General features: G+C 54.9%; 56 protein-coding genes, 2 pseudogenes and 1 other annotated feature (2 of these 59 cut by a window edge). Of the genes and pseudogenes, 26 read left to right on the top strand and 32 right to left on the bottom strand.

Translation table 11 applies throughout. The features are described 5' to 3' along the window. Positions 1-701: the 3' portion of a LacI family DNA-binding transcriptional regulator gene (locus DAI21_RS14945; protein WP_107703470.1), read on the top strand. 310 nt of this gene lie to the left of the window's left edge; only the last 701 of its 1,011 coding nucleotides appear in the window; its start codon lies off the left edge, out of view; it ends in the stop codon at positions 699-701. Positions 702-736: 35 nt separating this feature from the next. Here the strand turns inward: DAI21_RS14945 and DAI21_RS14940 are convergent, their stop codons facing one another. The 15 genes and pseudogenes from DAI21_RS14940 to pspA all read right to left on the bottom strand — a co-directional run bounded on the left by DAI21_RS14940 (position 737) and on the right by pspA (position 15,179). Beyond that, on the bottom strand, positions 737-1,651 hold the full coding sequence (locus tag DAI21_RS14940) for an OmpG family monomeric porin (protein ID WP_107703469.1): 915 nt from the start codon (positions 1,649-1,651) through the stop codon (positions 737-739). Between the two features lie 66 nt (positions 1,652-1,717). Beyond that, a complete protein-coding gene (locus DAI21_RS23260; RefSeq protein ID WP_100780003.1) occupies positions 1,718-2,800 on the bottom strand; it encodes an ABC transporter ATP-binding protein in 1,083 nt (360 codons plus the stop codon). Positions 2,801-2,932: 132 nt separating this feature from the next. Then, positions 2,933-3,487, bottom strand: a pseudogene (gene pgmB, locus DAI21_RS23255) (beta-phosphoglucomutase); the annotation flags it as partial. Continuing rightward, complete coding sequence (locus DAI21_RS14930; RefSeq protein ID WP_107703467.1) at positions 3,480-5,750, bottom strand: glycoside hydrolase family 65 protein; 2,271 nt, start codon at positions 5,748-5,750, stop codon at positions 3,480-3,482. The gene DAI21_RS14930 and the pseudogene pgmB, both read right to left, overlap by 8 nt. Then, the gene (locus DAI21_RS14925; RefSeq protein WP_107704264.1) at positions 5,744-6,802 is read right to left on the bottom strand and encodes a Gfo/Idh/MocA family protein; all 1,059 of its coding nucleotides are present in this window, start codon (positions 6,800-6,802) and stop codon (positions 5,744-5,746) included. The genes DAI21_RS14930 and DAI21_RS14925 overlap by 7 nt, the downstream gene beginning before the upstream one ends. Positions 6,803-6,813: 11 nt before the next feature. After that, positions 6,814-7,602, bottom strand: a complete 789-nt coding sequence (locus DAI21_RS14920) for a sugar phosphate isomerase/epimerase (protein WP_107703466.1) — start codon at positions 7,600-7,602, stop codon at positions 6,814-6,816. 17 nt (positions 7,603-7,619) lie between these two features. Beyond that, positions 7,620-8,672 (bottom strand): zinc-binding alcohol dehydrogenase, encoded by a 1,053-nt coding sequence (locus DAI21_RS14915; protein WP_107703465.1) that lies wholly within the window; start codon positions 8,670-8,672, stop codon positions 7,620-7,622. Positions 8,673-8,700: 28 nt separating this feature from the next. Next, on the bottom strand, positions 8,701-9,543 hold the full coding sequence (locus DAI21_RS14910; RefSeq protein WP_107703464.1) for a carbohydrate ABC transporter permease: 843 nt from the start codon (positions 9,541-9,543) through the stop codon (positions 8,701-8,703). After that, entirely contained in the window at positions 9,530-10,411 is an 882-nt protein-coding gene (locus DAI21_RS14905) for a carbohydrate ABC transporter permease (protein ID WP_102103833.1), read from the bottom strand. The genes DAI21_RS14910 and DAI21_RS14905 overlap by 14 nt, the downstream gene beginning before the upstream one ends. A 21-nt stretch (positions 10,412-10,432) precedes the next feature. Then, positions 10,433-11,725, bottom strand: a complete 1,293-nt coding sequence (locus DAI21_RS14900) for an ABC transporter substrate-binding protein (protein WP_107703463.1) — start codon at positions 11,723-11,725, stop codon at positions 10,433-10,435. 13 nt (positions 11,726-11,738) lie between these two features. Continuing rightward, a pseudogene (locus tag DAI21_RS14895) lies at positions 11,739-13,435 on the bottom strand (sugar phosphorylase). Positions 13,436-13,635: 200 nt separating this feature from the next. After that, positions 13,636-13,857, bottom strand: a complete 222-nt coding sequence (gene pspD / locus DAI21_RS14890; RefSeq protein ID WP_100779994.1) for a phage shock protein PspD — start codon at positions 13,855-13,857, stop codon at positions 13,636-13,638. Positions 13,858-13,872: 15 nt separating this feature from the next. Continuing rightward, complete coding sequence (gene pspC / locus DAI21_RS14885; RefSeq protein ID WP_100779993.1) at positions 13,873-14,232, bottom strand: envelope stress response membrane protein PspC; 360 nt, start codon at positions 14,230-14,232, stop codon at positions 13,873-13,875. Continuing rightward, a complete protein-coding gene (gene pspB, locus DAI21_RS14880) occupies positions 14,232-14,456 on the bottom strand; it encodes an envelope stress response membrane protein PspB (protein ID WP_100779992.1) in 225 nt (74 codons plus the stop codon). The genes pspC and pspB overlap by 1 nt, the downstream gene beginning before the upstream one ends. Before the next feature lie 54 nt (positions 14,457-14,510). After that, positions 14,511-15,179, bottom strand: coding sequence for a phage shock protein PspA (gene pspA, locus DAI21_RS14875; RefSeq protein WP_107703462.1), 669 nt, complete (start codon positions 15,177-15,179; stop codon positions 14,511-14,513). 166 nt (positions 15,180-15,345) lie between these two features. Between pspA and pspF the strand changes: the two genes are divergently transcribed. The 10 genes from pspF (at position 15,346) to pdeR (ending at position 28,103) form a co-directional block, all read left to right on the top strand. Then, complete coding sequence (pspF, locus tag DAI21_RS14870) at positions 15,346-16,323, top strand: phage shock protein operon transcriptional activator (protein ID WP_107703461.1); 978 nt, start codon at positions 15,346-15,348, stop codon at positions 16,321-16,323. Between the two features lie 88 nt (positions 16,324-16,411). After that, positions 16,412-18,052, top strand: coding sequence for an ABC transporter substrate-binding protein SapA (gene sapA, locus DAI21_RS14865; RefSeq protein ID WP_107703460.1), 1,641 nt, complete (start codon positions 16,412-16,414; stop codon positions 18,050-18,052). Beyond that, positions 18,049-19,014, top strand: coding sequence for a putrescine export ABC transporter permease SapB (sapB, locus tag DAI21_RS14860; RefSeq protein WP_107703459.1), 966 nt, complete (start codon positions 18,049-18,051; stop codon positions 19,012-19,014). The genes sapA and sapB overlap by 4 nt, the downstream gene beginning before the upstream one ends. Beyond that, positions 19,001-19,891 carry a putrescine export ABC transporter permease SapC gene (gene sapC / locus DAI21_RS14855; RefSeq protein ID WP_100779987.1) on the top strand — a complete coding sequence of 297 codons (891 nt, stop codon included), beginning with the start codon at positions 19,001-19,003 and terminating at the stop codon, positions 19,889-19,891. Before sapB ends, sapC begins: the two co-directional genes overlap by 14 nt. Next, complete coding sequence (gene sapD / locus DAI21_RS14850) at positions 19,891-20,883, top strand: peptide ABC transporter ATP-binding protein SapD (protein WP_107703458.1); 993 nt, start codon at positions 19,891-19,893, stop codon at positions 20,881-20,883. Before sapC ends, sapD begins: the two co-directional genes overlap by 1 nt. Then, the gene (sapF, locus tag DAI21_RS14845; RefSeq protein ID WP_100779985.1) at positions 20,884-21,690 is read left to right on the top strand and encodes a putrescine export ABC transporter ATP-binding protein SapF; all 807 of its coding nucleotides are present in this window, start codon (positions 20,884-20,886) and stop codon (positions 21,688-21,690) included. A 124-nt stretch (positions 21,691-21,814) separates the two neighbouring features. Continuing rightward, complete coding sequence (gene fabI / locus DAI21_RS14840) at positions 21,815-22,603, top strand: enoyl-ACP reductase FabI (protein ID WP_100779984.1); 789 nt, start codon at positions 21,815-21,817, stop codon at positions 22,601-22,603. 164 nt (positions 22,604-22,767) lie between these two features. Further along, the gene (locus tag DAI21_RS14835) at positions 22,768-23,769 is read left to right on the top strand and encodes a CMD domain-containing protein (protein WP_107703457.1); all 1,002 of its coding nucleotides are present in this window, start codon (positions 22,768-22,770) and stop codon (positions 23,767-23,769) included. Positions 23,770-23,856: 87 nt separating this feature from the next. Continuing rightward, positions 23,857-25,791: an exoribonuclease II gene (locus DAI21_RS14830; RefSeq protein WP_107703456.1), complete on the top strand. Its 1,935-nt coding sequence runs from the start codon at positions 23,857-23,859 to the stop codon at positions 25,789-25,791. A gap of 320 nt (positions 25,792-26,111) precedes the next feature. Next, entirely contained in the window at positions 26,112-28,103 is a 1,992-nt protein-coding gene (pdeR, locus tag DAI21_RS14825) for a cyclic di-GMP phosphodiesterase (RefSeq protein ID WP_107703455.1), read from the top strand. On the opposite strand, the gene DAI21_RS14820 is transcribed toward pdeR, so the two are convergent. Next, a complete protein-coding gene (locus DAI21_RS14820; RefSeq protein WP_102103841.1) occupies positions 28,100-28,969 on the bottom strand; it encodes a crotonase/enoyl-CoA hydratase family protein in 870 nt (289 codons plus the stop codon). The two genes, pdeR and DAI21_RS14820, sit on opposite strands and share 4 nt — an antisense overlap. Positions 28,970-29,162: 193 nt before the next feature. Here DAI21_RS14820 and DAI21_RS14815 point away from each other — a divergent pair, with 193 nt between their 5' ends. The 3 genes from DAI21_RS14815 to osmB all read left to right on the top strand — a co-directional run bounded on the left by DAI21_RS14815 (position 29,163) and on the right by osmB (position 30,647). After that, the gene (locus DAI21_RS14815) at positions 29,163-29,345 is read left to right on the top strand and encodes a hypothetical protein (protein ID WP_100779979.1); all 183 of its coding nucleotides are present in this window, start codon (positions 29,163-29,165) and stop codon (positions 29,343-29,345) included. Positions 29,346-29,410: 65 nt separating this feature from the next. Next, positions 29,411-30,163, top strand: a complete 753-nt coding sequence (locus DAI21_RS14810) for a DNA-binding transcriptional regulator YciT (RefSeq protein WP_107703454.1) — start codon at positions 29,411-29,413, stop codon at positions 30,161-30,163. Positions 30,164-30,428: 265 nt separating this feature from the next. Then, on the top strand, positions 30,429-30,647 hold the full coding sequence (gene osmB / locus DAI21_RS14805; protein WP_100780870.1) for an osmotically-inducible lipoprotein OsmB: 219 nt from the start codon (positions 30,429-30,431) through the stop codon (positions 30,645-30,647). 101 nt (positions 30,648-30,748) lie between these two features. Here the strand turns inward: osmB and yciH are convergent, their stop codons facing one another. The 5 genes from yciH to pgpB form a co-directional block, all read right to left on the bottom strand. Continuing rightward, positions 30,749-31,075, bottom strand: coding sequence for a stress response translation initiation inhibitor YciH (yciH, locus tag DAI21_RS14800; protein WP_107703453.1), 327 nt, complete (start codon positions 31,073-31,075; stop codon positions 30,749-30,751). Beyond that, on the bottom strand, positions 31,075-31,812 hold the full coding sequence (pyrF, locus tag DAI21_RS14795; protein WP_107703452.1) for an orotidine-5'-phosphate decarboxylase: 738 nt from the start codon (positions 31,810-31,812) through the stop codon (positions 31,075-31,077). The genes yciH and pyrF overlap by 1 nt, the downstream gene beginning before the upstream one ends. A gap of 186 nt (positions 31,813-31,998) precedes the next feature. Beyond that, positions 31,999-33,168: a lipopolysaccharide assembly protein LapB gene (gene lapB, locus DAI21_RS14790; RefSeq protein ID WP_100779975.1), complete on the bottom strand. Its 1,170-nt coding sequence runs from the start codon at positions 33,166-33,168 to the stop codon at positions 31,999-32,001. 6 nt (positions 33,169-33,174) lie between these two features. After that, positions 33,175-33,483 carry a LapA family protein gene (locus tag DAI21_RS14785; RefSeq protein ID WP_107703451.1) on the bottom strand — a complete coding sequence of 103 codons (309 nt, stop codon included), beginning with the start codon at positions 33,481-33,483 and terminating at the stop codon, positions 33,175-33,177. Between the two features lie 148 nt (positions 33,484-33,631). Next, positions 33,632-34,399: a phosphatidylglycerophosphatase B gene (gene pgpB / locus DAI21_RS14780; protein ID WP_107703450.1), complete on the bottom strand. Its 768-nt coding sequence runs from the start codon at positions 34,397-34,399 to the stop codon at positions 33,632-33,634. Between the two features lie 195 nt (positions 34,400-34,594). On the opposite strand from pgpB, the gene ribA reads away from it, so the two are divergent. Next, positions 34,595-35,185, top strand: coding sequence for a GTP cyclohydrolase II (ribA, locus tag DAI21_RS14775; RefSeq protein WP_100779972.1), 591 nt, complete (start codon positions 34,595-34,597; stop codon positions 35,183-35,185). Positions 35,186-35,218: 33 nt separating this feature from the next. On the opposite strand, the gene acnA is transcribed toward ribA, so the two are convergent. From acnA to topA, 6 genes are all read right to left on the bottom strand, one after another. Beyond that, the gene (acnA, locus tag DAI21_RS14770; RefSeq protein ID WP_102103846.1) at positions 35,219-37,894 is read right to left on the bottom strand and encodes an aconitate hydratase AcnA; all 2,676 of its coding nucleotides are present in this window, start codon (positions 37,892-37,894) and stop codon (positions 35,219-35,221) included. A 164-nt stretch (positions 37,895-38,058) separates the two neighbouring features. Then, positions 38,059-38,157, bottom strand: coding sequence for a small membrane protein YmiC (ymiC, locus tag DAI21_RS23250; RefSeq protein WP_331251887.1), 99 nt, complete (start codon positions 38,155-38,157; stop codon positions 38,059-38,061). Positions 38,158-38,290: 133 nt separating this feature from the next. Then, the gene (locus tag DAI21_RS23075; protein ID WP_164971785.1) at positions 38,291-38,449 is read right to left on the bottom strand and encodes a hypothetical protein; all 159 of its coding nucleotides are present in this window, start codon (positions 38,447-38,449) and stop codon (positions 38,291-38,293) included. 14 nt (positions 38,450-38,463) lie between these two features. Then, the gene (locus tag DAI21_RS14765; protein ID WP_213015984.1) at positions 38,464-38,604 is read right to left on the bottom strand and encodes a YmiA family putative membrane protein; all 141 of its coding nucleotides are present in this window, start codon (positions 38,602-38,604) and stop codon (positions 38,464-38,466) included. Between the two features lie 336 nt (positions 38,605-38,940). Further along, complete coding sequence (gene cysB, locus DAI21_RS14760) at positions 38,941-39,915, bottom strand: HTH-type transcriptional regulator CysB (protein ID WP_095282217.1); 975 nt, start codon at positions 39,913-39,915, stop codon at positions 38,941-38,943. 184 nt (positions 39,916-40,099) lie between these two features. Continuing rightward, complete coding sequence (gene topA / locus DAI21_RS14750; RefSeq protein WP_107703449.1) at positions 40,100-42,697, bottom strand: type I DNA topoisomerase; 2,598 nt, start codon at positions 42,695-42,697, stop codon at positions 40,100-40,102. Between the two features lie 399 nt (positions 42,698-43,096). Between topA and DAI21_RS14745 the strand changes: the two genes are divergently transcribed. Continuing rightward, positions 43,097-43,348 (top strand): YciN family protein, encoded by a 252-nt coding sequence (locus DAI21_RS14745; protein WP_100779968.1) that lies wholly within the window; start codon positions 43,097-43,099, stop codon positions 43,346-43,348. A gap of 34 nt (positions 43,349-43,382) precedes the next feature. On the opposite strand, the gene sohB is transcribed toward DAI21_RS14745, so the two are convergent. After that, positions 43,383-44,426 (bottom strand): protease SohB, encoded by a 1,044-nt coding sequence (sohB, locus tag DAI21_RS14740; protein ID WP_107703448.1) that lies wholly within the window; start codon positions 44,424-44,426, stop codon positions 43,383-43,385. A gap of 254 nt (positions 44,427-44,680) precedes the next feature. Here sohB and DAI21_RS14735 point away from each other — a divergent pair, with 254 nt between their 5' ends. Continuing rightward, positions 44,681-45,442 (top strand): YciK family oxidoreductase, encoded by a 762-nt coding sequence (locus DAI21_RS14735; protein WP_100779966.1) that lies wholly within the window; start codon positions 44,681-44,683, stop codon positions 45,440-45,442. Further along, complete coding sequence (gene cobO, locus DAI21_RS14730; protein ID WP_100779965.1) at positions 45,439-46,029, top strand: cob(I)yrinic acid a,c-diamide adenosyltransferase; 591 nt, start codon at positions 45,439-45,441, stop codon at positions 46,027-46,029. The genes DAI21_RS14735 and cobO overlap by 4 nt, the downstream gene beginning before the upstream one ends. 33 nt (positions 46,030-46,062) lie before the next feature. Here the strand turns inward: cobO and rluB are convergent, their stop codons facing one another. The 3 genes from rluB to rnm form a co-directional block, all read right to left on the bottom strand. Continuing rightward, positions 46,063-46,938 carry a 23S rRNA pseudouridine(2605) synthase RluB gene (gene rluB, locus DAI21_RS14725; RefSeq protein ID WP_100779964.1) on the bottom strand — a complete coding sequence of 292 codons (876 nt, stop codon included), beginning with the start codon at positions 46,936-46,938 and terminating at the stop codon, positions 46,063-46,065. Between the two features lie 99 nt (positions 46,939-47,037). After that, the gene (locus DAI21_RS14720) at positions 47,038-47,658 is read right to left on the bottom strand and encodes an L-threonylcarbamoyladenylate synthase (RefSeq protein ID WP_095282224.1); all 621 of its coding nucleotides are present in this window, start codon (positions 47,656-47,658) and stop codon (positions 47,038-47,040) included. Then, positions 47,655-48,539: an RNase AM gene (gene rnm, locus DAI21_RS14715; RefSeq protein ID WP_107703447.1), complete on the bottom strand. Its 885-nt coding sequence runs from the start codon at positions 48,537-48,539 to the stop codon at positions 47,655-47,657. The genes DAI21_RS14720 and rnm overlap by 4 nt, the downstream gene beginning before the upstream one ends. 138 nt (positions 48,540-48,677) lie before the next feature. Here rnm and trpL point away from each other — a divergent pair, with 138 nt between their 5' ends. From trpL to trpA, 6 genes are all read left to right on the top strand, one after another. Further along, entirely contained in the window at positions 48,678-48,722 is a 45-nt protein-coding gene (trpL, locus tag DAI21_RS23495) for a trp operon leader peptide (protein ID WP_107704263.1), read from the top strand. Then, positions 48,699-48,793, top strand: a sequence feature (Trp leader region). It overlaps the preceding gene by 24 nt. 25 nt (positions 48,794-48,818) lie before the next feature. Next, positions 48,819-50,381 (top strand): anthranilate synthase component 1, encoded by a 1,563-nt coding sequence (locus DAI21_RS14705; RefSeq protein WP_107703446.1) that lies wholly within the window; start codon positions 48,819-48,821, stop codon positions 50,379-50,381. Beyond that, complete coding sequence (gene trpD, locus DAI21_RS14700) at positions 50,381-51,976, top strand: bifunctional anthranilate synthase glutamate amidotransferase component TrpG/anthranilate phosphoribosyltransferase TrpD (RefSeq protein ID WP_100779962.1); 1,596 nt, start codon at positions 50,381-50,383, stop codon at positions 51,974-51,976. Before DAI21_RS14705 ends, trpD begins: the two co-directional genes overlap by 1 nt. Next, positions 51,977-53,338, top strand: a complete 1,362-nt coding sequence (gene trpCF, locus DAI21_RS14695) for a bifunctional indole-3-glycerol-phosphate synthase TrpC/phosphoribosylanthranilate isomerase TrpF (RefSeq protein ID WP_199908226.1) — start codon at positions 51,977-51,979, stop codon at positions 53,336-53,338. A gap of 10 nt (positions 53,339-53,348) precedes the next feature. Beyond that, complete coding sequence (trpB, locus tag DAI21_RS14690; protein WP_107703445.1) at positions 53,349-54,542, top strand: tryptophan synthase subunit beta; 1,194 nt, start codon at positions 53,349-53,351, stop codon at positions 54,540-54,542. Beyond that, complete coding sequence (gene trpA / locus DAI21_RS14685; protein ID WP_107703444.1) at positions 54,542-55,351, top strand: tryptophan synthase subunit alpha; 810 nt, start codon at positions 54,542-54,544, stop codon at positions 55,349-55,351. The genes trpB and trpA overlap by 1 nt, the downstream gene beginning before the upstream one ends. Before the next feature lie 32 nt (positions 55,352-55,383). Here the strand turns inward: trpA and DAI21_RS14680 are convergent, their stop codons facing one another. Next, on the bottom strand, positions 55,384-55,836 hold the full coding sequence (locus tag DAI21_RS14680) for a MarR family winged helix-turn-helix transcriptional regulator (protein ID WP_107703443.1): 453 nt from the start codon (positions 55,834-55,836) through the stop codon (positions 55,384-55,386). A gap of 73 nt (positions 55,837-55,909) precedes the next feature. Between DAI21_RS14680 and DAI21_RS14675 the strand changes: the two genes are divergently transcribed. Together DAI21_RS14675 and yedE are read left to right on the top strand one after the other, a co-directional pair. Next, positions 55,910-56,857 (top strand): zinc-binding alcohol dehydrogenase family protein, encoded by a 948-nt coding sequence (locus DAI21_RS14675; RefSeq protein ID WP_107703442.1) that lies wholly within the window; start codon positions 55,910-55,912, stop codon positions 56,855-56,857. 160 nt (positions 56,858-57,017) lie between these two features. After that, on the top strand, positions 57,018-57,671 hold the 5' portion of the coding sequence (gene yedE / locus DAI21_RS14670) for a selenium metabolism membrane protein YedE/FdhT (protein WP_107703441.1). Its footprint extends 558 nt past the window's final position; only the first 654 of its 1,212 coding nucleotides appear in the window; it begins with the start codon at positions 57,018-57,020; the stop codon falls past the right edge of the window.

Here is a 57,671-nt window from a genome sequence, read left to right as displayed (position 1 = left end):
AAAGTAGCGAAGATGATTTGCAGAAATGCGAAAATAAAATTAAGCAAAAAATGGTTAAGGGAATTATTATGCTCAGTTCCCCGGCCAATGAATCTTTTTTCCCACGGCTTGATACCTATGGCATTCCCGTCGTGGTAATTGGTAAAGTCGAAGGCGATTTCCAGAATATCTATTCAGTCGATACGGATAATTTTCACGGCAGTATGACGTTAACCGATACGTTTATTCGCAATGGCCACCGTAAAATTGCCTGTCTGCATGCGCCCGTTGATTACCACGTCTCAATCGACCGTCTCGCGGGTTATAAAGCCAGCCTTGAAAAACACAACATTGTCTTTAAGGCTGACTGGGTTGTCGACGGCGGATATACCCACGAAAGTGCGCTGGACGCGGCCTGTCAATTACTCTCCTCAGCACACCCACCGCGTGCCGTTTTCGCCACGGACAGTATGAAACTTCTCGCTCTGTATCGCGCAGCGGATGAATTAAACCTGATGATCCCGGAACAGCTGGCGATCGCCGGTTATACGGATCCGTTGCTGTCGTTGATATTGACCCCTGCGCCGGCTGGCCTTGAAATCCCTACCCGCCAGTTGGGCGAACAGAGTTGCGATGTCCTGTTCAAACGTATCGCCGGAAAAGAGGCACCACGCCAGGTCATTGTTGACACGGCACTCTCTGAAACGCCCTCGCTTCGCTGAATCCAGGGGCGTCAAAGCCCCTGGCAGTCACCCCGTCAGAATGCGTAGTTCACGCCGACGCCCGCATAGTGGAAGCGGTCGTTTTTACCTTCGTCGTGATTTTCCCATTCGTACGCGTATTCCAGCGTCATGGATAATCCATTCATAAAATCGTACGCGTAGAGCATACCCAGGCGGTTAAAATCATGCCCTTCGCGGTCAGGATCGTCCTGCCAGTCCCAGTTCGACCAGCGATCCAGACCAATTCGGGTATACGGCGTCAGTGTGGTATTCCCCAACGAAATCGGTAAATAAGCACGAATTTCCTGCGTCGAGAACTCACCGTTATTCCGGCCACCGTCCATATTAAACCCGCGCTCTAAATAGTAGTTCGCTTTAGCCGAAAAGGTTTCGTTAATGGTCCAGGTAAATCCGGTTTCGGTTTCGACACGACTGTCGGAATAACCGGTTTTTTCAAGATCGTTGGCAAACTGATACATCGCAAACCAGCCGCTAAAACGCCAGTCATCGCTAAGTTTCAGATCCCAGTCCGGCTGAATTTTATAGCGCTGCATATTGGCGGTGCCGTCCTTCGCGCCGTGTTCATCTTTAAAATGGTAGCCATAATTGCGGAAGCCACCGGTCAAACCGAGGGTGAAATCGTCGCTGCCGATAATACGATAGCGCAGCTCAAATTCCGGGCGATCAAAATAGGTCCCGCGTGTCATGCTGCTGTAATCCACCGGACCTTCCTGATACATGGCCAGTGAAATAGTCCATGCGTCCCAGGTGGCATTAAACCAGACGGAAGGTTCATATAATCCATCTTTATCTTCGCCCTGCCCTTCGACGTTTTCAATCTCATACATAGCACCTATATTAAAGTGCCATTTTTCTTGATTGTCAGCCGCCTGGGCGCACGTTACCCCTGCGCATAATAAAAGCGCAGCACTTCTGTGTAGAGTACTCATTTGTATATTCCTTTATAAAATAACGACTAAAAAAGCCGGAAAGAAAATTCCCGGCAACGAAATCTTTTATCTCAGCGCTATTTCGCTATCAGCGTCGAAGAAGTGACATTTATCCATTTCAAACTGAATGGCCAGGTTATCCCCGGCACGGTAATCGTTGACCGCGCCGGCGCGCAGAACAAGCTCATGTCCCCCCACTGTGGCGTAGAGCATAAACTCTGCTCCGGTGAGTTCTGCCACGCTGACTTTGGCTGTGATATCCATGGGGAGGCCTGATGACGTGAGAATGTCTTCGGGCCGGATGCCAAAGACCACTGCCTTGCGCTGATACCCCATCGCATTCAGCACAGCGAGTTTCGTTTCGGGGATCGCCAGACGCAGCGTTTCAGTGACGAAATAACGGCCATCAATTGCCCCGCGAATAAAATTCATGGCCGGTGATCCGATAAAACCGGCAACAAACATATTGGCGGGTTCGTTATAGACCTGCTTCGGTGCGCCCACCTGCTGAATATAACCGTCCTTGAGAATCACAATTCTCGTCGCCATGGTCATGGCTTCCGTTTGATCGTGAGTCACGTAAATCATGGTGGTGTTCAGTTTCTGGTGCAGCTTGCTGATCTCTGCACGCATCTGCACACGCAGCTTGGCATCGAGGTTGGACAGGGGTTCGTCCATCAGGAAGACTCCCGCCTCGCGCACAATCGCCCTTCCGAGTGCCACACGCTGGCGCTGGCCACCGGATAACGCCCCGGGTTTTCGCTTCAGATAATCACGCAGCCCCAAAATTTGCGCCGCCCAGCTGACCCTTTCCTCAATGACCGCTGGCGCTATTTTTTGCATCTTCAGACCAAACGCCATGTTGTCGTAGACGGTCATATGCGGATACAGGGCGTAGTTCTGGAACACCATTGCGATATCGCGCGATTTGGCCGGAACATCGTTCATCCGCACCCCATCGATAAACAGCTCACCCGCGCTGATCTCCTCCAGCCCGGCAATCATGCGCAAAGTCGTCGATTTGCCACAGCCCGACGGACCGACAAAGACGATAAACTCTTTATCTGCGATTTCGAGGCTAAAATCCTTCACCACATGAACCTGGTTGTCGTAGATTTTTTGAATATGTTTAAGCGATAGCTGAGCCATTATGCCCCTTAAGTGATGCCCGTTATGGCCGCGCATGGCCTGCCAGAAATCGGATAAACGCGGCCAGGACAATTCATCCGTGGAAGAAAGTGTTAAATCTGCGCCGGATAACTCGCCGCCGATCCCAACCGACAGCATGCCTGCGGCATTGATCGCCTCAATACCCGCCTGCGCATCTTCAATCCCAATCGTCTGCTCCGGTGTGACGCCTAATCCTGCGCAGGCTGCCAGGAAAATGTCAGGATGCGGTTTCGAGAGCTGAATGCGCGACGCGTCGGCGCAAAAATCGAAAGCGTTGGCGATGCCCAGTGCCTGAAGGATCGTGGGCGCATTAAGCGAGACCGACGCCAGCCCGATTCGCACCTTGTTCGCGCGGATTTCCGCCAGTAGCTGCGCAATACCCGGCAGAAGTGAATCGCGGGTTAATCCCTTAAGCGATTCGACGTACAGCGCATTTTTGGCCTGCGCCAGTTGCTCGCGCTCTTTCTGGCTGAACGCCTCTTCCATTCCACCGTGGCGCAAAATACGGGCGAGTGAGTCCATCCGACTTATGCCCTTCAGCCCGGCATTGAACGCCTCGTCAATCGGGATGCCTATCTCTGACGCCACGCTCTGCCAGGCCAGAAAGTGCAGATGCGCCGTGTCGGTAATCACCCCGTCTAAATCGAAAATCACCGCCTTAAACATTGTTGCCGCCCTCCGTGGTAGCGGTCCCAAATTCAGATAAATCAATAGTGCGCGTTTCATGGGCCAAAAGGTGGCGTGTTTCTCCCCAAAGCGTCACTGCAATCGGTGCGCTGGAACGCAGCGTCACTGATGCGCCCTCAACCAGAATATCGAGGCGTGCAGCGCGCCACTGAAGAGAGAATTGCAGTCGCTGCCAGTGTGCCGGCAGTTGCGGCGTCAGATGCAGTTCGCCATCAATAATCTGCATCCCTGCAAAGCCCTGAACGACACCCGACCAGATTGCCCCCGTTGCGGCGGCGTGGATCCCATCGTCGCAACTGTGAGGATCGTCCCCCAGATCAATCGCCGCACCCGCTCGCCAGAACGCATAGGCGTGGGCAGTATCACCGCAGCGAGCAGCCACAATGCCGTGAATCGACTGACTCAATGAGGAGTCGTGGATCGTGCGTGGCTCGTAGAAGGCCAGATTCGCCGCACATTGTTTGCGGTCGAACTTATCTGGCAACAGATAGTTGAGCATCACCACGTCCGCCTGCTTGAGGATCTGCATTTCATTAACCTCCGCGCGGGAGTAGTCCAGCAGAATGGTTTGCTTACCGGCCTGCGCTTTATAACGGCGTAGATCTATCGCAGGTTTCGCCATAAAGGTGTCATCCTGCGGGATAACCCCCTGCGCATCAGCGGAAGGCAGCCACAGCCGTGCCAGGAATTTCTGCGCCGCTTCTGTAAACGCATCGTCCTGTCGATTAAAGTGCTCCATCAGCGTCAGGGCATCATGGACGTTTTGCCAGGCCATATAGTTGGTAAAGGCATTGTTGTTCACATGCTCGGTATACTCGTCCGGGCCGATAACGTCATGGATCTCCAGCCGGCCATTCACGTCTGTGGCTCGCGAGATCCAGAACGACGCGGTTTCCATGAGCAGCGCCAGCCCCTCACTGCGCATGAAGTCGCTGTCGCGCGTCGCTTGCCAGTAGGCCACGACGGCCCAGGCGATATCGGCGACGATATGGTGCTCCGCCAGCGCCGACGCCACTTTTTGCCGCAGGCCGGTGCGAATATTGATGGCCGCGTATTCAGGCGTCTCTTCCTGTCCGCTGTCTGCGCTCTCCCACGGAAACAGCGCTCCCGCCCAGCCGTTGCGCTGTGCTTTCTCACGGGCTCCGGCAAGGTTCAGCCAGCGATAACGCAGCAAGCTGCGGGCCGTTTGCGGCCGCGTAAAGAGGTGGAACGGTAACAGGAAGATCTCTGTGTCCCAGAAAATGTGGCCTTTATAGCCTTCGCCGGTCAGCCCTTTCGCCGCGATACTGCAACGCTCGTTGTGCGCAGGCGTCATGGCCGTCAAATGCCAGACCGCATAGTCGAGGGCGAGCTGATCCTGAGGATCGTCGGACTGCACGCTAACGCGGCTGGTTTGCCACTGCGTGTCCCAGGCAAGTGCAGACTGTTCCAGCAATGCGTCGTAGCCCTGCTCCGCGCAGCGTTTTAGCTCGGCCAGGCCTTTTTGTGCAAAGGCAGACTGCTCAAGTGCTTTATCGTGCCGATGGGTTATCCAGACGATTTTCTCCAGCGTAACTTTCTGCCCCTCTTCTGCCTCCAGTGCATGGTGGCAGTTCAGACGCCGGTTTTTGGCGGTAAAACAGTTTTCACTCGGGGTATCCAGCTGACAGCTCGCGGAGATCACGACTTCAGTCGAGCGATCCTGAGTTTCATATACGCCTTGCATGAAATGCTGATCAAACACCTGAACAGAGGTTTCATCCAGATGCTGTCGACCGCTGTTGGTTTGCGTCGCGTCGATTCCCGTCGAGAAGCTGATGCGCGCAGCACCGTCCAGGGGAGTGACGGAAAATTGCAGCGCCACCAATGGCAGCTGCTCTAGCGAGACAAAACGTCGGCTGTCGATGCGAAAGCGTTTTCCCCTGGTTGAACGCCAGACCAGGCTGCGGCGTAGCTCGCCGTCAGAGAACGCTAACTCACGCTCCCAGCAGAGAAGCTCACCTGCCAGTAGCGAAAAATTCTCGCCGTCCAGCTGCAGTTCAATCCCCATCACATCGGGGAGGTTCACCAGTTCCTTCGTTTCGTTGCGCCCTGCGCGGTGGTAAACCCCCGCCAGATACATGCCGCGCGTTTGCTGCGTATAGTCCTCTTCATGACTGGCACGAATGCCCATATAGCCATTGCCACAGGCCATGACCGACGCGTACTTGTTCAGACTGTGCGGGCTGAATGTGGGTTCTGAAAGACGAGTGAGGTTCAGCATAATTCCACGCTCTCCCGTTTTTCTGCCGATTCATAGAGCGCCGCCACGAGCTGCTGGATCACCAACCCCTGCTCGGCATCGGCAATCATGACTGGCTCGCCCAGCACATGGCGCACAAATGCTTCCATGCTGCGTAAATGGCGCTGATCGTCCGCGTCGTCGCGGCTTAAAATCGTCTGTAGCTCGCCCCCCACGTCGTCATAAATATGCGCCGGGAATAATGTCGCGCCCGCTTTTTCACCGCAAAATGAGACGTTCATGATCGACTTCTCGCGGATGTTAAGGGCAAACGACGTATCGAGACGTAAGATCCCCCCGTTGCAAAACTCAATAGTGCCAAACAGCGCATCTTCAACGGTATAACCATTGGGGTCCCATTCACCAAACTGGCCGCAATGCTTAGTGGTGCCCAGCTTTTGAAAACTGTGTGCTGTCACGCGTTTCACCGCCGGGAACCCCAACACGTACATCGCCACATCGAGCATATGGATGCCGATATCAATCAATGGCCCACCGCCTTGTAGCGACTTATTGGTAAAGGCACCCCAGCCGGGAACACCGCAACGACGTAACGCCTGCGCGCTGGTGACATAAATCTCGCCAAAGGTGCCGTTCCGAACCGCTTCACGCAGCAGCTGCGCATCCAGCGCGAAACGATGGTGAAAATCGTAAGCCAGCACTTTTCCGGCATGCCGGGCCGCCAGACGCATCTCGTCTGCCTGTGCAGGTGTCATCGCGGGTGGCTTTTCGCACATCACGTGGCAACCCGCCTCCAGCGCCGCCATCACATGTTCATAGTGAAAACGATTCGGCGAGCAAACGCTCACGATGTCAGGCTTTGCCTCCTGCAACATCAACCTCGCGTCCTGATACACACCTGCGATAGCGTGGCGCTCAGCAAATGCCTGCGCTTGATCCAGGCGGCTGTCCATGACAGCCACCATCTGCAGATCGCTGCGCGTGGCGTAATACGAGGCATGCACTTTGTCTGCAACCTGACCGGCGCCAATGATGGCGACGCGCAGAGGCAAAGGTGTAGAAGCACTCATCACGCTCGTCATCCTCAGCAGCCACGTAAATAGTTGAGCGAAGCCTGATAGGCTTTGGCCGGATCCTCCGCGCGCACGCGGCACTCATATACAACGTAGCCTTGATAATCATCGGCGCGGAGCTGGTCAAACAGCGCAGCAAAATCGAGCGTGCCGCTGCCAGGCTGATAACGGTGATTGTCGGCGATATGAACATGCCCGAGCCTGTCACGATTCTCGTGAAGTGCGCCGGTCAGCGAATCCTCTTCGATATTCATATGGTAGAAATCACCGATAATCTGCACGTGCTTGAGCGCATTTTCTTCGATATAGCGACGCGCATCCGCCAGCGTGTTGATCATGTGATCCTGATAGCGGTTCAACGGCTCAAGGTAAACGAGGGTTCCGGTACGCGCCGCTACGTCATCTAACCAGCGCAGGGAGGCACTGACCGCTTTGCGATCGCCCTCCAGACTGCGCGGGGAGGTCATGGGCGGCAGTCGGAAGGTAAACATTCCCCAAGCCGCAGGCACGATAATGCCCTTTCCACCCACATCGCTCAGCGCTTCAAGAATACGTTCGATTTGCTGCAAACCGTTCAGACGGCGCTCTTCGATAAAATCACCGATCCATCCGTCATAGCCGCCACAGGCGGTGATCACTGGCAGCCCGGTGGCTTTTATGGCGGCTTTCACTTCCGCCAGATTTTCAACCAGGAGCTTGCCGTCGATTTCATAGCCATCAAAACCCATTGCTTTGATGTACTGGAATTTTTCAAGAATATTGGTCGGGAAAAAGGCCTGATTTTGTGTTGCAATTTTCATCTTTTGTTCTCGCTTGCTTAAAAAGTCACGCCCATTTTGATGCTCAGTTCCGGATGCTTATCGACATACGTCATGTAGCTTTCCGCACTGGTTTCGAAGCTCACGATTGGATCGATCAGATCGTCGCAGTTGAGGTAGCCATTCATCAGCAGCTCCCAGCAGGTTTCTTCGATGCGTTTACGGCTCCAGCGCGGGTATTCCGGGTTCGGCTCGCTGCAGGCGCGTGAAAAGACGATTTTCGCGTTATTGAAATGCGCTTCACGGCCCAGGTTGAATCCTTCGGCAAAGGGTTTCGCGAATGCGACATAAGAGAGGGTTCCGCCGTAAGCCAGTCCGCGCAGTGCGGATTGCAGCGCATCGGCGAAGCCGCTGGTTTCGATAATGATATCGGCCCCCTGCTTTCCGGTGAGCTGTTTAATCTCCAGCCCAACGTCATTGCCGATCGGGTTGATGCAGAAATCCGCGCCGTGGCGACGGGCGATTTCGCAGCGGTGGTCGATAGGGTCAACGCCAATGACTATGGACGCACCCGCTTTTTTTGCCAGCTGGATAGCGATCTGACCGATGGCACCTAACCCCACTACCACCACAAAATCTCCGACGCGAACGTTAGCATCACGTACCCCGCTCATGGCGAACTGTGCCGGGTCATAGCAGACGGCGTTTTTCCAGGATGCGCCCTGCGGCATTTTACGTAGCTTGTAGTTGTTGACGGCATTGACGATTACCGTCTCCTGAAGCGGCCCGTAGCAGCAAACGGAATCCCCGATCTGGTAATCCGTGACCTCTGAGCCGCATTCAATGATGTCCCCGACGATCATATTGCCCAGCTGGAATTTGCCGAACTCGATACCACGCGCAGCGCCTTCAGCACGCGGTGTGAAGAGTTGCCACTCAGCATTGAACTCTTCGTCAATAAAGGGGCTTGCGGCCCGGAAATCGACCACTTCTGTTCCGTGCTTTGGCGCGCCGTAACGGGCGCGGATTTTGACTTCATTTGCCGCCACAGGGCGATCTTCGTAATGGACCAGCGCGGCTATGCGCGGCGCTGTCGCAACTAATTTTTTCATGACTACTCCTTGTTAAAAACTGGCCGCCTCAGCCCTTTACGCCACCGGCGGTCAAACCACTTTTAATGAAACGTTCAGAAAGCGCATACATCACAACCACCGGCAATGCCGTCACCAGCGACGCGGCCATCATGCGGCCCCAGATATAGTCTGGCGTACTGAAGAGCGTGTTCAGCCCGACCGGCAATGTGAAGTTGCTGGCGCTTGAGAGGAAAATCGATGCAAACAGGTAGTCGTTCCAGGCCACCATGAAGCAATAGACAAACACCGAGACCAGGCCGGAGATGGCAAGCGGGACGGTGATACGGAAGATAATTTGCAGACGGTTTAGCCCATCCATCATCGCCGCTTCTTCAATTTCGTCCGGTATGGTGTCGAAATAGCTTCTGAGCATGAAAACAGCCGTCGGTAGCGTCTGAGTCACCATCGTGATGATCAGCGCCAGTTCGGTATCGTAAATGCCGAGCGCGGTAATAATTTTGAACAGCGGCACCACCAGTAAAATCCCGGAGAACATATAGACGCTATAGAAGCTGGCATTGATAGTGGCCCGCCCTTTAAAGCGAAGTTTCGACAGCGCGTAGGCCCCGAGCGTCCCGAGGAATACCGCAATAACCGACGAACTCAGGGAGACCAGCAAACTGTTCCTGAAATAGTTCACAAACGGGAAAATCAGCGGGTTAAAGATGTCGATGTAGTGCTGCAACGTCCATGCCTGCGGCAGGATCGTCGGATGCAGTGAAATCGCCTCCTTCGCACTTTTGAACGAGGTCATGAGCATCACGAAGAACGGAAACAGCGTGATGAGCAGAAACAGCGCCAGTCCGACGTAAAAACCGACGCGACTGAGGGTGCGTTTACTTGTTGCCATTGAGGTTTACCCTTTTTCTGGTCAGCAGGATGACGGCGAAAATAATCACAAACAGCACCACCGAGATGGCGGCCGCTTTCCCCAGATCGTTAAAAGCAAACGCCGTCTTGTAGAGATAGACGCCGAGAATATCGACCTTAGTGGTGAGCAGATAAACGTCCGCGAACATGTAGAACATCCAGATGGTCCGCAGTGTCAGCACGGTTGCCAGCACCGGCATGATCGCGGGAAGCGTCACGATCCGAAAACGCTGCCAGCCGTTGGCACCATCCATCTCTGCCGCCTCGTACAGCGATTTATCGATGGTCTGCAAAATCGCTAAAAACGAGATGAATGCGTACGGGAAGTAGCGCCAGATGGCGAACAGCACCACCAGCACAAAGCTGCTGCCGGGGTTGTCAAACCACAGCGGCGCCTGGTCATACAGGTGCAGCACATCAACGCCCAGATAGTTCACGATGCCGTAGCCGTTGTTGAACATGTATTTCCAGGCGAACACCAGCGAGATGGACGGTGTGACGTACGAGAGGATCACCAGTGAGCGCGCCGTTTTACGCAGGCGAAACTCGCGATTGAAGAAAATCGCCACGGCCAGACCCAGGCCAGTGCTGCCAAGCACCACCAGCGCCGTATACCAGAAGGTCATCCACAATGAGTGCCAAAACGCGGAATCCCCCAGAATCCGGATATAATTATCCAGACCGACAAAGGTGGCGCTGATACGCGGATTCAGCGGCAGGCGTAAAAAACTGATTTCGATATTCGAAATCATCGGCCAGGCTACCAGGCCTCCCAGCAATATCAGGCTGGGGGCCAACAGCAGCATGGCGAAAGGCAGATCGGAACGGCCAGTAAACAACCTCTTCATAATTCCCTTCGCGGTGCGCCCCTATCGTTGTGAAATCAGATCGGCCAGACGCTTCTGGCTATCGTTTAACGTGGTGGAGAGGTCTTTTTTCCCGACCGTCACGTCATGCACCATCGAACTGATCACACCCGAACCGGTGACGTCGCCCATACGCGTAAAGTTTTTGTCGCCAACAGCACCAAAGACCTGAACGTTGGGAAACTGGGCTATCAGCTCATACGGAAGCTGACCAAACGCCTGTATGACGTTGTTGTTTTTCCACGACGCGGTATCCACCACCCGTTTGTTGACCGGAAGCGCCGCACCCGGCGACATCATCACCCAGTCGGCTGCGTTTTGAGCCTGCTCCATCCAGGTGACGAAGGTTTCTGCCGCTTTGGTTTCTTCCTCGGTTTGCCCGTTGGTGATGGTCAGTGACGTCACCATGCCGTAAACCGCCGAGGATTTTTCCGTCGGCACAACAAACCCGAGATCGGCCGGATTGCCATCTTTAAATACCGCAGGAAGGATATAGGTGGAGTAGATCGCCATTGGCGCGGAGCCGTTCATAAAGGCGTCTTTAATTTCCATCACATCGTTGGAGCCCGGCATGGTGGTTGCCGCCAGATCGCGATAGAACGCCAGCGCTTTCGCCATCTCTGGCGTATTGATGACCACATTCCCTTTCGCATCGAAGACGTTCGCACCACCCGACAGCGCAAACTGAGAGAATGCCTGTTCGGTCATGACACTTTCCGCCGTCGGTAAGGCGATACCGTACTGTTTTTTCTCAGGGTGATTCAGGGTCTGACTGGCTTTGAGCAGTTGCTGCCAGGTCGCAGGCTCCTGAATCCCCGCAGCGGCCAGCACCGATTTGTGGTACCAGACGCCGGAAAGCCACGCGCTAACCGGAACACCTGTCCACGCCTTACCGTCTTCCGTGCGCACCACGCGCAGAATGCCGTCATAGAACGTGTTTTCACCGACAGCACCAATCGCGGCTCTGATGGCATCGCGGTCGAGTAGCTGTTCTTTGTCCATCACTTTGGCGTAGTCGTGACTGACTTCAATCACCTCGGGCAAAGCGCCTGTACGGGCCAATGTAATCACCTTGGTGTTATAGGCATCCTCTTCCACCGGAACCTGTTTTACCTTGATGGACGGATTGTCTTTCTCGAAGCGTTCAATAAGTTGAGTGATTACCGCCTGGCGCTCCTGCTCCACCGACGAGTGCATGAATTCAATGGCGACTACTTTATTGTTGTCATCCCGACAGCCTGACAACAGGGCGCACGAAACCAGTGCTGATAACAGCACAATTTTAGGCATCTTCATTTTTATCGTCCTTTTAGATTTCTTTAATCCACATAACCTGCCACGGATTAAGGGTTACAGAATCTCCGTTAACAGGCGTTCCCGTAAGTAATTCCACCCCAGAGTGAATTCCCGAGGAAATAATTTGCGCATGTTCATTAAAGTTAAACAGCGCCGCGATCCGCTCACCATTATCTGCGACACGAATGATTCTAAGAACATGCTGATTCGGTGCGTCATAAAATGCTGTGCTGTCAGGATGAAATGCTTTTTGCTGACGGCGCAGTGAAAGCATATTTTTTAATGCAGTATAAATTTTGTATCTAAGACTACTATGACATTCCAGCTCGTTATCAATTTCACCCTCGTGATATTTCCGCCGATTTATTGCCCTATTATAACCCAGCCGCTTAACGTTATCATGATCGTTACGAGAGCCAATAATGCTTTGAATATAAATTGCGGGCACGCCTGGAAAACTTAATAACACGGCATGAGCCAGAAGGAAGCGGGCAATACGTTCGTCATCTGTACTGTCTTGCCGACTTAATGCATCCAGATAGGTCACATTAATTTCATAGGGCTGCGGCTGCCGTCCGGATTATTTTTCCAGTTTACCAGCGCGCCTTCATGCTGGAGTTTTTCGACCAGTGCCAGAATATCGCTCTCAGGAATAATCCCGCGCACCGGATTCAGGCCAATACCGTCGTGGGAGGCGAGGAAGTTAAACCAGGTGGTCTTCGATGAAGGTAGCTTAAGCTGCTGCGCCCACTGGCAAAGGGCCTCAACGTTCTGGCTATGCACGCTGTGAAGCACCAGCGGCGGCAGTGAAAACTGATAGACCATCTGCGCTTCGTTGGTGCCATCGCCGAAGTACGAAATGTTGTCTTTATGGGGGACATTGGTTTCAGTGATGATGACCGTACCGGGCGCAACCTCTTCGGTGATCGCGCGGAACAGCTGAATCAGGCGGTGAGTTTGCTCCAGATGGATACAGGTCGTTCCTGGAATTTTCCACATAAACCCGACAGCGTCCAGGCGGATGTAATCGGCACCTTCAGCCAGATACTTCAGTAGCACATCGACCATGGCGATAAGGACCTTCGGGCTGGCAAAGTTGAGGTCAACCTGGTCTTCGCTGAAGGTGGTCCACAGGTGGCGCACCGTGCCCTCTGCCATTGTGAACGGTGTTAACAGCGGCAGTGCGCGCGGACGGGTAACGGCTGATAAATCCGTAGCCGGGTCTACGGCGATAAAAAATTCTTCATAGCCGGGAACCTGGTTTAAATAATTGTTGAACCACTCACTTTTGGCTGACATATGGTTGCAGACAAAATCAAACATCAGATTCGTTGATTTTTTTAACTCAGCCACATCGCTCCACTCACCTGTTTCTGGCGCCACGCGGTGATAATCGACGACCGAGAATCCGTCGTCCGAAGACCACGGATAAAAAGGCAAAAGATGGACGTGAGAAAATGAATCAGAAAGCCAGCGATTATAAAATCGCGTCAAGACAGGCAGCGCTTTTTCGTTGCGTTTTTGAAACTGATCGGCATAGGTAATTAATACCACATCCTTTTCATCCCAGTTCGCCTTACGCTGATGACTAATAACCTTCCGCGCGTTTCCTATCTTTTCCTGAAGAATGCTAAAATCCTTATGAGAAAAAGAATCGCCATAAATAAGATTAATTAAATGCGTTATTTTATTGTTCACGTTGATTTCCATGGTAGCGGTCCCACGGAAAGCAATCTACTCCCCATAAAAATTTCTGTCAACGAACCTCAGGGATCAAAAGTGCAAATAAAAAGCGGCTCTGCTCATTAATGTGAGCTAACGCAAAGAAAGGATGAAACAACGATAATGGTATTCAAAAAAGGGCTGATGCCCTCTCTCGCGATGAGAGAAGGCATTAAATGAGGGAAGTGTCAGGAAAAATAACGGCGGGAAAAACGGCCAGCGACCTTCTTGAGCAGCGGCTCCAGTGCCACGGCCAGTAACATTCTGATCGGTTTCCGGGCAACAGATTTCACCGCCCAACCCGCCACACCTGCAGGGCCATAACGTAGCGCGGTCAGTAAAACGAATTTGCCTGCAATTTTAAGGCCCGGTTTCATTTTCTGACCGGCCTGCTGCCAGTTGCGATTCATATTTTTATCTCTCTGTTAAAGCTGACGAAAACGACTTCTCAGCGTGAACGTGTCGGACGTGACATAGCGTTCCATTTCGCGCAGACGCTTCTCGCCGGAGGCCAGTTCGGCGTCCACCGAGTCGAGCAAATCGCTGCTGGTCGGCGCATCTTCCGATGACATGGCGCTGTCCGGCATCGGATCGAGCACGAAGGACAAAATGATGTACGCCACCAGGGTAAAGAATGCCAGACCAAAGAAGATCGACAGCACGGTGACCACACGCACCAGTTTCACTGGCACATCCAGATAGCGCGCCAGCCCGGCGCACACGCCGCGCACCATCCCCTGCTGGGGGATGCGCCACAGTTTTTTATTTAAATTCAGTCCGCCCATTAATTCTCCCTCCAGTTTGGATGTTCCGCGTCCAGAATGGATTCGAGCGCCTGGATGCGTTCACGCATTTTTTTCGCGTCATCGGTGAGCTGCAACAGCCGTTGCTGCTCGCTTTGCGAGAGCTCGCCCCGGGAAGAGCGGTTGCTGTAGTGCAGCCATAACCAGATCGGCAGAACGAAAAGCACGAAAATGGTCAGGGGAATAGCCAGAAACAGCGCACTCATAGGGTCTCCTTGTCTTACGATGCGTTGCGGCACACTGAGGTGCCGCATTCATTATTATTGGTTGTCTTGCTTCATTTTGGCTTTCAGCACCGCAAGTTGCTCGCTGATTTCGTCATCCGCTTTCAAATCGGCAAACTGCTGATCCAGCGTTTTCTGTTTGCCAAAGCTGTGGCTCTCGGCCTCGGCTTCCATATGGTCGATGCGGCGTTCAAAAGATTCGAAACGCGCCATCGCTTCATCCAGTTTACCGCTATCCAGCTGACGGCGAACGTCGCGGGATGAGCTGGCCGCCTGATGGCGTAGCGTCAGAGCCTGCTGGCGAGCACGCGTTTCGCTGAGTTTGTTTTCCAGTTCGGCGATCTCTTTTTTCATGCGGGTGAGCGTTTCATCCACCAGCGTGATTTCATGCTCCAGCGTCGCAACGATGTCGGTCAGCTTTTGTTTTTCGATCAGCGCCGAACGGGCCAGATCGTCTTTATCTTTACGCAGCGCCAGTTCCGCTTTTTCCTGCCACTCGCTCTGTTGTGCGGTAGCCTGCTCGATACGACGTGACAGCTGTTTCTTTTCAGCCAGCGCACGCGCAGAGGTGGAACGAACTTCAACCAGCGTGTCTTCCATTTCCTGAATCATCAGACGCACCAGCTTCTGCGGGTCTTCCGCTTTCTCCAGCAGCGAGTTGATGTTGGCGTTCACGATGTCGGCAAAACGAGAAAAAATACCCATAATTCAATCCTCACATTTCTGTTATCGGGCGATGCCCTGCTGATGAGCTAATACAATTCCCGTGCCAAGTTTTTATCTTGTTGATTTATATGAATGTGGTTGATTTTACACCACGGACATCCTACTCTCACCTGGTGAATATCGCTAACGAGTGGTTAATTTCATCATGGCTGATTACAAAGACAATTTACTGGGCGAAGCGAACAGTTTTCTTGAGGTGCTGGAGCAGGTTTCGCGCCTGGCCCCGCTCAATAAGCCGGTACTGATTATCGGTGAGCGCGGCACCGGGAAGGAGCTTATCGCCAACCGTCTGCATTTTCTGTCCGGGCGATGGGACGGGCCGTTTATCTCCTTAAACTGCGCGGCGCTGAACGAGAATTTGCTGGATACGGAGCTGTTCGGCCATGAGGCGGGTGCCTTTACCGGCGCGCAAAAACGCCATCCCGGACGTTTCGAGCGTGCAGACGGCGGGACGTTGTTTCTTGATGAACTGGCCACCGCCCCAATGCTGGTGCAGGAAAAACTGCTGCGCGTGATTGAGTACGGCGAGCTGGAGCGCGTGGGCGGCAGCCAGCCGTTGCAGGTGAATGTGCGCCTGGTGTGCGCCACCAATGCCAATTTGCCGGAAATGGTGGCGGAGGAGAAATTCCGCGCGGATCTTCTCGATCGTCTGGCCTTTGACGTGGTGCAGCTCCCGCCCCTGCGCGAGCGCCGCAGCGATATCATGCTGCTGGCAGAGCAGTTCGCCATTCAGATGTGCCGCGAGCTGGGAATGCCGTTGTTCCCCGGATTTAGCGATTATGCGCGGGAAACGCTGCTGGACTACCGCTGGCCGGGCAACATTCGAGAGCTGAAAAACGTCGTGGAGCGCTCCGTGTATCGCCACGCCAGCAGTGAGACTGAGCTGGATAACATTATTATCGATCCCTTTTATCGCGCCGCGCCGACAAAGTCGGAACCGACGCCGCATGCCGATACCCCTTCTCTGCCGCTCGATTTGCGCCAGTTTCAGCACAAACAGGAACACCAGTTGCTCGAACTGAGCCTGAAAGAGGCAAAATATAACCAGAAGCAGGCAGCCGAACTGCTGGGTCTGACCTACCATCAATTAAGGGCATTGCTCAAAAAGCATCAAATGCGCTGACATTATCGGCACTTACCTGCAGACATTTTTACGAATCAGGGGTAAGTGCGATACACTTTGCAGATCGAATCTTAAAACCCTGAAAATTATGCGTCTGGTTTTATCGTCCCTGATTGCACTCGGTCTGTTTAGCCGCCTGGTCTTTGCTGCGCCCGAGCAGACTGTGCTTCCTGATATTCGCGACAGTGGTTTTGTCTATTGCGTGAACGGGCAAGTCGACACCCTGAACCCACAAAAAGCAGGCAGCGGCCTGATTGTCGACACCCTCGCCGCACAGCTTTACGATCGCCTGCTTGATGTTGACCCTTATACCTACCGCCTGGTGCCGGAGCTTGCCGAGAGCTGGGAAGTGCTTGATAACGGCGCAACCTACCGTTTCCATCTGCGCGACGACGTGGCGTTTCAGTCGACGCCGTGGTTTAAACCGACCCGTAAGCTGAACGCCGATGATGTGGTGTTTACCTTCCAGCGTATTTTTAACCGCAATCACCCGTGGCATAACGTCAACGGCGGCAGTTTCCCCTATTTCGACAGCCTGCAGTTTGCCGATACGGTAAAAGATGTGCGTAAGCTGGACAGCCGGACGGTGGAGTTTCGTCTGGTGCGCCCTGACGCCTCTTTCTTATGGCACCTGGCTACCCACTATGCGTCGGTCATGTCTGCCGAGTATGCCGATAAGCTGACAAAAGTGGATCATCAAGAGCTGCTCGACCGCCAGCCGGTCGGCACCGGTCCGTTCCAGATGGCAGAATACCGGGCTGGTCAGTATATTCGGTTACAACGTCACGAACACTTCTGGCGCGGCACGCCGCTGATGCCGCAGGTGGTGGTCGATCTCGGCTCCGGCGGGACGGGCAGATTGTCCAAGCTGCTGACCGGCGAATGCGATGTGCTCGCGTGGCCTGCCGCCAGCCAGCTGACGATACTGCGCGACGATCCGCGCTTACGTCTGACCCTGCGCCCCGGCATGAATATCGCTTATCTGGCCTTTAATACGGACAAGCCGCCGCTGAATAACCCCGCCGTGCGTCATGCCCTCGCACTGGCAATCAATAACCAGCGCCTGATGCAGTCCATATATTACGGTACCGCTGAAACGGCGGCGTCGATTCTGCCGCGTGCGTCCTGGGCCTATGACAACGAAGCGAAAATTACCGAATACGATCCGGCTAAAGCGCGCGAGCAGCTTAAAGCGCTGGGCGCGACCAACCTCACGTTGCAGCTTTGGGTCCCGACCAGTTCGCAGGCGTGGAACCCGAGTCCATTAAAAACGGCGGAACTGATCCAGGCAGATATGGCTCAGATCGGCGTGAAAGTGGTGATCGTCCCCGTCGAAGGCCGTTTCCAGGAGGCGCGTCTGATGGATATGAATCACGATCTGACGCTCTCTGGCTGGTCGACAGACAGTAACGATCCCGACAGTTTCTTCCGCCCGCTGCTGAGCTGTGCCGCTATTCGTTCCCAGACCAACTACGCTCACTGGTGTAACCGTGAATTTGATACGGTGCTGCAAAAAGCATTGTCGTCCCAGCAACTGGCTTCGCGTATAGAGGCGTATGACGAAGCGCAGAACATTCTGGCCCGCGAACTGCCGGTGTTACCGCTGGCCTCTTCTCTGCGATTGCAGGCCTATCGCTATGATATTAAAGGTCTGGTGCTCAGCCCATTCGGCAACGCTTCGTTCGCAGGCGTGTCGCGTGAGAAACAAGATGAGGTGAAAAAACCATGATTATTTTTACCTTACGCCGTCTGTTACTGCTGGCAGTGACGCTGTTTTTTCTGACCTTTATCGGCTTTAGCCTGAGCTATTTCACGCCCCATGCCCCGCTGCAGGGATCGTCCTTCTGGGATGCCTGGCTGTTCTGGTTTAACGGCGTATTGCACTGGGACTTTGGTGTCTCCAGCATTAACGGCCAGCTGATCTCTGAGCAGTTAAAAGAGGTGTTCCCGGCGACCATGGAGCTGTGCATTCTGGCCTTTGGTTTTGCCCTGTTGGTGGGCATTCCTGTGGGGATGCTGGCGGGGATCACTCGCAATAAATGGCAGGATAAGCTGATCAGCGCCCTCGCCCTGCTCGGCTTCTCGATTCCGGTGTTCTGGCTGGCGCTATTGCTGACGCTGTTCTTCTCTCTGACCCTGGGCTGGCTGCCGGTCTCAGGTCGCTTTGATCTGCTGTATACCGTCAAAACCGTCACCGGATTTGCGATTATCGACGCCTGGCTTTCTGACTCCGTCTGGCGTCACGAAATGATCATCAGTACCCTGCGCCACATGGTGCTGCCGGTGCTGACGCTGGCGGTCGCGCCAACCACGGAAGTCATTCGCCTGATGCGCACCAGCACTATCGATGTGTTTGAGCAAAACTACGTGAAAGCAGCTGCCACTCGCGGCCTGTCTCGCCTGACGGTTTTACGTCGTCACGTCCTGCATAACGCCCTTCCGCCGGTCATTCCGCGCCTGGGGCTGCAATTCTCCACCATGCTGACCCTGGCGATGATTACCGAAATGGTGTTTAGCTGGCCGGGTCTGGGCCGCTGGATGATCAACGCCATTCGTCAGCAAGACTATGCGGCGATATCTGCCGGTGTGATGGTGATCGGTTCGTTGGTGATTATCGTGAACGTGATTTCTGACATTTTGGGTGCGATGGCCAACCCGCTGAAACATAAGGAATCGTATGCCTTACGATAGCGTATACCGGGAGAAGCGCACACCCGGCGTAGTCCGTACCGTATGGCGCAAATTCTACGGCGACACCACAGCGATGATCGGTTTGTACGGCTGTGGCGGCCTGGCGCTGCTCTGTATTTTTGGCGGCTGGTTTGCCCCTTACGGGCTTGATCAGCAGTTCCTCGGCTATCAGTTGTTACCACCGTCGTGGTCGCGCTACGGCGAAGTGTCGTTCTTCCTGGGCACGGACGATTTAGGTCGCGATGTGCTGAGTCGCCTGTTAAGTGGCGCGGCCCCGACCGTCGGCGGCGCGTTCGTCGTCACGTTCGCCGCGACCTTCTTTGGCCTGGCGCTCGGGGTGTTTGCGGGCGCCACGCACGGCCTGCGTTCGGCGGTGCTGAACCATATTCTCGATACCCTGCTGTCGATCCCGTCTCTGCTGCTGGCGATTATCGTGGTGGCGTTCGCCGGGCCGCACCTATCCCATGCGATGTTTGCCGTCTGGCTGGCGCTGCTGCCGCGCATGGTGCGCTCGGTTTACAGCATGGTGCATGATGAGCTGGAAAAAGAGTACGTGGTGGCGGCGCGTCTTGACGGCGCCACCACGCTGAATATTTTGTGGTTCGCGGTGATGCCGAATATTGCCTCGGGGCTCGTGACCGAAATCACCCGCGCCCTGTCGATGGCGATTCTGGATATTGCCGCGCTCGGTTTTCTCGATCTCGGCGCGCAGCTGCCCTCGCCTGAATGGGGGGCAATGCTCGGTGATGCGCTCGAACTGATCTATGTCGCGCCGTGGACGGTGATGCTGCCCGGTGCCGCCATTATGGTGAGCGTGCTGCTGATCAACCTGCTGGGCGACGGTATTCGCCGCGCAATTAATGCGGGGGTGCAATAATGCCGTTACTTGATATCCGCAATCTGACCATTGAATTTAAGACCGGCGAAGGCTGGGTGAAAGCGGTCGACCGCATCAGTATTACCCTGGCCGAGGGCGAAATCCGTGGGCTGGTGGGCGAATCCGGTTCAGGTAAAAGCCTTATCGCGAAAGCGATCTGCGGTGTCGCCAAAGATAACTGGCGCGTGACCGCAGACCGTATGCGTTTTGACGATATCGATCTCCTGCGCCTGTCGCCTCGCGAACGGCGCAAGCTGGTGGGTCATAACGTGTCGATGATCTTCCAGGAGCCGCAGTCGTGTCTCGATCCGTCGGAACGCGTCGGGAAACAGCTGATGCAGAATATCCCTGGCTGGACCTATAAAGGCCGCTGGTGGCAGCGTATCGGCTGGCGCAAACGCCGCGCGATTGAGCTGCTGCACCGCGTCGGTATTAAAGATCATAAAGATGCGATGCGCAGTTTCCCCTACGAGCTGACGGACGGTGAGTGCCAGAAGGTGATGATCGCCATTGCGCTTGCCAATCAGCCGCGCCTGCTGATCGCCGATGAACCGACCAACGCCATGGAGCCGACCACCCAGGCGCAGATTTTCCGCCTGCTGTCGCGTCTGAATCAGAACAACAACACCACCATTCTGCTCATCAGCCATGACCTGCAGATGCTGAGCAAATGGGCGGACAAGATCGACGTGATGTACTGCGGTCAGACGGTAGAAACGGCCATCAGCGAAGATCTGGTGACGACGCCGCACCATCCGTATACCCAGGCGCTGATTCGCGCGATCCCGGATTTTGGCAGCGCGATGCCGCATAAAAGCCGACTGAACACCCTGCCGGGCGCTATCCCGCTGCTGGAGTCGCTGCCGATTGGCTGCCGACTTGGCCCTCGCTGCCCGTACGCCCAGCGCGAATGCATTGAAACGCCCCGTCTGACCGGCGCGAAAAACCATCTGTACGCCTGTCATTTCCCGCTGAACATGGAGAGAGAGTAAATGGTCGAAACGTTGCTGGAAGTTCGCAACCTGAGTAAGACCTTTCGCTATCGCACGGGGCTGTTTCATCGTCAAACTGTCGAAGCGGTGAAGCCTCTCAGCTTTACCCTGCGCGAGAAGCAGACGCTGGCGATTATCGGCGAAAACGGATCGGGGAAATCTACGCTCGCGAAGATGCTGGCGGGGATGGTCGAGCCGACGGCGGGTGATGTGCTGATCGACGACCATTTTCTGTCGTTTGGCGACTATTCGTTCCGCAGTCAGCGCATTCGTATGATTTTCCAGGACCCGTCGACGTCGCTCAATCCGCGTCAGCGTATCTCGCAGATTCTGGATTTCCCGCTACGCCTGAATACCGACCTGGAGCCAGAAGAGCGGCGTAAACGTATTATCGAAACGCTGCGCATGGTCGGCCTGCTGCCCGACCACGTCAGCTATTATCCGCACATGCTGGCACCGGGGCAGAAACAGCGTCTTGGGCTTGCGCGCGCGTTGATCCTGCGCCCGAAGGTGATTATCGCCGACGAAGCGCTGGCATCACTCGATATGTCGATGCGTTCACAGCTCATCAACCTGATGCTTGAATTGCAGGAGAAACAGGGTATTTCGTATATCTATGTGACCCAGCATTTAGGAATGATGAAACACATCAGCGACCAGGTGCTGGTAATGCATCAGGGTGAAGTGGTGGAGCGCGGAAGCACCGCCGATGTGCTGGCCTCCCCGCTGCACGACCTGACCAAGCGCCTGATCGCCGGGCATTTCGGTGAGGCGCTGACGGCTGATGCCTGGCGCAAGGATAAATGACACCGGCCATATAAAGTGGTCGGATTAACTCTGAACGCGACACGTGCTATTATCGCCGCGTTTTAACGACGATCGCCACGATGAGAGGGCGTTCGCCATAACAATGAATATAAGGATCTAAGCTATGGGTTTTCTTTCCGGTAAGCGCATTCTGGTGACTGGCGTTGCCAGCAAACTGTCCATCGCCTACGGCATTGCACAGGCTATGCACCGCGAAGGCGCTGAGCTGGCGTTCACCTACCAGAACGACAAGCTGAAAGGCCGCGTTGAAGAGTTCGCCGCGCAGCTGGGTTCCAGCATCATTCTGGAATGCGACGTTGCACAAGACGAAAGCATCGATGGCATGTTTGCTGAGCTTTCAAAAGTCTGGCCGAAATTTGACGGCTTCGTTCACTCAATCGGTTTTGCACCGGGCGATCAGCTGGACGGCGACTACGTGAATGCGGTAACCCGTGAAGGCTTCAAAATCGCTCATGACATCAGCTCTTACAGCTTTGTGGCGATGGCTAAATCCTGCCGCACCATGCTGAACCCAGGCTCCGCTCTGCTGACCCTGTCTTACCTGGGTGCTGAGCGCGCTATCCCTAACTACAACGTTATGGGCCTGGCGAAAGCCTCTCTGGAAGCTAACGTGCGCTATATGGCGAACGCGATGGGTCCTGAAGGCGTGCGTGTTAACGGTATCTCTGCTGGCCCAATCCGTACGCTGGCGGCATCCGGTATCAAAGATTTCCGTAAAATGCTGGCGCATTGCGAAGCGGTTACACCGATTCGTCGTACCGTCACCATCGAAGACGTGGGTAACTCTGCAGCCTTCCTGTGCTCTGACCTCTCTGCGGGTATTTCCGGCGAAGTGGTTCACGTTGACGGCGGTTTCAACATCGCGGCAATGAACGAGCTGGAAATCAAATAAGTGTTTCACTCTCTTCCCGCACGGGAAGAGAGTTTTTCTCCCGCCAGAACCGCCCTTTTTCCCGTCGTTATTCCGTTCCGCTATTTGTTATCACCTAACAATATTTTTCGCACTGAAAGCCATGCGCCAGGATATTGATCGCCATTTGAGATCAAGGAACGCACATGGAACAACGCCGCTTTACCGGCAAAGGCCACTGGTATCACGAGACCCAGACAAATCACTGTCGGGATGATGTTTTGCCGTTGGTTCCCGAGGCCGCTCATGTCGACGATCGTTTTCTGCTCGATTTAGCCTTGCCCACAGAGATTGTGACCCCGTGCGAAAGCTGGCTGAAACCGGCGCGTGCGCTGTGCGATTTACTGTTCCCGTTGCATATTGCGGTGAATCGTCTGCACACGCTCAGCGCCTATGACCGCCTGAGCACCGCATTGACCGTGGCGCAGGCCTGTGGTGTTCAGCGACTGTGTAACCACTATGCCGCCCTGCTCGCCCCACTTCCCGGCCCTGACTCCTCGCGTGAAAGTAATCAACGCCTCGCCCAAATCACCCAGTACGCCCGCCAGCTGGCCAGTTCGCCGGATATTATCGACGGCAAAGCGCAGCTGCAGCTCGATGAGGTCGGCCTGACAACCTACGACGTTATTGTCATCAACCAGATTATTGGCTTTATCGGTTTTCAGGCCCGCGTGGTAGCGGCATTTCAGGCACTGCTGGGGCACCCTGTGCGCTGGCTGCCTGGACACCATATTCCGCCGCATGCGCTGATTCCTGATGTGGATATGAGTGCGTGGGAGCCGATTTTCCCGGGTGTAGAGTTACGCTACGCCACCGCTCAGCAGCTGGAATCGCTCTCCCGCTGGCAGGCAGAGCCACTGTTACGTGAGCTAACGCCAGTCCTGTGTCACGAACCGGCGCTGCTCGAATGCGTAGGGGAATTTCTGCAAAGCGATATGCACGCGGCAAATTCGCGCTATGGCGCGCTGGCGTCTGTGCTTGCCGCGACCGAACTGTTGAGCCGCTCTCCCGATCGTTTTAGCGCCGCGCAGTTTTCCCCTCTTATTGAAGAGGGTATTCCCGCCGCCGACGCCATCCATTTACTGACCTGGAGTGCTTTTTTGGGCTGGATCAACCGCCTGAAAATCGCCTTAAGCAAGGGCCAATAACCCTGCACAATCCCTAAATGCGCTTGCTGTAGCAGTGAGATTCGCGTAAAACTGTCAGCCGCTCAATGGCCACGAAAATAGAACACTATGCTTCAGGACAACCCGCTGCTAGCGCAGCTTAAACAGCAACTGCATTCCCAGACGCCACGCGCTGAAGGGGTGGTAAAAGCCACGGAAAAGGGCTTTGGCTTCCTGGAAGTCGATGCACAGAAAAGCTATTTCATCCCGCCTCCGCAGATGAAAAAAGTGATGCACGGCGATCGTGTGACGGCAGTGATTCACACCGAAAAAGATCGTGAATCCGCCGAGCCAGAAGAATTGATCGAACCTTTCCTGACCCGTTTTGTCGGTAAAGTGCATCGCAAAGACGATCGTCTGTCTATTGTGCCGGACCATCCGCTGCTCAAAGATGCTATCCCTTGCCGCGCAGAACGCGGTGTTGAACACGATTTTAAAGAAGGTGACTGGGCCGTTGCCCAGATGCGTCGCCATCCGCTGAAAGGCGATCGCGGTTTCTACGCAGAACTGACTCATTTTATTACCTACAGCGACGATCATTTCGTGCCGTGGTGGGTAACGCTTGCCCGTCATAATCTGGAAAAAGAGGCGCCAAACGGCGTTGCGACAGAGATGATGGATGAAGGCCTGGCGCGTCGCGATCTTACCGCCCTGAACTTTGTCACAATTGACAGCGCCAGCACCCAGGATATGGATGACGCGCTGTATATCGAAGAAGGCAGTGATGACAAACTGCACCTGACCGTCGCGATTGCCGATCCGACCGCCTGGATAGCTGAAGGCAGCAAGCTGGACGACTCAGCGAAAATTCGCGCGTTCACTAACTATCTGCCGGGCTTCAATATCCCGATGCTGCCGCGTGAACTCTCCGACGATCTCTGCTCTCTTCGTCCGAACGAAGTTCGCCCGGTACTCGCCTGTCGCATGACCGTTGCCGCAGACGGCACGATTGAAGACGATATCGAATTCTTCGCCGCGACCATCGAATCCAAAGCGAAACTGGCGTATGACGATGTCTCCGACTGGCTGGAGAACACCGGCACCTGGAAGCCGGAAATCGAAGCGATTGCTCAGCAAATTACCCTGCTGCAGCGCCTCTGCCTGAGCCGTGGCGAATGGCGTAAAACCCATGCGCTGGTGTTTAAAGATCGTCCGGATTACCGCTTTGTACTGGGCGAAAAAGGCGAAGTGCTGGATATTGTTGCTGAACCGCGTCGTATCGCCAACCGCATCGTTGAAGAGTCGATGATTGCCGCCAACATTTGTGCCGCCCGTGTGCTGCGCGACAAATTAGGCTTTGGCATTTACAACGTTCATACCGGTTTTGATCCGGCGAACACCGAAGCGCTGGCTGCCCTGCTGAAAACGCATGACGTACACGTCGATCCGCAGGAAGTGCTGACGCTGAATGGCTTCTGCAAACTGCGCCGCGAACTGGACGCGCAGCCGTCTGGTTTCCTCGACAGCCGCATCCGTCGCTTCCAGTCCTTCGCCGAAATCAGCACTGAGCCTGGCCCGCACTTTGGCCTCGGTCTCGACGCTTACGCGACCTGGACCTCACCGATTCGTAAATACGGCGACATGGTGAACCACCGTCTGCTGAAAGCGATCATCAAGGGTGAAACCATCGCCCGTCCGCAGGAAGAGACAACCATCCAGATGGCAGAGCGTCGCCGCCTGAACCGCATGGCTGAACGCGATGTCGGTGACTGGCTGTACGCACGCTTCCTGAATGATAAAGCCGGAACGGAGACCCGTTTCGCGGCAGAGATCATTGACGTTAGCCGCGGCGGTATGCGCGTGCGTCTGGTGGACAATGGCGCCGTTGCCTTTATCCCTGCCCCGTTCCTGCATGCGGTTCGCGATGAACTGACCTGCAGCCAGGAAAATGGCGCGGTGCAGATCAAAGGTGAGACAGTTTACAAAGTCACCGATGTGATTGATGTCAATATTGCAGAAGTGCGCATGGAAACCCGCAGTATTATCGCGCGCCCTGTTGCCTGATAAGCCTTAAATATGTCGGCGGTTTCTTTTTGGGAACGCCGACATTTTTCTTCCCTTGCTAAATCGTGTATTCATCACTTTTTCTTAATATATTCCTCTCGAAGCCCACAAAAACAATCACAATTATCTACAGTAAAAGAAGACCGTCATCTTTGGTTACGGGAATTTTTATCCACGTGTATCCTTTTTATCACTTCTCGTTTTAATATAAGAATGTAGGGAAAAACAATAAGTTCAGCTCGGTTATGCCGCTGTGTCACTACGGAAAAGTCGAATGCAAATGCATAATTTTGCGCCATTGAGCAGGTCCGGGAGAAAACATGATTGACGATCTGGAGCATAATTTGCTGTTTCGTTACATGGGCACACACAGCCCCTGGTGGCGTCTTACAGCGGACAGTAATGCTCTCCATCTCGCCGCCAGTGAAAACTCGGACACGACGCAGGTCATCGCCTTAAGCGACGATCAAGCAGAACTGATTCGTCAGCTCACCGTTATTACCTCCAGCATCACCATGACCCTATCCCTGTACGGCACCGATGTTCCCGTCCATCTGGTGGGGCGCAAAATCAACAAAAAAGAGTGGGCAGGCACGGCCTCTGCCTGGAACGACACCCCTTCCGTCGCGCGCGACCTGGTGCAGGGGTTATCCTTTGCCGAACAGGTGGTTTCTGAAGCTAACTCGGTAATTGTGATCCTCGATCAGCAGGGCAATATTCAGCGCTTTAATCGTCTGAGCGAAGAATATACCGGCATGAAAGAGCAGGAAGTAATCGGGCAAAACGTCTTTAAGCTGTTCATGAGCCGCAGCGAAGCGGCAGCATCTAAACGAAATATTTCCGGTTTTTTCCGTAACGGCAGTTCTTACGAAGTCGAGCGCTGGATCAAGACCCGAAAAGGCCAACGATTGTTTCTTTTCAGAAACAAATTCGTCCACAGCGGCAGCGGGAAAAATGAAATTTTTCTTATCTGTTCCGGCACGGATATCACTGAAGAACGCCGCGCGCAGGAGCGTCTGCGCGTGCTGGCCAATACCGACACCATTACCGGCCTCCCCAACCGCAACGCCATTCATGAGCTGATCAGCGACGCGATCGATACGCGCGGCGAGGCTCAGGTCGGCGTGGTGTATCTTGATCTCGATAACTTTAAAAAAGTGAACGATGCCTACGGGCATATGTTTGGCGATCAGTTGCTGCAGGCGGTCGCTCTGGCGATTTTAAGCTGCCTGGAAGAGGGTCAGGTGCTGGCGCGTCTCGGCGGCGATGAGTTTATCGTGCTGGCGACCAACACCTCACAAAGCACCCTTGAGGCGATGGCTTCGCGCATCCTGACGCGTCTGCGCCAGCCCTTCCGCATCGGTCTTATCGAAATCTACACTGGCTGTTCGCTGGGGATCTCCCTGGCGCCGCAGCACGGCACCGATCGCGAGAGCATTATTCGCAACGCCGATACGGCGATGTACACGGCCAAAGAGAGCGGCCGCGGTAAGTTCTGCGTCTTCTCGCCTGAAATGAACCAGCGGGTATTCGAATACCTGTGGCTGGATACGAACCTGCGCAAAGCGCTGGATAACGATCAGCTCCTGATTCACTACCAGCCGAAAATAACCTGGCGCGGCGAAGTGCGTAGCCTTGAGGCGCTGGTGCGCTGGCAGTCGCCAGAACGCGGGCTGATCCCGCCGCTGGAGTTTATCTCCTACGCCGAAGAGTCGGGGCTGATTGTCCCCCTCGGGCGCTGGGTCATGCTCGACGTGGTGCGTCAGGTCGCGAAATGGCGTGATAAAGGTATCAACCTGCGGGTGGCGGTGAACGTTTCTGCGCGACAGCTCGCCGACCAGACGATATTCAGCGATCTCAAGCAGGCGCTGAAAGATCTTCATTTCGAATACTGCCCGATTGATGTGGAACTGACGGAAAGCTGCCTGATTGAAAACGAGGAGCTGGCGCTGTCGGTGATCCAACAGTTCAGTCAGTTGGGGGCACAAATTCACCTTGATGACTTTGGCACCGGGTATTCCTCCCTGTCCCAGCTGGCCCGCTTCCCGATTGACGCCATTAAGCTCGACCAGGTGTTTGTGCGCGATATACATAAGCAGTCGATTTCACAGTCGCTGGTGCGCGCCATTGTGGCCGTGGCTCAGGCGTTGAATTTACAGGTCATCGCGGAAGGGGTGGAGAGTGCGAAAGAAGACGCCTTTCTGACCAAGAACGGCGTCAACGAACGGCAGGGTTTTCTGTTTGCTAAGCCGATGCCCGCTGCCGCATTCGAGCGCTGGCTCAAGCGTTATCAGGCGAAAAAAATGCGTTAACTGGCTTTGCGCATGCCCGCCGCATTATGACGGTTTTGCAGCATCACCAGACGTTCCATATAAGCAATGTCTTTCGACTCCAGGCAGAACGCCGCATCCACCCAGTCCTCTGTGATATCCATTAATTCACTGCGTGGCAGCCGCAGCACACGTTGACGGGCGCGAAGCATTGCCCGAACGCCGTTCAGCTTCGGCTGTAAGGTGTCGATGAACGTGCGTGTCGATACGTATCCCTGCCCCGGCTCAAACAGCACATCCACCAGACCAAACTGCTCGTGCCACTCCGCCGTGTGCGACTCGCCTCGGTAGATCAGCTCCTCGGCCAGCTTCATGCCTGCGCGGCGGGCGACCAGCGAATATCCGCCCATGCCGGGGAACAGGTTAAAAGCAATTTCCGGAAAGCCCAGCCGCGCATCGCGCTGCGCCAGCACAAAATGGTGTGCCAGCGCGGCCTCAAATCCCCCACCGAGCGCGCTGCCCTCCACCATCGCCAGCGTAATGGCGCCTGTATCAAACCCGCGCGACGCCGCGTGAACGCAATCGACGCAGGCGCGAGCGTAGGCGCGTAACGCTTCGCGGCGTCCGTTTTGAATACACTCCACAAAGAAGCGTAAATCCCCTCCCGTGTTGTACATATCCGGAACCAGTGAGCCGGTAACCCAGAAGTCGACGGCAAAACCGGATTGCCGCACCAACCAGGACATATTCATGATCTCCTCAATTAATGCGTGATTAAAGCAAGGACGCGGCTGGGCGCGTAGCAGCATCCACACGGTGCGCCGCTCCTCCTCGTAATAGCCTGCGAGTTGGGTAAAACGTTCAGGATCGGTGAACAGTTTGCAGGTTGCTTGGTTGATGACTGTCATAGTCTAATTCCTCATATAAAAAAGCGCCTTGCGCGCAGTTTTAGACTAATCCACCACCCAACTCGTCTGTATGCGGAGGGATAAATTTATCACTTTCATTTATGTAATTTGGTTAGTGCATTTTTTCCCTTCTCTTTTGGAAGCAATTTCTGCATCATTGAAATTATTAACTTTTCGTTCTGAGGGTGAGATGATGTCTGAAGTTGACGCGCAGAGAGTGGCACAACGTATTGATACGGTGCTGGATATTCTGGTCGCTGGCGATTACCACTCCGCGATCCGTAATCTTGAGATCCTGAAATCTGAATTATTGGCGCAGAACGGTATGGGCCATTCGCCCGATCCCGACCCGTCTAAAGCCCCCTGGGAAGTGTAACGTTTACCCCTTTTCGTTTTGTCGTATTTTCAACCCGCGGCGCTCGCCGCGTTTATATGGATGCTATGAATTCCCGACAACAAATCATTCTGCAGATGGTGATCGACAAAGGACGCGTAAGTGTCGTCGAGCTGGCCAGAACGACCGGCGTTTCAGAGGTCACTATTCGTCAGGATCTGAATCTGCTTGAAAAACAGAGTTATCTGCGCCGTGCTCACGGTTACGCCGTACCGCTGGACAGTGAAGACGTTGAAACGCGCATGATGACCAATTTCGCGCTAAAACGTGAACTGGCGGAGTTTGCCGCCTCGCTGGTCAATAACGGTGAAACCGTGTTTATCGAGAACGGCAGTAGCAACGCCCTGCTGGCCCGCACGCTCGCGGAGCAGAAAGACATCACGATTATTACCGTGAGCAGCTATATCGCCCATCTGCTGAAAGAGACGCGATGCGAGGTGATTCTGCTGGGCGGTATCTACCAGAAAAAAAGCGAAAGCATGGTCGGGCCGCTGACGCGTCAGTATGTTCAGCAGGTTCACTTCAGCAAGGCCTTTATTGGGATTGACGGCTGGCAGCCGGAAACCGGCTTTACCGGCCGCGATATGATGCGTTCCGATGTGGTAAACGCGGTTCTGGAAAAAGGCTGTGAAGCCATTGTGCTGACAGATAGCTCGAAATTTGGCGCGGTGCATCCCTATATGATGGGGCCGATCTCCCGCTTCAGCCGTGTCATTACCGATGACCGTCTGAGCGATGCGCACCGCGAGCAACTGCAGCGCGATGGCCTGACCGTCGATATCGTCAAACACTCTGTCTGACGCTCACCTGCGCCCGTCTTCTCGGGCGCATAGCCTATTCTGGCATCTGAGATAATTCTGAACACCCCTTTAAGATTATTTACCTGTCGTTTCGATACCAAAAACTTAAAATTACTATTAGCGATATAACAGGAAGTGACTATCACCTGCGTGATTGTGTAACACCTGCGCGACCAGGTTTCACGGAATATGACGCTGAAGTATTCTTTTGACTATACTTACAGATAGCTTATTTCCGTGAATCAATAATTCAGGAGAAAGTATGATGAATTTAACCAGCAAAAAATTAGCCGCAGCTGTTTTGGCAGTAACCCTCGCAATGTCTTTGAGCGCATGTTCTAACTGGTCTAAACGTGACCGTAACACCGCGATCGGGGCAGGTGCTGGTGCTCTCGGTGGTGCAGTCTTAACCGATGGTAGCACTCTGGGTACATTAGGTGGTGCCGCCGTAGGTGGTGTTATCGGCCATCAGGTCGGTAAATAAGATATATTAAATAGCCACTGTTTGATTTGATTAATTCAGAACGCAATTTTCTGACTTACGCACCAAGAAAAAAGCCACGGTAAATACCGTGGCTTATTATTTTAGCCGCCTGCCAGTTTGACTTTCATCCCTTTGGCTTCGAGCAGTGTCTTAATTAACTCGCGGTTGTCGCCCTGAATTTCGATTACGCCGTCTTTGACCGCGCCACCGCATCCGCATCGCTTTTTCAGCTCTGCGGCCAGTTTTGCCAGCGCTGCGTCATCCTCGTCAATGCCGGTGATCAGGCAGACACCTTTGCCCTTGCGACCACTGGTCTGACGCTGGATACGCACGATGCCATCGCCCTTCGGACGCTGCACGTCCACTTTTGGTTCATCGATACGGCCACTGTCCGTTGAATAGACCAGACGGCTGTTAGAATCGCTCATTACGCCCCCTTACCCAGAGATGCATTGATTGCTTTTAAGGTTAGCGCCGGATCGGCAGATTGCGTGACCGGGCGACCAATCACCATATAGTCAACGCCTGCCGCCAGCGCCTGCTCTGGCGTCATGATACGGCGCTGATCGCCTGCATCACTGCCCTGAGGACGAATGCCCGGGGTAACCAGTTTGAATGCCAGCCCCAGCTCAGATTTGAAACGCACGGCCTCCTGAGCGGAACAGACCACGCCATCCAGCCCGCAATTTTGCGTCAGGCGCGCCAGGCGTTCAGCGTGCTCAGCTGGTGACAACGTCACGCCAAGATCCCGTAAATCGCTCGCTTCCATACTGGTGAGTACGGTAACGGCAATCAGCAGCGGTGCGTCTTTACCAAACGGCACCAGCGCTTCGCGAGCGGCGGTCATCATTCGTGCCCCGCCTGATGCATGCACGTTCACCATCCAGACGCCCAGTTCAGCCGCAGCTGCTACCGCGTGGGCAGTGGTGTTTGGGATGTCATGGAATTTCAGGTCTAGAAATACCTCGAAGCCACGCTGTTGCAGGTCGCGCACGATTTGCGGTCCAAACAGGGTGAACATCTCTTTGCCGACTTTCAGACGGCAGTCGCGTGGGTCGATGCGATCGACAAACGCGAGTGCGCTGTCGCGATTGTTATAGTCGAGTGCAACAACAACAGGAGATTCGGTAACTACGCGGGAAGAAGAGGATGCAACAGACGTCATGACCAGCCCTTTTCGTCTATGGGCGCCGCAGCGGCGCGGGATAGATAAACGGCGAGCATTCTACCTGTCGGCGCCAGAAATTGACAGAATCGATTTATCGTCCTGGATGACGGCAGACCGCACGGAGTTAAACAGGTCATAAAACGTAAAGAGTATGTTGTAACTAATATGCGGTTTTTTAAAAAATTACTGCCCGTCCAGACCGCGTATCGGCTTAATGGTTGACCAGGCACGGCAAGAAGGACAATGCCAGTAGAGCGTGTAGGCGGTGAATCCGCATTTTGAGCAGCGATAGCGCGGCTTGCTGCGCACCTGTTCGCCAACCATGTCACGCAGCACCATCAGGCTCTCTTTCGCGCGCCCTTCTTCCGCATCATTCAGATGGTAGTCCATCAGCTTGTGGAAGACGCGCATGGTCGGGTGACGCTGCAGCTGACGGGTGATATAGACCTGGGCGGTATCGTTGCCTTCGTGCTGCTCCACGACATCCGCCAGCATCAGCTCCGCCGTCGCACCGGTGTTCTCTTCGACGCAGCGACGTAAGAAACTCACCCACTCATCCGGACGCCCAAGCTGCTGATAACAGGTTTGCAGCATTTCCAGGGTTTCACTGACCAGTTCTTTATCCTGATCGATCACCCGCAAAAGGCATTCGACGGCTTTGCCAAACTCGCCTTTCGCCATGAACACGCGCCCCATCATAATGGAGATACGTGCGCTGTTACGATCGGCAGACGCGCCCTTTTTCAGCAGCGACATGGCTTTGTCCATATCATCGCTACCCATCTGCTGTAAGGCCAGCTCACAGTAGAAATGGGCGATTTCAACGCGCTGGTTGTCTTTGCCGAGCTTCACCAGACGTTCTGCGGTATCGATGGCTTTTTGCCAGTCGCTGGTTGCCTGATAAATTTGCAGGAGTTGCTGTAAAGCGCTGATGCGAAAATCGGTTTCATCCACCAGCTGGCTGAACATGTCTTCAGCGCGATCGTAAAGGCCGGCGGCCATGTAATCACGGCCCAGCTGTTGGACTGCCAGCAGACGTTGATCGTAGGTGAGAGAGGCGCTTTCCATCAATGTCTGGTGGATGCGAATGGCGCGATCGACCTCGCCGCGCGAGCGGAACAGGTTTCCGAGGGTGAGATGCGCCTCAACGGTACCGGTGTCCTCTTTTAACATGTCTAGGAACAGGTCTACCGCTTTATCCTGTTGGTTGCTCAGAAGGAAGTTAACCCCCGCAACATAGTCACGGGAAAGCCGGTTTGCCTCGTCCTGCTTATTTTGTTGCGCACTTCTGCGGCCCATATACCAGCCATAGGCTGCGGCTACAGGCAAAAGCAGAAACAACAACTCCAGCATATTCGTTTATTCCTTCACGACCGGCACACCAGTATTTACCGGCACGTCGCTCACAGGCGCAATTTGATTTTCAAGACGTTTGATTTTACGTTCGGCGCGCGCCAGAGAAACACGAACTTTGAGCCAGAACAGACCACAAACCAGCCAGCCGATGATAAACCCCGCGGCGAATAAAACAGCAAGCAAGCTCGATACGCGATAATCGCCCTGCGCCAGCAGGTAGTTGAATGTCACCAGTTGATCGTTTTGCGCACCCAGCGTGACCGAAATAACAAAAATCGCTAACACCAGTAAGAATATGAGTAGATATTTCACATGACGTCCCGTTATGTGGTTTAAGCGAATAAAGTCTGTTCAACTCGCCGCAATCAGCCTTATAAACTACCATTTTAGCCGCAAGCGCGAAACGGAAAAAGTGATAGGGTCCATGATGATTTGTGGGCTAAACGGCGAATTTCAACCATCAGCCCTCTTCCTGCTCTCTTTGTGCGATCTCTTTGTTCTCTTCCGGCGGTGGCGTCAGTGGTCCACAGAGCCGTTGCGCAAGCCAGGTCGCGAACGTCACTAGCAGCCATGAGATAAGCGTTGCCACCACCAGATCCCGCGGCCAGTGCATCCCCAGCAGCAGACGGCTACCCATTACGCCCGTCGCCCAGACCAGTAAAATCGCAATGGTCACGGTACGACGACGCGGCCAGAGTAAACCGACGGCTAACAGCGCCCAGCTGGCCGCAAACATGGTATGCCCGGATGGGAACGCGAAACCGGTCTCTTTTTGCCAGTGTTTGCGTAAAAATTTCGGAATTTCCTGCGCTTCAGCCAGCTGATCTTTCACCAGATGCCCGCGATCTTTACGCTTTAAATTGTAGAAGGTATCTACCGGAATATGATGCGTTTTTTCAAGCCAGACCACAAAGGGGCGCGGCTCCTGGACGTGATCTTTGACCCACGACTTTATTCCCTGGCCAACAATGATTGCCCCACCCAGAATGACAAACAGCATGATCGCCGGACGCAGCCGAAAACGCAGGCACCATAAAAACCACGCACAGAGGATCCCGTGGGTAATGATCCCCCACGGCTGGGTAACGGTTTCCGTCAGCCAGTACAGCGCTTTCAGCCACGCGCTGTTATGTCCCGGTTGCCAGGCCCAGCCCGAAATCCATACCGCGACGGGCATAATGAGTAAAATGGCGGCACCGGCAGCCGTGCGACGGGCAATTGAAAGCATGTTCTCTCCTTTTTCGCTAAGCTCAACAATCATAACTGAATTTATCGCAATTCGTGAAAATGTCGGATTGTGCGTTTAACGTCCGTATAGTATGCCCTCAGCTAGGTGAACGCCGTCGGCTTGTGGCAAAATAGCGAGATACTAAAGCCGAAGGGCGACTGACACGAAACGTGTCAGCATACTCTGGAGAATCACATGCAGCTTAAACGCGTGGCAGAAGCCAATCTGCCAACCCCATGGGGCGATTTCCTGATGGTGGGTTTTGAAGAACTGGCAACCGGACAGGACCACGTCGCACTGGTGTTTGGCGACATTTCAGGGCAAACACCGGTACTGGCTCGTGTCCATTCCGAGTGTCTGACGGGTGATGCCTTGTTCAGCCTGCGCTGTGATTGCGGTTTCCAGCTCGAAGCGGCGCTTTCTCATATCGCCGAAGAAGGCCGTGGCGTGCTGCTCTACCATCGCCAGGAAGGTCGTAACATTGGTCTGCTGAACAAAATCCGCGCCTATGCGCTGCAGGATCAGGGCTACGATACCGTCGAAGCCAACCATCAGCTCGGCTTTGCCGCCGATGAACGCGATTTCACTCTGTGTGCGGATATGTTCAAACTGCTGGGCGTGGACGAAGTGCGTCTGCTGACGAACAACCCGCGGAAAGTGGAGATCCTCACCGAAGCCGGGATCAATATCGTGGAGCGTGTGCCGCTGATTGTGGGCCGTAACCCGAAAAATGCGCATTACCTCGATACCAAAGCCGCGAAGATGGGTCATCTTCTCAGCGAGTAAAAATATGGCCCGGCTTACGCCGGGCCAGTGCCATTAGTTCAGCATATTACGAATCACATAGTGCAGGATGCCGTCATTCTGGTAGTAGGTCAGTTCCGTCGCCGTGTCGATACGACAGCGGCAATCGAGCACTTCGGTTTTACCGTCCGCGCGTGTGAGCTGTACCGGAACGGTCGCCCCCGGTTTCAGGTTCTGCAGATCGCGAACATCAATCCGCTCTTCCCCCGTTAATCCCAGCGTTTTACGCGTCACGCCCTGCGGGAACTCCAGTGGCAGGATCCCCATCCCAATCAGATTCGAGCGGTGAATACGTTCAAAGGATTCCGAAATCACCACCCGCACGCCCAGCAGACGCGGCCCTTTCGCTGCCCAGTCACGGCTTGAGCCAGAGCCATACTCTTTACCGGCAATGACCGCCAGCGGCGTGCCTTCTTGCTGATATTTCATCGCTGCATCGTAGATCGACACAACTTCGCTACCAGGAAGATGGCGCGTCATTCCGCCCTCAACACCAGGCACCATTTCGTTGCGGATACGAATGTTGGCGAACGTACCGCGCATCATCACTTCGTGGTTGCCGCGACGTGAGCCGTAGGAATTGAAGTCGCGACGCTCAACGCCACGCCCCTGCAGGTAACGCCCTGCCGGGCTGTCGGGTTTAATACTGCCCGCCGGAGAGATGTGGTCGGTGGTGACGGAGTCCCCCAGCATCGCCAGAATGCGCGCGCCCTGGATGTCGACCAGCGGTTTCGGCTGGGCTTCCATGTCATCGAAGAATGGCGACAGTCGGATATAGGTGGAGTCACTCTGCCAGCCGTAGGTGTCAGACCGTTCCACTTTGATGGTTTTCCACTCCGGCGTACCTTCAAACACCTCGGCATACTCCTTGCGGAACATCTCGGTGGAAACCTGCTCCACGGCGCGGGCAATTTCTTGCGCCGAGGGCCAGATGTCTTTCAGATACACCGGATCGCCTTTCCGATCGTGGCCGAGAGGATCGCTGGCCAGATTAATGTTCATGTTGCCCGCCAGAGCGTAGGCGACCACCAGCGGCGGAGAGGCCAGCCAGTTGGTTTTCACCAGAGGATGAATACGGCCTTCAAAGTTACGGTTACCCGAAAGCACGGCACCCACCGTGAGATCGCCCTGCTTGATCGCCTGCTCGATGGGGTCCGGCAGCGGTCCTGAGTTACCGATGCAGGTCGTGCATCCATATCCCACAAGGTTAAAGCCCAGCTCGTCGAGATAAGGCGTCAGTTTGGCTTTCGCCAGATAGTCCGAAACAACTTTCGACCCCGGCGCTAACGACGCTTTGACCCACGGCTGACGTTTCAGCCCGATCGTTACCGCTTTTTTCGCCAGCAGACCCGCCGCCATCAGCACGCTCGGGTTGGAGGTGTTGGTACAGGAGGTAATGGCCGCAATCACCACGGCACCGTCAGGCAGCTGATACTGATGCCCGTTCATAACATAATCGACCGGGTGGCGGTCTTTTTGCGCGTTATTAAGTTCCAGCTCGTTACTGGCGGCAAAGGCTTTCGGTACGTTTTGCAGCGCGACGCGATCCTGCGGGCGTTTTGGCCCAGCAAGGCTCGCCTCGACTTCATTCATGTCCAGTTCAAGCGTGCTGGTGAAGACCGGCTCATCGCCCGTATTGCGCCACATCCCCTGTGCTTTGGCATAGGCCTCGACCAGCGCCACTTGCTCGTCGCTACGCCCGCTCAGGCGCATATATTCCAGCGTCACGCCATCGATTGGGAAGAAGCCGCACGTCGCGCCGTATTCAGGTGCCATGTTGGCGATGGTCGCGCGATCGGCCAGCGGTAGAGAGTCCAGACCGTCGCCGTAGAATTCAACAAACTTGCCGACCACACCATGTTTGCGCAGCATCTGGGTGACGGTCAGCACCAGGTCTGTGGCGGTAATCCCTTCGCGCAACTTGCCCAGCAGCTTAAAGCCCACCACATCCGGGATCAGCATCGAGACGGGCTGTCCAAGCATCGCGGCTTCGGCTTCAATCCCGCCGACACCCCACCCCAGAACCCCGAGTCCGTTAATCATCGTGGTGTGCGAGTCGGTCCCGACCAGCGTATCGGGATAAGCGATCCACTCTTTGTCCTGCAGCTCGCTCCACACCGCTTTGCCCAGATACTCCAGGTTGACCTGATGGCAAATTCCGGTGCCGGGCGGTACGACGCTGAAGCGGCTAAAGGCCTGTTGGCCCCATTTCAAAAATACATAGCGTTCGTGGTTGCGCTCCATCTCCAGACGCACGTTCTCTTCGAAGGCGTCGTCATCGCCAAAATGGTCAACGGTGACGGAGTGGTCAATCACCAGATCGACGGGAGAAAGCGGGTTCACTTTGGCGGTATCGCCGCCGAGACGTTTAACGGCTTCGCGCATCGCCGCCAGATCCACCACCGCCGGTACGCCGGTGAAGTCCTGCATCAACACCCTCGCCGGACGATAGGCGATTTCACGGTCGGCGTGGGCGTTTTTCAGCCACCCCGCCAGCGCGTGGATATCATCGGCAGTGACAGACTCGTCATCCTGCCAGCGTAAGAGATTTTCCAGTAAAACTTTCAGTGACTTGGGTAAGCGCGCGATGTCCCCAAGTGTCCTGGCGGCCAGCGGCAAGCTGTAGTAGTGATAGGTCTTATTCTCGGCTTGCAACGTGTCCTTACTGGCTTCGCGTAGGGTTAACGACATAAGCTCCTCCTTAATGACAGGGATACCCCGACAATCATCGGGGCTGTAATTAAAGATAACACAAAGATGTCGTAACGTTTTGATAACAACCCGAATTGATAAATCGGGATTATCGATGAAGAGGGATGAAAACAAAAAACCTCGCCGGAGCGAGGTTTTGCTATTTAGTTTAAGGCCAGCCAGATTAGCTGCGCCCAGAACAGGACGGATACGGTAAAAGCCCCCATCCAGGACCAGTATTTCATGTTTTGTAGGGTATTCATCATCTGACACCAGGCTTTATATTTCTGTGGTAACTTGGGGTACTCCCCGTTCTTTATTGCTGATGTGTATTTATTAAAGAGTACAAGAGTACACGGTTCTCACCTGATATTCGCAGGCTAACCGTATTATCAATTATTGTTTTTTGGGTTCGTCTTCTGCGAACGTATCAATAAAGGCTTGCTGCTGTGCGGAGAGCTTCCAGGATGCCGGAACGACTGTTACAGGCTCTTTACGTGCTTTATGGCCGTTGTCACCTGGCTGACACATCTTTTTAACCGGTTCAGTACGCATGTGAACTGCCATCGCTATCCCCAATATTTCCAGACCAGTAACGCTACCACCACCCAGAACAGGGCGGAGCCAAGAAATACCGCCAGCCAGGCTTTACGCTTAAGCGCTGGGTCCCTTTGCGGATCTTCACTTCCTGACGGCATTGCTAACCTCATACAATCGACTTCGCTTATCATTTCGATACCAAACAATCGGTACAAGTAATCATGAGTTGAGATAAATCCTAAAGAAACTTTAGTCGAAAAGCCAGTGAATTTACGATCGTTTCCAGGGAATTAATTAATCTTTTGACCAGAAATAAATAATTGAAACGAGGAATTTGCGTAGCGGGAATTTACTTTCTACTTTTGTCGCAAATTTGCGACAGTTTAACCCTAAACTTATAACGTTTATGCGGTTATATGCGGCAGAGAATGGGGATGATGATAATTCTAATTTAGCTTTAAGACATTATTTCGGTATCTTTCCGGAAGGAAAGATACCGGGTGTGATTATTTTTCCGGAAGCTTAATGTCCTGGAACATCGCTTCAATATCTTCATTCGAGCGTAACGCTACCGCGGTATCCACCACATCACGGGTTAAGTGTGGCGCGAAGCGTTGAATGAAATCATACATATAGCTTCGCAGGAAGGTGCTGCGACGGAAACCGATTTTGGTGGTGCTGTGGCTAAAGACATCATGGGCGTCGAGGCGTACCAGATCCGGGTCAGAGACCGGGTCTACGGCCATACTCGCAATCACTCCCACGCCTAATCCCAGACGCACATAAGTCTTGATAACGTCGGCGTCGGTTGCGGTGAAAACGATGCGCGGCGTCAGCCCTGCACGATTAAACGCGGTGTCGAGCTCAGAACGTCCGGTAAAGCCAAAGGTGTAAGTCACCAGCGGGTACTGTGCCAGCTCTTCAATAGTGACCGATCCCTTTCCTGCCAGCGGATGTTCCGGCGTGACCACAATCGAACGATTCCAGTGGTAGCACGGCAACATCACCAGATCGTCATAGAGGTGCAGCGCTTCGGTTGCAATCGCAAAGTCGGCATTACCTTTTGAGACCGCTTCCGCGATTTGCGTCGGCGAGCCCTGATGCATATGCAGCGAGACGCGCGGGTAACGCTCGATAAAGCCCTTAATCACCCCTGGCAGCGCGTAACGTGCCTGCGTATGGGTGGTGGCGATATAAAGTGAGCCTTTATCGGGCCAGGTGTGTTCCCCGGCAACGGATTTAATTGCATCAACCTTCGACAGCACTTCGCGGGCGATACGAATAATCTCCTGACCGGCCGGAGTGACCTGCGTCAGATGCTTACCGCTGCGGGCAAAAATCTGAATACCCAGTTCATCTTCCAGCATACGCACCTGCTTACTGATGCCGGGCTGAGACGTATAGAGACCTTCTGCGGTCGAAGAGACGTTAAGGTTGTGGTTGACCACCTCAACGATATAACGAAGCTGTTGTAGTTTCATGCCTGACCATCCGATTTAGCGCACAGGGATAATCGCTTAAGACGATTTAATAATAAGAAAGGGGCTAACTATAACCACTATATCATTTATAGCCCGAGTGTATAGTACGGAACAAAAAATAATAACGACCAATAAAAAAGGGCCGGAAGTCCGGCCCTTTCAGGTAAGTCACAGGAAGAAAAGATTATTTCTTGCCTTCAACCCATTTACCATCCACGAAGAATGCAGACCAGCCGGTCGCTTTACCCTCTTTCTCGGCAGCGACGTACTGCTGCTTTGTTTTACGGCTAAAGCGGACAACGGTTTTATTGCCTTCCGGATCCTGCTGCGGCGCATCGGCCAGATAACGCAGTTTCTCTGGCAGACGGTCGCGGAAGCGGTACAGCTCTTCCACCAGCGGCGCACGGGTTTCACGCGATTTCGGGAAGGTGTTGGCGGCGAGGAACACGCCCGCAGCACCGTCACGCAGCACGAAGTATGCGTCAGACTTTTCACACGGCAGTTCTGGCAACGGAACCGGATCTTCCTTAGGAGGAGCCACTTCGCCGTTACGCAAAATCTTACGCGTGTTCTTACATTCGTCGTTGGTACACGCCATGTACTTACCGAAACGCCCCATTTTCAGGTGCATTTCAGAACCACACTTCTCGCACTCCACAATCGGGCCGTCATAGCCTTTGATGCGGAACTCGCCCTCTTCGATTTCGTAGCCATCGCAGGTCGGGTTGTTACCACAGACATGCAATTTACGCTTCGGATCGATCAGGTAGCTGTCCATCGCCGTGCCGCATTTCTGGCAACGGCGTTTCGCACGCAACGCGTTGGTTTCTGCATCGTCACCTTCCAGCACGTTGAGAACTTCGTTCTCAGGCACCAGGTTGATGGTAGTTTTGCAGCGCTCTTTCGGCGTTAAGGCATAGCCAGAACAGCCGAGGAACACGCCGGTAGTCGCGGTACGGATACCCATTTGGCGGCTACAGGTCGGGCATTCGATGCTGGTCAGGACCATCTGGTTCGGCTGCATTCCGCCCTCTTCTGGCGCTTTTTCAGCTTTCTCCAGTTGTTGGGTGAAATCGCCGAAGAAGCTGTCGAGCACCTTCTTCCATTCAGCCTGATGATTAGCCACCTGGTCGAGGCGGTCTTCCATCTGCGCGGTGAAATCGTAGTTCATCAGCTCGCGGAAGTTATCTTCCAGACGATCTGTCACGATCTCACCCATTTTTTCAGCGTAGAAACGACGGTTCTCAGCGCGAACGTAGCCACGATCCTGAATGGTCGAGATGATCGACGCATAGGTGGACGGGCGGCCGATACCGCGTTTTTCCAGCTCTTTCACCAGTGACGCTTCGCTGAAACGCGCAGGCGGCTTGGTAAAGTGCTGGGTCGGGATCAGTTCCGTCAGCGTAAGCTCATCGCCCTTGTTCACGGCTGGCAGCGTACGATCTTCATCACCTTTACGCAGTGCTGGCATGACTTTCGTCCAGCCGTCAAAGCGCAGGATACGGCCGCGCGCTTTCAGACGGAAATCGCCTGCGCCTACGGTCAGTGTTGTAGAGTCGTATTTCGCCGGGTTCATCTGGCAGGCCACGAACTGACGCCAGATCAGCTGATACAGTTTCTGGGCATCGGTTTCCATGTCTTTCAGGGCTTCGGATTCGACAGCCACATCGGACGGACGGATCGCTTCGTGCGCTTCCTGAGAGTTTTCTTTGCTCGCATACTGGATAGCGCTTTCCGGCAGGTATTTCTTGCCGAAATTATCGCTAATGTAGTCGCGCACCATGCTTACGGCGTCCTGGCTCAGGTTCGTTGAGTCGGTACGCATATAAGTGATGTAACCCGCTTCATACAAGCGCTGCGCCATCATCATGGTTTTCTTCACGCCAAAGCCCAGACGCGTACTGGCCGCCTGCTGAAGCGTGGAGGTAATGAAAGGCGCGCCCGGTTTGCTGCTCGTCGGTTTGTCTTCACGATCCAGCACCTGATAACGGGCTTTTTCCAGCAGCGCAACCGCCGCCATGGTTTGATCGCGATTAACCGGACGGAACGGTTTGTCTTTTTCGTGGGTCACCTGCAGCGGCAGTGCATCGCCGCCCGGCGTTGCGACATTCGCGTCGATTTCCCAGAACTCTTCCGGCACAAACGCTTTGATTTCGCGCTCACGTTCGACGACCAGACGCACCGCTACGGACTGAACACGTCCAGCGGAAAGGCCACGCGCGATTTTCTTCCACAGCAGTGGCGAAACCATGTAGCCCACCACGCGGTCCATAAAACGACGCGCCTGTTGAGCGTTTACACGATCGATATTCAGTTCGCCCGGCTTTTCAAACGCCTGACGAATCGCATTCTTTGTAATCTCGTTAAACACGACACGGCTGTATCGTGATTCATCACCACCAATGATTTCCCGCAGGTGCCATGCAATGGCTTCCCCTTCGCGGTCAAGGTCGGTTGCGAGATAGATGTGGTCAGCTTTTTCGGCGAGCTGCTTCAGCTCATTAACGACTTTCTCTTTGCCGGGCAGCACTTCGTACTGTGCTTCCCACTCGTGCCAGGGATCGACACCCATACGGTTGACGAGCGCGCTACGTTCATCCTTTTTAGGCTTCTTAGCCCCTTTGGTGGAGGTAGAGTCTGCGCTCTTTTTACTGGCTGAGCCACTGGTCGGCAAATCGCGGATGTGACCAACACTGGATTTAACCACATAGTCATTACCCAGATACTTATTGATCGTTTTGGCTTTTGCCGGGGACTCAACGATGACGAGAGCTTTACCCATATTCACCTTTACCTAATTTAATTCTTCCAGGAATACGCCGCATGTTGATTTCCCTTCCGCTGGCGACGCGTTGTTGATATTGCGACGACGCCAGGGGATATCAACCCCTTTCTTCCTACCGGACAACAGCAGAACCTGTCCAGGTGATTGAGTTATCGGGCATTTCACTCTTATCAAAATGACTATGCGACGAGCTTTCGGTCGAATGTCAAGCAATTCTGTTGCCAGAATGACGAAAGCGCACACTCTACCTGATAAAATCTGTTACGCAACTTTATTAGCATGCAAAAGCAAATCGTGCCAGCTTTGCACCAGGCACGTAGCCCCGCGAAAAACAGGGAAAATTTGCCCAGGGTGCGCGTCCGGCGTAGACTATTGCCACTGTTTAAGGAGTGGAATATGCAGCAAAATACCCAACCTATCGATCGTGAGACTTTGCTTGTCGAAGCCAACAAACTGATTCGTGAACACGAAGATACCCTGGCCGGTATCGAAGCCACCGGTGTTGAGCAACGTAACGGCGTGCTGGTGTTCAGCGGCGAATACTATCTCGATGAGCAAGGGTTACCCACCCCTAAGAGCACGGCGGTATTTAACATGTTTAAATACCTGGCCCATGCGCTCTCAGAGAAATATCACTTGGTCGATTAACGCGAAACGCGAGGCAAATGCCTCGCGTTTTTGTTTACAGCAGCGGTTTTTGTCCGCGTTGTAGCCAACGCAACAGCAAGCGGTCCGCGCTCTCGGCGGCGCTGTTTGTGAAGCGGTCGAGCATTCTCTTACGTTGAGTATAGCGTACGCCCACCAGCTCACGGCCCTCCATCAGGCTCAACAGCAGGTCATCGCTGGTACCCACTTCATCTACCAGCCCTTTTTCCTGTGCCTGAAGGCCATACCAGTGTTCACCGGTCGCTACCTGCTCGATGTCCAGCGACGGACGCATCCGTTTAACGAAGTCCTTAAACAGATGATGCGTTTCGTTGAGATCTTCTCGGAATTTCTGTCGTCCCTCTTCCGTGTTCTCGCCCAGCAGGGTCAGGGTGCGCTTATACTGCCCGGCGGTGTGCAGCTCGATGTCGATCTCTTTATTTTTTAAAAAACGATTAAAGTTAGGGATCTGCGCCACCACCCCGATCGAGCCGAGAATAGCGAAGGGTGCGGCCACGATCTTATCGGCCACACAGGCCATCATATAGCCACCGCTGGCCGCGACTTTATCCACTGCAACCGTCAGCGGAATCTGTTTTTCACGCAGACGCTGGAGCTGTGAAGCGGCCAGACCGTAACCATGCACCACTCCACCCGGGCTTTCGAGGCGCAGAACGACCTGGTCCTGAGGTTTTGCGACCGCCAGTACCGCCGTGACCTCTTCGCGAAGTGAAGTAACTTCATGGGCATCCATACTGCCTTTAAAATCCAGCACATAGACCCGTGGTTTCGTTGTTTCCTGATGATGCTGTTTCGCCTTCGCTTTTGCCGCTTTGGCTTCAAGCTTTAACTTTTTCTTTTGCGCCTTATGCCACTGTTTCTGCTGATGTCCATCCAGCAATGCCACCGACATGTCTTCCTGCATCTCCTTATACTGCTCGCTTAAGCGGGTAATGCGCAGTTCACCACGCTGACGCTTACGCTGCGTCAGGTTCACGATCAGCACTGCAATCACCGCTATAGCGATCACCATTGTCGCGATTTTGGCCAAAAACAGACCGTACTCAGAAAGTAATTCCACGTGTTCCACCTTGATTTAACCACGAATCTTTCACGACCAGTGTACAACAGCCTTTGCCAGGCGTCTCGCATACGACAATACCGTTGCGAGGCGCTTTCCAGAATGTCTTCTTGTGGCTGAAATCGTTGCAAATTGTTAATTCAGAAGCCTTCTCTCCTGTAGACTGATTGAAATCACCCGCCGTTTCGGGCATAAAGCCAAAAAGTGAAAGAAAAGCAGGCGCCGCAGGCCCGTCATGCGCCACAGGAGTATTCGTGCACTATCAACCACAAAAAGATCTACTGCAAAACCGCATCATCCTGGTGACCGGTGCCAGCGACGGCATTGGCCGCGAAGCGGCACTCACCTACTCCCGCCACGGCGCACAGGTAGTGCTACTCGGTCGGAATGAAGAAAAGCTACGCCGCGTGGCGCAAGAGATGAGTGATGCCAGCGGAGAGACGCCGCGCTGGTATATCCTCGATTTACTAACCTGTACGCCGGACTCCTGCGCGGAGCTTGCACAGCGTATCGCCGCGCACTATCCGCGCCTGGACGGTGTGCTGCACAATGCCGGTCTGCTCGGAGAAGTGCGCCCGATGGATGAGCAGGACCCGCAGATCTGGCAGCAGGTGATGCAGGTTAACGTTAACGGCACCTTTTTCCTCACCCAGGCGCTGCTTCCTTTATTACTCAAATCTGAATCCGGATCGCTGGTATTCACCTCGTCGAGCGTCGGGCGTCAGGGGCGAGCCAACTGGGGCGCTTACGCCGCGTCGAAGTTTGCCACCGAAGGGATGATGCAGGTGCTGGCCGAGGAGTATCAGACCCGCCATCTGCGCGTCAACTGCATTAATCCAGGCGGCACGCGCACAGGCATGCGCGCCAGCGCGTTCCCCACGGAAGATCCGCAAAAGCTCAAAACCCCCGCCGAGATTATGCCGCTCTATCTGTGGCTGATGGGCGACGACAGCCGCCGTAAAACCGGTATGACATTTGATGCCCAGCCGGGCCGTAAGCCAGGGATTTCGCAATGAGTGAAGAACGCCATCAGCAGCGCCAGCAGCGTCTGAAAGAGCAGGTCGATGCCCGAGTCGCCGCCGCGCAGGAAGAACGCGGCATTGTTATCGTCTTTACCGGCAACGGAAAAGGCAAAACCACGGCAGCCTTTGGCACCGCCACGCGCGCTGTCGGCCACGGTCAGAAAGTGGGTGTGATTCAGTTTATTAAAGGCGAATGGCCAAACGGTGAGCGTAATCTGCTGGAGCCGCACGGCGTGGAATTTCAGGTAATGGCGACCGGTTTTACCTGGGACACGCAAAACCGTGAAAGCGATACCGCCGCCTGCCTCGCCGTGTGGGAACACGCAAAACGGATGCTGGCCGATCCGACGCTGAATATGGTCCTGCTCGATGAGATTACCTACATGGTGGCGTATGACTATCTGCCGCTGGAAGAGGTGCTGGACGCGTTGAAAAATCGCCCTGTCCACCAGACGGTCATTGTGACCGGACGCGGCTGCCATCGGGATATTCTGGAACTGGCCGATACGGTCAGTGAACTGCGCCCGGTCAAACATGCGTTTGACGCCGGAATAAAAGCGCAAATCGGTATCGACTACTAGAAAAGAAAAACCCGGCAGCCGCCGGGTTTATTTTTAGCCGTTATTGTTACGGCTGCCAGAGCGGCGAGAGGTGCTCACCTGGCTGTGGCGTTTCACCGCGCGACGAATCTGATTCGCTTTCACGCGACGACGATCTTTTTCAACCGCCACTTTGGTCGTGGTTTCTGGCTGCAGTTCCACCAGTTCACGCAGGTAGTTTGTCTGGGTCAAATCCAGCTCGGTGTAACCACCGCGCGGAATCCCCTTCGGCAGCAGAATGTCACCGTAGCGCACGCGAATCAGACGACTCACCTGCACGCCAACCGCTTCCCACAGACGACGAACCTCACGGTTACGACCTTCCGTCAGCGTGACGTTATACCACTGGTTGATCCCTTCACCACCGGTGAATTTAATGGTTTTGAACGCCGCAGGACCATCTTCAAGCTGAACGCCGCGCGACAGGTCACGCAGTTTATTTTCATCAACCTGGCCGAATACACGTACAGCGTATTCACGTTCCACTTCACGGCTTGGGTGCATCAGGCGGTTCGCCAGTTCACCGTCGGTGGTGAACAGCAGCAGACCGCAGGTGTTCACATCCAGACGGCCTACCGCAATCCAGCGCGCGCCGCGCAGTTTTGGCAGACGGTCAAAGACGGTTGGGCGGCCTTCCGGGTCGTTACGTGTACACAGCTCGCCTTCCGGCTTGTAGTAAGCCAGCACGCGGCAAATCTGTTCGGCAGACTCTTTCACGGAGATCACATGACCGTCGAGACGGATCTTCATCCCCGGAACGACTTCAACGCGGTCACCCAGCTTGGCAATTTTGCCGTCAACGCTGACGCGACCCGCTTCGATAATCGTTTCGATTTCACGGCGTGAACCGTGGCCAGCACGCGCCAGCACTTTCTGTAATTTTTCGCTCATTGAGCATCCTTCAGGTGTCGCCTTCACAGGCGTCGAATTAGGGTCAAAATAGCGGTCTACCGCTGTTTTGATGGCCGCGTAGTATAGCCGCTTATACCTTTACAAGAAAGGCTTTACGTCACCCACGCCTTCACGAATCACTTCTGGTGCATCTTCCGTCAAATCAACGACCGTCGTCGGTTGCTGGCCGAGGTAGCCACCGTGAATGATCAGGTCTACCTGTTTCTCAAGACGGTCTTTGATCTCCTCCGGGTCGGACTCAGTGAAATCGCTGCCCGGCAGCATCAGGGAGGTCGACAGCATCGGTTCGCCGAGGGTCTCAAGCAACATTTGCGCAATCGGGTTCGACGGCACGCGCATCCCGATCGTTTTGCGTTTTTCCTGCAACAGACGGCGCGGCACTTCCTTGGTCCCTTTCAGAATAAAAGTATAGTTGCCCGGCGTGTTATTTTTGATTAAACGGAAAGCGACGTTGTCTACGTAGGCGTAGGTCGAGATTTCCGAAAGATCGCGGCACATCAGGGTAAAGTTATGCCCGTCCGGCAGATGACGGATGCGGCAAATGCGCTCCATCGCCCCTTTGTCTTCGATTTTGCAGCCCAGCGCATAGCCGGAATCGGTCGGGTAGACAATCACACCGCCCTTGCGAACGATCTCAACCGCCTGATTGATCAGGCGCGCCTGCGGGTTATCCGGGTGAATATAGAAAAATTGACTCATGCTTCCCTCTCTTCAATATGTTGCTGCGGCTGCTCCCAAAGTGCCCAGACGGGTTCCACGCCTGCGGGTAACCAGAGCTTACGCCCCAGCTCAATCCATGCACAAGGCTGATGGAAATCCGAGCCTTGCGACGCAAGCAGACCATACTGACGCGCATAGGTCGCCAGCTGACTGCGCTCATTGGGTGCCTGCTGGCACTGGGAAACTTCCATCGCTTCTCCACCCTGTTCGGCGAAGTGCGCCAGCAGTCTTTTCAGCCACTTAGCCGAAAGGTTATACCGCCCTGGATGGGCCAGCACCGCCTTGCCGCCAGAATGATGAATGACATCAATAGCTTGTTTTATTGTACACCACTGTGGAGGAACGTAACCGGTTTTACCGCGTGCCAGATATTTTTTGAAGACATCGGCAAAATTGTTCGCTTTACCCGCTTCGACCAGAAAACGGGCGAAGTGGCCGCGCGTCACGGCACCGCCATTAGCCAGGCGTTGTGCCCCTTCCAGCGCGCCGGGAATCTGCGCTTTCTCCAGCCGCTCGCCAATCAGTTCCGCGCGTTGATTGCGGCGCGCTTTCTGCTCTTCGAGGAACGCACACAGGGCCGGATGTTCGATATCAATATTCAGGCCGACAATATGAATTTCGTGATTTTCCCAGACCGTGGAGATTTCTACGCCGGATACCAGCGTCAAGGGCAGCGCACTGCGGGCAATCTCCGCGCGTGCCGCCGGAATGGCGTCCGTGGTGTCGTGATCGGTTATTGCCAGCGTACCTACACGCATTTCTACCGCGCGGTGAACCAGCGCTTCGGGCGTCAGCAGGCCATCAGAGGCCTGGGTGTGGCTGTGTAAATCATAAATCACGGCGTATTTTGTCTCGCTCAAAGCGGTTTCCATCACAGGTTTGTCGTATAACAGAGGGCTATGATAACGGCTTAAGCGCAAATTCTGAAATCAGGGGTTGACAATACGCCATCGAACTAGTTAACTAGTACGCAAGTTCACTCAAGAAGGTATCTGAAAATGAAAGCACATTTCTCTCTGCACGGTTGGTGGCGCACTTCCTGATCCTCGGGCAGTGTCACTCGTCTGCAAATTGCAAACAGATACCAGGCCCGCCACGATGCGGGCTTTTTTATGAACAGAATTAATGAGAACAACAATATGCAAACCGCTAAAACACACCTTGAGTTGCTGACCTGCGAAGCCGTGTATCGCCACAACCCTACCGCCTTATTCCACCAGGTGTGCGGTGCACGCCCGGCCACCCTGCTGCTCGAGTCTGCTGACATCGACAGCAAAGACGATCTGAAAAGCCTGCTGCTGGTTGATAGCGCACTGCGCATTACCGCATTAGGTGACACCGTCACTATTAAAGCACTGTCTGAGAACGGTGCCGCCCTGCTCCCGCTGCTTGATGCGGCGCTGCCTGCGGGTATCGAAAACGAACAGCGCCCGGAAACACGCATTTTGCATTTCCCGCCGGTCAGCCAGCTGCTGGACGAAGACGCACGTCTCTGCTCCCTCTCCGTGTTTGACGCCTTCCGCCTGCTGCAAAACCTGGTCGAAGTGCCAGAGAATGAGCGCGAAGCGATGTTCTTCGGCGGGCTGTTTGCCTATGACCTGGTGGCCGGTTTCGAAGACCTGCCTGAAACCGAACAAGGCAACCGCTGCCCGGATTACTGCTTCTATCTGGCGGAAACGCTGATGGTGATTGACCATCAGAAAAAGTACACCCGCATTCAGGCGAGCCTGTTCACCCCTTCGGTTTCGGAAAAACAGCGTCTGGCGCAGCGTATCGAACAGCTTCAGCAGCAGATGACCGAAGAGCCGACGGCGCTGCCGGTCCAGCGTATCGATCATATGCAGTGTGAAACGAACCAGACAGATGACCAGTACGGTGCCGTTGTACGTCAGATGCAGAAAGCAATTCGCGCCGGTGAGATTTTCCAGGTGGTGCCATCGCGCCGTTTCTCGCTGCCGTGCCCGTCTCCGCTGGCCGCGTATGACGTGCTGAAGAAGAGCAACCCAAGCCCGTACATGTTCTTTATGCAGGACAACGATTTCACCCTGTTCGGGGCGTCGCCAGAAAGTTCGCTGAAATATGACGCGCCTAGCCGCCAGATTGAAATTTACCCGATTGCCGGCACACGTCCGCGCGGTCGCCGTGCGGATGGCTCCTTAGATCGCGATCTCGACAGCCGCATTGAGCTTGAGATGCGTACGGATCATAAAGAGTTATCCGAACACCTGATGCTGGTCGACCTGGCCCGTAACGATCTGGCGCGCATTTGTACGCCAGGCACTCGTTATGTCGCGGATCTGACTAAAGTCGACCGTTACTCCTTCGTGATGCACCTGGTGTCCCGTGTGGTTGGCGAGCTGCGCCATGACCTCGACGCGCTGCACGCCTATCGTGCCTGCATGAATATGGGCACCCTGAGCGGCGCGCCGAAAGTCCGTGCAATGCAGCTGATTGCCGGAGCCGAAGGCCGTCGTCGCGGCAGCTACGGTGGTGCCGTGGGGTACTTCACCGCGCACGGCGATCTGGACACCTGTATCGTCATCCGCTCCGCCTACGTGGAAGATGGCATTGCCACCGTCCAGGCAGGCGCAGGCATTGTTCTCGATTCTGTTCCGCAGTCTGAAGCTGACGAAACTCGCAGTAAAGCTCGCGCGGTATTGCGCGCCATTGCCACCGCACACCACGCACAGGAGATTTTCTGATGGCTGACATTCTGCTGCTCGATAATATCGACTCCTTTACCTACAACCTGGCAGACCAGCTGCGTGCAAACGGGCACAACGTGGTGATTTACCGCAATCATGTTCCGGCGCAAACCCTGATTGAGCGCCTGGAAACCATGCAAAACCCGGTGCTGATGCTATCTCCAGGCCCGGGTGCGCCGAGCGAAGCGGGCTGTATGCCTGAGCTGCTGACCCGTATGCGCGGCAAACTGCCGATTATCGGCATCTGCCTTGGGCACCAGGCGATTGTGGAAGCATACGGCGGATACGTCGGCCAGGCGGGTGAAATTCTGCACGGTAAAGCCTCCAGCATTGAACACGACGGCCAGGCGATGTTTGCCGGGCTGCCAAACCCGCTGCCGGTCGCGCGCTATCACTCGCTGGTAGGTAGCAATATTCCAGCTGGGCTGACGATCAACGCCTCTTTTGAAGGAATGGTCATGGCCGTGCGTCACGACGCCGATCGCGTCTGCGGCCTGCAGTTCCACCCGGAATCGATTCTGACCTCAAACGGTGCACGCCTGCTGGAGCAGACCCTCAACTGGGCGCTGCAGAAGCTGGAGCAAACCAACACGCTGCAGCCGATTCTGGAAAAACTCTATCAGGCCCAGACGATGACCCAGCAGGAGAGCCACCAGCTTTTCTCTGCGGTGGTTCGCGGTGAACTGAAGCCCGAACAGCTGGCCGCCGCGCTGGTCAGCATGAAAGTGCGCGGTGAGCAGCCACAGGAAATTGCCGGTGCGGCGACCGCCCTGCTGGAAAACGCCGCCCCGTTCCCGCGTCCGGATTATGCGTTCGCGGATATCGTCGGCACCGGCGGTGACGGCAGCAACAGCATTAATATCTCCACCGCCAGCGCCTTCGTGGCGGCGGCCTGCGGCATGAAAGTGGCGAAACACGGCAACCGCAGCGTCTCCAGCCGCTCAGGCTCTTCCGATCTGCTGGCCGCGTTCGGAATTAATCTCGACATGAACGCTGAACGCTCCCGTGAAGCGCTGGACGATCTGGGTGTCTGCTTCCTGTTTGCGCCGAAATATCACACCGGTTTCCGCCACGCGATGCCGGTCCGTCAGCAGCTGAAAACCCGCACCCTGTTTAACGTGCTGGGGCCGTTGATCAACCCGGCGCATCCGCCGCTGGCTTTGATTGGCGTCTACAGCCCGGAACTGGTACTGCCGATTGCGGAAACCCTGCGCGTGCTGGGCTATCAGCGTGCGGCCGTGGTTCACAGCGGCGGAATGGATGAAGTGTCGCTCCATGCGCCAACGCTGGTTGCCGAGCTGCGCGACGGCGAAATTCAGAGCTATCAGCTGGACGCTGCCGACTTTGGCCTGACGCCCTATCATCAGGAACAGCTGGCAGGCGGCACCCCGGAAGAAAACCGTGACATTCTGACACGCTTGCTACAAGGTAAAGGTGAAGCCGCCCATGAGGCCGCTGTCGCCGCCAATGTCGCGATGTTGATGCGTTTGCACGGCGAAGAAGACTTACAGGCTAACGCACAAAAAGTCATGGCCGTATTGCGCTCCGGCGCAGCTTACGACCGCGTTACCGCACTTGCGGCAAGAGGGTAAATGATGCAGACCGTTTTAGCGAAAATCGTCGCCGATAAGGCCATCTGGGTAGAAGCGCGCAAAGAGCAGCAGCCACTGGCCAGTTTCCAGAATGACGTGGTTCCCAGCCAGCGCCGTTTTTATGATGCCCTGCAGGGCGCGCGCACCGCGTTTATCCTGGAGTGCAAAAAGGCCTCGCCATCGAAAGGCGTGATCCGCGACGACTTCGATCCCGCGCGTATTGCCGGGGTCTACAAACACCATGCGTCAGCCATTTCGGTGCTGACGGATGAGAAATATTTCCAGGGCAGTTTTGATTTTCTGCCGATTGTCAGCCAGATCGCCCCGCAGCCGATTCTTTGCAAAGACTTCATTATTGATGCGTACCAAATCTGGCTCGCGCGTTTTTATCAGGCCGATGCCTGCCTGCTGATGCTCTCCGTGCTGGATGACGAGCAGTATCGCCAGCTGGCCGCCGTCGCCCACAGCCTGAATATGGGTGTGCTGACGGAAGTGAGCAACGAAGAGGAGCTGGAACGCGCCATTGCGCTGAAAGCCAAAGTCGTCGGCATCAATAACCGCGACCTGCGCGATCTCTCCATCGACCTGAACCGCACGCGCCAGTTAGCGCCACGTCTCGGGGCTGGCGTCACCGTTATCAGCGAATCGGGCATCAATACTTACGCCCAGGTTCGTGAGCTGAGCCATTTCGCAAACGGCTTTTTGATTGGCTCGGCGCTGATGTCTCACGACGATTTGAATGCCGCCGTCCGCCGCGTGCTGTTAGGTGAGAACAAAGTCTGCGGGCTGACGCGCCCTCAGGACGCCGCCGCCGCCCTCGAGGCGGGTGCCGTCTACGGCGGGCTGATTTTTGTCGACTCGTCTGCGCGAGTGGTAACGGAAGATCAGGCCCGCGAGGTGATTGCCGCTGCACCGCTAAGCTATGTTGGCGTGTTCCGCGATGCGCCAGTTTCGGAGGTCGCCGCCAAAGCTGAAAACTTATCGCTGGCTGCTGTGCAGCTGCACGGCAACGAAGATCAAGCGTACATCAATGAGCTTCGCCAGGCACTGGCACCGCAGGTGCAAATCTGGAAAGCGCAAAGCGTGAGCGACACGCTGCCTCCCCGCAATCTCCAGCATGTCGATAAATATGTGCTGGACAACGGCCAGGGCGGAACCGGCGTTCGCTTCGACTGGTCCCTGCTGAACGGTGAGAAGCTGGACAACGTCCTGCTGGCGGGTGGATTAAGCCCTGATAACTGCGTAGAAGCCGCGAAAGCAGGCTGTGCGGGTCTCGATTTCAATTCTGGCGTGGAGTCTCAGCCGGGTATCAAAGATGCCAGTAAGCTGGCCTCGGTATTCAAGACGCTGCGTGCATATTAAGGAAGAGCAAATGACAACTTTATTAAATCCCTATTTTGGTGAGTTTGGTGGCATGTATGTGCCGCAGATTTTGATGCCTGCCCTGCGCCAGCTTGAAGAAGCGTTTGTCAGCGCACAGAAAGATCCGGCTTTCCAGGCGGAATTTACCGACCTGCTGAAAAACTACGCGGGCCGCCCGACGGCGCTGACCAAATGCCGTAACCTGACCGAAGGCACAAGCACCACCCTGTACCTCAAACGTGAAGATCTGCTCCACGGCGGCGCGCACAAAACCAACCAGGTGCTGGGCCAGGCGCTGCTTGCCAAGCGGATGGGCAAAACCGAAATCATCGCCGAGACCGGTGCAGGTCAGCACGGCGTGGCATCAGCGCTCGCCAGCGCCCTGCTCGGCCTGAAATGCCGTATTTACATGGGTGCGAAGGATGTAGAACGTCAGTCACCGAACGTGTTCCGTATGCGTCTGATGGGTGCCGAAGTGATCCCGGTACACAGTGGCTCTGCCACGCTGAAAGATGCCTGTAACGAAGCGCTGCGCGACTGGTCTGGCAGCTACGATACCGCGCACTACATGCTTGGTACCGCTGCGGGTCCACACCCGTTCCCGACCATCGTGCGTGAATTCCAGCGCATGATCGGGGAAGAGACCAAAGCGCAGATCCTCGAAAAAGAGGGGCGTCTGCCGGATGCGGTTATCGCCTGCGTCGGCGGTGGTTCCAACGCCATCGGCATGTTTGCTGATTTTATCGATGACGAAAGTGTGGGCCTGATCGGTGTCGAACCTGCGGGTCACGGCATTGAAACCGGCGAGCACGGTGCGCCGCTGAAACATGGCCGCGTGGGTATTTACTTCGGCATGAAGTCGCCGATGATGCAAACCGACGAAGGCCAGATTGAGGAGTCTTACTCCATCTCCGCCGGGCTGGATTTCCCGTCCGTCGGGCCGCAGCACGCGCATCTGAACAGCATCGGTCGCGCGGATTATGTCTCGATTACCGATGATGAAGCGCTGGAAGCGTTCAAAACCCTGTGCCGCAACGAAGGGATTATCCCGGCGCTGGAGTCTTCTCACGCGCTGGCTCATGCGCTGAAGATGATTAAAGAAAACCCGGAAAAAGAGCAGCTGCTGGTGGTTAACCTTTCCGGTCGCGGTGACAAAGATATCTTCACCGTTCACGATATTCTGAAAGCACGAGGGGAAATCTGATGGAACGCTACGATAACGCATTTGCTGAACTGAAAGCCCGCAAGGAAGGCGCGTTTGTTCCCTTCGTCACGCTGGGCGATCCAGGCCCGGAGCAGTCGCTGAAAATTATCGACACCTTAATTGCTGCGGGTGCCGATGCGCTGGAGCTGGGGATCCCGTTCTCCGATCCGCTGGCGGATGGCCCGACCATTCAGAACGCCACCCTGCGCGCCTTTGCCGCGGGCGTGACCCCGACCCAGTGCTTTGAGATGCTGGCGGCAATCCGTCAGAAGCATCCGACCATTCCGATTGGCCTGTTGATGTATGCCAACCTGGTCTTCAGCAAAGGTATCGATAATTTCTACGCCGAATGTGCACGCGTGGGCGTTGATTCGGTGCTGGTCGCCGATGTGCCGGTAGAAGAGTCTGCACCGTTCCGTCAGGCGGCGATGCGTCACAACGTCGCGCCGATTTTCATCTGCCCGCCAAACGCCGATGACGAACTGCTGCGTCAGATTGCCTCTTACGGTCGCGGGTATACCTATCTGCTGTCGCGCGCGGGCGTTACCGGTGCGGAAAACAAAGCGGCGCTTCCCCTGCATCATCTGGTGGAAAAACTGGCCGAGTATCACGCTGCCCCTCCTCTGCAGGGCTTCGGAATTTCATCGCCAGAGCAGGTCACCGCAGCGATTTATGCCAATGCCGCAGGCGCTATCTCCGGATCGGCGATTGTGAAAATTATCGAGCGCAACGTCGATAAGCCAGAGCAGATGCTGACTGAACTGCACGACTTCGTCACCGCGATGAAAGCGGCGACGCGCAAGGGCTGAGTGTTCTGACCGTCTGGTGACCCGCCAGACGGTTATTCCCCTTTAATACTGTTCGCGTATTTACGCACCAGCCGAAACAGACTCCCCACCTCGTCCTCCTGCCAGTCGCTGAAAATCTGGTTCATCAGCGTCATACGCGCCTGCGCGATTTTCATCGTTAACGCTTTTCCTTGCGCCGAGGTGGATACTTCGGAAACCCGTTTATCCGTCGCGCCTGGCTTTTTCTGCACCAGCGCTTGTGCCTCCAGCCGTTTAACCTGGCGACTGACAGTGGTGTAATCGCGCCCCAGCCTGTCGGCAAGCTCGACCACGCCCAGCGGGCCGTAGCGGTCGATGGTGATGAGCAACGGGAACAAAATTTGATCCAGCGAAACGCCCGCCTCCGACAGCAAGGTGTTGTCGCGTTGCGGCTGATTCATCACGCCCATGATATCCAGCAGCGCGCCGTGAAAATCCGTGACATCGTATTTATGTGCATATTGCATATATTTTCCTGGCGAGTATAGTGCTCTAAAAGATATGTGCATTTTACACATATCCCACAACAGGAGAAAGTGTATGAAAGCAGCCGTTGTTTATGATCCGCTCGCTGGGCCGGTTTACGCCGATTTTGCAACACCCCACGCTGAGCCAGGCCAGCACCTCGTTCGCGTTACCGCCTCGGCAATCAGCCATGTGGTGAAAAGCCGGGCCTCCGGTAAGCACTACAGTTTTGACGGCACACTGCCCTTTATCGCCGGGATCGACGGAACGGGCGTCACCGAAGCAGGTCAGCGCATCTATTTTGCGTTTCCGCCGTCCCCCTGGGGCAGCATGGCGGAGTTTGCCCCAGTCGATGTGAATCTCTGTATTCCCTTACCTGAGGCGCTGGACGACGCCACCGCCGCCGCGATGGCGAATCCGGGGATGTCGGCGTGGGCCGCACTGGTGACGCGCGCGCAGTTTCAGCCAGGTGAGACCGTACTTATCAACGGGGCCACGGGCAGTGCCGGGCAGCTTGCGGTGCAAATTGCCCGCTACCGTGGCGCCGGGAAGATCATCGTCACGGGACGCAATCCGCAGGCATTGTCCCGCCTCAATGCGGATGTGAGCATACTGCTGAATGACGATAACGCGCGCATCGGACAAGCGTTTGCTGAACAGGCGGCCCAGCAGATTGATGTGGTGATCGACTATCTGTGGGGGCAGAGCGCGCTCGCTATTCTCAACGCCCTGGCAAAACATACGCCAGGGCTGACGCTGGTGCGTTTTGTTCAGGTCGGCTCACTTTCCGGCGCGGAGATTGCGCTGCCGAGCGCGGTGCTGCGCGCCTCTCCGATTCAGTTAATGGGCAGCGGGATTGGTAGCCTGTCGCTGGCACAACTTATTCAGGCAACGGGTGAGATGTTTCAGGCGGCAGTTCCGGGTGGATTCACGATCGCCACCACCAGGGCACGGCTGGAAGATGTCGCTCAGGCGTGGTCACAGGATGACAGCAAAAAACGCACGGTGTTTGTGATGAACTGATGGCAAACGGCAGAGCCTCTACGCCTTAAGGGTGAGGACAAAATTGATCGGGTCGAGCTTTTGGGTGAACGACACTTTTCAAATAGGATCGTAAGAGTATGATCCCCCTTCTTTTCGGCTCTCTGCCGTTTTAAATCCTTCTGAGTTCAGAGGTTTACACATGTCATGGCAACACTTCAAACAGGCTTATCTGATTAAGTTCTGGTCCCCTGTTCCTGCAGTCATCGCTGCGGGTATTCTCTCTACCTACTATTTTGGCATTACCGGCACCTTCTGGGCGGTCACGGGTGAATTTACCCGCTGGGGCGGACAGCTTTTGCAGCTGGCGGGCGTGCATGCCGAAGAGTGGGGTTATTTTAAGCTGATTCATCTGGAGGGCACCCCGCTCACCCGCATCGACGGGATGATGATTATCGGTATGTTCGGCGGCTGTTTTGCGGCGGCGCTATGGGCCAATAACGTCAAACTGCGTATGCCCCGCAGCCGTATTCGTATTGCGCAGGCCATCGCGGGCGGAATTATCGCCGGGTTTGGCGCGCGTCTGGCGATGGGGTGCAACCTGGCGGCCTTCTTCACGGGTATTCCTCAGTTTTCCCTGCATGCCTGGTTTTTCGCCGTGGCGACCGCCATCGGTTCTTACTTTGGCGCGCGTTTCACGCTGCTGCCCATCTTCCGCATTCCGGTCAAAATGACCAAAGTCAGCGCCGCCTCACCGCTCACGCAAAAACCGGATCAGGCGAAACGCCGTTTCCGTCTGGGGATGCTGGTCTTTTTCGCGATGATTGCTTGGGCACTGTGTACCGCATTTAATCAG

Source organism: Lelliottia sp. WB101 (assembly GCF_003051885.1).
In the GTDB taxonomy this organism is placed as follows: Bacteria; Pseudomonadota; Gammaproteobacteria; order Enterobacterales; family Enterobacteriaceae; genus Enterobacter; species Enterobacter nimipressuralis.
This window is presented reverse-complemented; position numbering and strand designations above follow the sequence as displayed.

Coding starts and splice junctions, on each gene's coding strand:
- DAI21_RS14940 (WP_107703469.1), bottom strand. CDS start 1,651: ATGAGTACTCTACACAGAAGTGCTGCGCTTTTATTATGCGCAGGGGTA.
- DAI21_RS23260 (WP_100780003.1), bottom strand. CDS start 2,800: ATGGCTCAGCTATCGCTTAAACATATTCAAAAAATCTACGACAACCAG.
- DAI21_RS14930 (WP_107703467.1), bottom strand. CDS start 5,750: ATGCTGAACCTCACTCGTCTTTCAGAACCCACATTCAGCCCGCACAGT.
- DAI21_RS14920 (WP_107703466.1), bottom strand. CDS start 7,602: ATGAAAATTGCAACACAAAATCAGGCCTTTTTCCCGACCAATATTCTT.
- DAI21_RS14915 (WP_107703465.1), bottom strand. CDS start 8,672: ATGAAAAAATTAGTTGCGACAGCGCCGCGCATAGCCGCGCTGGTCCAT.
- DAI21_RS14910 (WP_107703464.1), bottom strand. CDS start 9,543: ATGGCAACAAGTAAACGCACCCTCAGTCGCGTCGGTTTTTACGTCGGA.
- DAI21_RS14905 (WP_102103833.1), bottom strand. CDS start 10,411: ATGAAGAGGTTGTTTACTGGCCGTTCCGATCTGCCTTTCGCCATGCTG.
- DAI21_RS14900 (WP_107703463.1), bottom strand. CDS start 11,725: ATGAAGATGCCTAAAATTGTGCTGTTATCAGCACTGGTTTCGTGCGCC.
- pspD (WP_100779994.1), bottom strand. CDS start 13,857: ATGAATCGCAACTGGCAGCAGGCCGGTCAGAAAATGAAACCGGGCCTT.
- pspC (WP_100779993.1), bottom strand. CDS start 14,232: ATGGGCGGACTGAATTTAAATAAAAAACTGTGGCGCATCCCCCAGCAG.
- pspB (WP_100779992.1), bottom strand. CDS start 14,456: ATGAGTGCGCTGTTTCTGGCTATTCCCCTGACCATTTTCGTGCTTTTC.
- pspA (WP_107703462.1), bottom strand. CDS start 15,179: ATGGGTATTTTTTCTCGTTTTGCCGACATCGTGAACGCCAACATCAAC.
- pspF (WP_107703461.1), top strand. CDS start 15,346: ATGGCTGATTACAAAGACAATTTACTGGGCGAAGCGAACAGTTTTCTT.
- sapA (WP_107703460.1), top strand. CDS start 16,412: ATGCGTCTGGTTTTATCGTCCCTGATTGCACTCGGTCTGTTTAGCCGC.
- sapB (WP_107703459.1), top strand. CDS start 18,049: ATGATTATTTTTACCTTACGCCGTCTGTTACTGCTGGCAGTGACGCTG.
- sapC (WP_100779987.1), top strand. CDS start 19,001: ATGCCTTACGATAGCGTATACCGGGAGAAGCGCACACCCGGCGTAGTC.
- sapD (WP_107703458.1), top strand. CDS start 19,891: ATGCCGTTACTTGATATCCGCAATCTGACCATTGAATTTAAGACCGGC.
- sapF (WP_100779985.1), top strand. CDS start 20,884: ATGGTCGAAACGTTGCTGGAAGTTCGCAACCTGAGTAAGACCTTTCGC.
- fabI (WP_100779984.1), top strand. CDS start 21,815: ATGGGTTTTCTTTCCGGTAAGCGCATTCTGGTGACTGGCGTTGCCAGC.
- DAI21_RS14835 (WP_107703457.1), top strand. CDS start 22,768: ATGGAACAACGCCGCTTTACCGGCAAAGGCCACTGGTATCACGAGACC.
- DAI21_RS14830 (WP_107703456.1), top strand. CDS start 23,857: ATGCTTCAGGACAACCCGCTGCTAGCGCAGCTTAAACAGCAACTGCAT.
- pdeR (WP_107703455.1), top strand. CDS start 26,112: ATGATTGACGATCTGGAGCATAATTTGCTGTTTCGTTACATGGGCACA.
- DAI21_RS14820 (WP_102103841.1), bottom strand. CDS start 28,969: ATGACAGTCATCAACCAAGCAACCTGCAAACTGTTCACCGATCCTGAA.
- DAI21_RS14815 (WP_100779979.1), top strand. CDS start 29,163: ATGTCTGAAGTTGACGCGCAGAGAGTGGCACAACGTATTGATACGGTG.
- DAI21_RS14810 (WP_107703454.1), top strand. CDS start 29,411: ATGAATTCCCGACAACAAATCATTCTGCAGATGGTGATCGACAAAGGA.
- osmB (WP_100780870.1), top strand. CDS start 30,429: ATGAATTTAACCAGCAAAAAATTAGCCGCAGCTGTTTTGGCAGTAACC.
- yciH (WP_107703453.1), bottom strand. CDS start 31,075: ATGAGCGATTCTAACAGCCGTCTGGTCTATTCAACGGACAGTGGCCGT.
- pyrF (WP_107703452.1), bottom strand. CDS start 31,812: ATGACGTCTGTTGCATCCTCTTCTTCCCGCGTAGTTACCGAATCTCCT.
- lapB (WP_100779975.1), bottom strand. CDS start 33,168: ATGCTGGAGTTGTTGTTTCTGCTTTTGCCTGTAGCCGCAGCCTATGGC.
- pgpB (WP_107703450.1), bottom strand. CDS start 34,399: ATGCTTTCAATTGCCCGTCGCACGGCTGCCGGTGCCGCCATTTTACTC.
- ribA (WP_100779972.1), top strand. CDS start 34,595: ATGCAGCTTAAACGCGTGGCAGAAGCCAATCTGCCAACCCCATGGGGC.
- acnA (WP_102103846.1), bottom strand. CDS start 37,894: ATGTCGTTAACCCTACGCGAAGCCAGTAAGGACACGTTGCAAGCCGAG.
- ymiC (WP_331251887.1), bottom strand. CDS start 38,157: ATGAATACCCTACAAAACATGAAATACTGGTCCTGGATGGGGGCTTTT.
- DAI21_RS23075 (WP_164971785.1), bottom strand. CDS start 38,449: ATGCGTACTGAACCGGTTAAAAAGATGTGTCAGCCAGGTGACAACGGC.
- DAI21_RS14765 (WP_213015984.1), bottom strand. CDS start 38,604: ATGAGGTTAGCAATGCCGTCAGGAAGTGAAGATCCGCAAAGGGACCCA.
- cysB (WP_095282217.1), bottom strand. CDS start 39,915: ATGAAACTACAACAGCTTCGTTATATCGTTGAGGTGGTCAACCACAAC.
- topA (WP_107703449.1), bottom strand. CDS start 42,697: ATGGGTAAAGCTCTCGTCATCGTTGAGTCCCCGGCAAAAGCCAAAACG.
- DAI21_RS14745 (WP_100779968.1), top strand. CDS start 43,097: ATGCAGCAAAATACCCAACCTATCGATCGTGAGACTTTGCTTGTCGAA.
- cobO (WP_100779965.1), top strand. CDS start 45,439: ATGAGTGAAGAACGCCATCAGCAGCGCCAGCAGCGTCTGAAAGAGCAG.
- rluB (WP_100779964.1), bottom strand. CDS start 46,938: ATGAGCGAAAAATTACAGAAAGTGCTGGCGCGTGCTGGCCACGGTTCA.
- DAI21_RS14720 (WP_095282224.1), bottom strand. CDS start 47,658: ATGAGTCAATTTTTCTATATTCACCCGGATAACCCGCAGGCGCGCCTG.
- DAI21_RS14705 (WP_107703446.1), top strand. CDS start 48,819: ATGCAAACCGCTAAAACACACCTTGAGTTGCTGACCTGCGAAGCCGTG.
- trpD (WP_100779962.1), top strand. CDS start 50,381: ATGGCTGACATTCTGCTGCTCGATAATATCGACTCCTTTACCTACAAC.
- trpCF (WP_199908226.1), top strand. CDS start 51,977: ATGATGCAGACCGTTTTAGCGAAAATCGTCGCCGATAAGGCCATCTGG.
- trpB (WP_107703445.1), top strand. CDS start 53,349: ATGACAACTTTATTAAATCCCTATTTTGGTGAGTTTGGTGGCATGTAT.
- trpA (WP_107703444.1), top strand. CDS start 54,542: ATGGAACGCTACGATAACGCATTTGCTGAACTGAAAGCCCGCAAGGAA.
- DAI21_RS14680 (WP_107703443.1), bottom strand. CDS start 55,836: ATGCAATATGCACATAAATACGATGTCACGGATTTTCACGGCGCGCTG.
- DAI21_RS14675 (WP_107703442.1), top strand. CDS start 55,910: ATGAAAGCAGCCGTTGTTTATGATCCGCTCGCTGGGCCGGTTTACGCC.